Origin of the sequence: Amycolatopsis sp. WAC 01375 (assembly GCF_003947325.1) — a bacterium.
GTDB lineage: Bacteria > Actinomycetota > Actinomycetes > Mycobacteriales > Pseudonocardiaceae > Amycolatopsis.
In genome coordinates, this window is sequence record NZ_QHHW01000026.1 from 111,321 (window position 1) to 168,344 (window position 57,024).

General features: G+C 68.0%; 57 protein-coding genes and 1 tRNA gene (2 of these 58 running past the window's edge). 15 read left to right on the forward strand and 43 right to left on the reverse strand.

Annotation, left to right across the window (positions count from 1 at the left end; all coding sequences use genetic code 11):
• On the forward strand, positions 1 to 102 hold the 3' portion of the coding sequence (locus DL991_RS16115) for a cob(I)yrinic acid a,c-diamide adenosyltransferase (protein ID WP_125785126.1). Its footprint begins 471 nt before the window's first position; 102 of the gene's 573 nt are visible here — the last part of the coding sequence; its start codon lies beyond the left edge, outside the window; the stop codon is at positions 100 to 102.
• Between the two features lie 81 nt (positions 103 to 183).
• Here DL991_RS16115 and DL991_RS16120 read toward each other — a convergent pair whose 3' ends face one another.
• From DL991_RS16120 to DL991_RS16205, 18 genes are all read right to left on the reverse strand, one after another.
• Positions 184 to 336, reverse strand: coding sequence for a hypothetical protein (locus DL991_RS16120; protein ID WP_233598867.1), 153 nt, complete (start codon positions 334 to 336; stop codon positions 184 to 186).
• Between the two features lie 89 nt (positions 337 to 425).
• Positions 426 to 1,661 (reverse strand): 3-phosphoshikimate 1-carboxyvinyltransferase, encoded by a 1,236-nt coding sequence (gene aroA, locus DL991_RS16125; protein ID WP_125785128.1) that lies wholly within the window; start codon positions 1,659 to 1,661, stop codon positions 426 to 428.
• A 75-nt stretch (positions 1,662 to 1,736) separates the two neighbouring features.
• Complete coding sequence (locus DL991_RS16130) at positions 1,737 to 2,171, reverse strand: DUF2550 domain-containing protein (RefSeq protein ID WP_125785129.1); 435 nt, start codon at positions 2,169 to 2,171, stop codon at positions 1,737 to 1,739.
• Positions 2,172 to 2,196: 25 nt separating this feature from the next.
• Positions 2,197 to 2,562 carry a F0F1 ATP synthase subunit epsilon gene (locus tag DL991_RS16135; RefSeq protein WP_125785130.1) on the reverse strand — a complete coding sequence of 122 codons (366 nt, stop codon included), beginning with the start codon at positions 2,560 to 2,562 and terminating at the stop codon, positions 2,197 to 2,199.
• A 114-nt stretch (positions 2,563 to 2,676) separates the two neighbouring features.
• On the reverse strand, positions 2,677 to 4,101 hold the full coding sequence (atpD, locus tag DL991_RS16140; protein ID WP_125785131.1) for a F0F1 ATP synthase subunit beta: 1,425 nt from the start codon (positions 4,099 to 4,101) through the stop codon (positions 2,677 to 2,679).
• Positions 4,101 to 5,036, reverse strand: coding sequence for a F0F1 ATP synthase subunit gamma (locus DL991_RS16145; protein ID WP_125785132.1), 936 nt, complete (start codon positions 5,034 to 5,036; stop codon positions 4,101 to 4,103). Before DL991_RS16145 ends, atpD begins: the two co-directional genes overlap by 1 nt.
• An 11-nt stretch (positions 5,037 to 5,047) precedes the next feature.
• Positions 5,048 to 6,685 carry a F0F1 ATP synthase subunit alpha gene (atpA, locus tag DL991_RS16150; RefSeq protein WP_125785133.1) on the reverse strand — a complete coding sequence of 546 codons (1,638 nt, stop codon included), beginning with the start codon at positions 6,683 to 6,685 and terminating at the stop codon, positions 5,048 to 5,050.
• A gap of 53 nt (positions 6,686 to 6,738) precedes the next feature.
• Entirely contained in the window at positions 6,739 to 7,560 is an 822-nt protein-coding gene (locus DL991_RS16155; RefSeq protein ID WP_125785134.1) for a F0F1 ATP synthase subunit delta, read from the reverse strand.
• Between the two features lie 6 nt (positions 7,561 to 7,566).
• Complete coding sequence (locus DL991_RS16160) at positions 7,567 to 8,133, reverse strand: F0F1 ATP synthase subunit B (protein WP_125785135.1); 567 nt, start codon at positions 8,131 to 8,133, stop codon at positions 7,567 to 7,569.
• Between the two features lie 34 nt (positions 8,134 to 8,167).
• Positions 8,168 to 8,425, reverse strand: a complete 258-nt coding sequence (locus tag DL991_RS16165; protein ID WP_125785136.1) for an ATP F0F1 synthase subunit C — start codon at positions 8,423 to 8,425, stop codon at positions 8,168 to 8,170.
• A 61-nt stretch (positions 8,426 to 8,486) separates the two neighbouring features.
• Positions 8,487 to 9,284: a F0F1 ATP synthase subunit A gene (gene atpB / locus DL991_RS16170; RefSeq protein WP_125785137.1), complete on the reverse strand. Its 798-nt coding sequence runs from the start codon at positions 9,282 to 9,284 to the stop codon at positions 8,487 to 8,489.
• Positions 9,285 to 9,663: 379 nt separating this feature from the next.
• A complete protein-coding gene (locus DL991_RS16175; RefSeq protein WP_125785138.1) occupies positions 9,664 to 10,119 on the reverse strand; it encodes a hypothetical protein in 456 nt (151 codons plus the stop codon).
• Positions 10,120 to 10,198: 79 nt separating this feature from the next.
• Positions 10,199 to 11,350 carry a glycosyltransferase family 4 protein gene (locus DL991_RS16180; RefSeq protein ID WP_038508920.1) on the reverse strand — a complete coding sequence of 384 codons (1,152 nt, stop codon included), beginning with the start codon at positions 11,348 to 11,350 and terminating at the stop codon, positions 10,199 to 10,201.
• 72 nt (positions 11,351 to 11,422) lie between these two features.
• Positions 11,423 to 12,073 carry an L-threonylcarbamoyladenylate synthase gene (locus DL991_RS16185; RefSeq protein ID WP_125785139.1) on the reverse strand — a complete coding sequence of 217 codons (651 nt, stop codon included), beginning with the start codon at positions 12,071 to 12,073 and terminating at the stop codon, positions 11,423 to 11,425.
• Between the two features lie 317 nt (positions 12,074 to 12,390).
• Entirely contained in the window at positions 12,391 to 14,376 is a 1,986-nt protein-coding gene (locus DL991_RS16190) for a M6 family metalloprotease domain-containing protein (RefSeq protein WP_125785140.1), read from the reverse strand.
• Between the two features lie 191 nt (positions 14,377 to 14,567).
• On the reverse strand, positions 14,568 to 15,434 hold the full coding sequence (gene prmC / locus DL991_RS16195) for a peptide chain release factor N(5)-glutamine methyltransferase (RefSeq protein ID WP_125785141.1): 867 nt from the start codon (positions 15,432 to 15,434) through the stop codon (positions 14,568 to 14,570).
• Positions 15,435 to 15,518: 84 nt separating this feature from the next.
• Positions 15,519 to 16,067, reverse strand: a complete 549-nt coding sequence (locus DL991_RS16200) for an HD family hydrolase (RefSeq protein ID WP_125785142.1) — start codon at positions 16,065 to 16,067, stop codon at positions 15,519 to 15,521.
• A gap of 7 nt (positions 16,068 to 16,074) precedes the next feature.
• On the reverse strand, positions 16,075 to 16,422 hold the full coding sequence (locus tag DL991_RS16205; RefSeq protein ID WP_125785143.1) for a MerR family transcriptional regulator: 348 nt from the start codon (positions 16,420 to 16,422) through the stop codon (positions 16,075 to 16,077).
• A 59-nt stretch (positions 16,423 to 16,481) separates the two neighbouring features.
• Between DL991_RS16205 and DL991_RS16210 the strand changes: the two genes are divergently transcribed.
• The 4 genes from DL991_RS16210 to DL991_RS42630 all read left to right on the forward strand — a co-directional run bounded on the left by DL991_RS16210 (position 16,482) and on the right by DL991_RS42630 (position 20,992).
• Entirely contained in the window at positions 16,482 to 17,267 is a 786-nt protein-coding gene (locus tag DL991_RS16210) for an alpha/beta fold hydrolase (protein ID WP_125785144.1), read from the forward strand.
• 31 nt (positions 17,268 to 17,298) lie between these two features.
• Complete coding sequence (locus DL991_RS16215) at positions 17,299 to 18,732, forward strand: hypothetical protein (RefSeq protein ID WP_125785145.1); 1,434 nt, start codon at positions 17,299 to 17,301, stop codon at positions 18,730 to 18,732.
• Between the two features lie 547 nt (positions 18,733 to 19,279).
• A complete protein-coding gene (locus DL991_RS16220; protein ID WP_125785146.1) occupies positions 19,280 to 20,017 on the forward strand; it encodes a hypothetical protein in 738 nt (245 codons plus the stop codon).
• A gap of 48 nt (positions 20,018 to 20,065) precedes the next feature.
• Positions 20,066 to 20,992, forward strand: a complete 927-nt coding sequence (locus DL991_RS42630; protein WP_158634427.1) for a hypothetical protein — start codon at positions 20,066 to 20,068, stop codon at positions 20,990 to 20,992.
• A 10-nt stretch (positions 20,993 to 21,002) separates the two neighbouring features.
• On the opposite strand, the gene prfA is transcribed toward DL991_RS42630, so the two are convergent.
• Both prfA and rpmE read right to left on the reverse strand, forming a co-directional pair.
• Positions 21,003 to 22,073 carry a peptide chain release factor 1 gene (gene prfA / locus DL991_RS16230; RefSeq protein WP_125785147.1) on the reverse strand — a complete coding sequence of 357 codons (1,071 nt, stop codon included), beginning with the start codon at positions 22,071 to 22,073 and terminating at the stop codon, positions 21,003 to 21,005.
• An 80-nt stretch (positions 22,074 to 22,153) separates the two neighbouring features.
• Entirely contained in the window at positions 22,154 to 22,381 is a 228-nt protein-coding gene (gene rpmE / locus DL991_RS16235; protein WP_007028345.1) for a 50S ribosomal protein L31, read from the reverse strand.
• Positions 22,382 to 22,603: 222 nt separating this feature from the next.
• Between rpmE and DL991_RS16240 the strand changes: the two genes are divergently transcribed.
• Positions 22,604 to 23,149, forward strand: coding sequence for a CHAP domain-containing protein (locus DL991_RS16240; RefSeq protein WP_125785148.1), 546 nt, complete (start codon positions 22,604 to 22,606; stop codon positions 23,147 to 23,149).
• A 166-nt stretch (positions 23,150 to 23,315) separates the two neighbouring features.
• Here the strand turns inward: DL991_RS16240 and DL991_RS16245 are convergent, their stop codons facing one another.
• From DL991_RS16245 to argS, 7 genes are all read right to left on the reverse strand, one after another.
• Positions 23,316 to 23,873: an AAA family ATPase gene (locus tag DL991_RS16245; protein WP_125785149.1), complete on the reverse strand. Its 558-nt coding sequence runs from the start codon at positions 23,871 to 23,873 to the stop codon at positions 23,316 to 23,318.
• A gap of 93 nt (positions 23,874 to 23,966) precedes the next feature.
• Entirely contained in the window at positions 23,967 to 26,015 is a 2,049-nt protein-coding gene (gene rho, locus DL991_RS16250; RefSeq protein ID WP_125785150.1) for a transcription termination factor Rho, read from the reverse strand.
• Between the two features lie 440 nt (positions 26,016 to 26,455).
• Positions 26,456 to 27,337 carry a homoserine kinase gene (gene thrB / locus DL991_RS16255; protein WP_125785151.1) on the reverse strand — a complete coding sequence of 294 codons (882 nt, stop codon included), beginning with the start codon at positions 27,335 to 27,337 and terminating at the stop codon, positions 26,456 to 26,458.
• The gene (gene thrC / locus DL991_RS16260) at positions 27,334 to 28,395 is read right to left on the reverse strand and encodes a threonine synthase (RefSeq protein WP_125785152.1); all 1,062 of its coding nucleotides are present in this window, start codon (positions 28,393 to 28,395) and stop codon (positions 27,334 to 27,336) included. Before thrC ends, thrB begins: the two co-directional genes overlap by 4 nt.
• The gene (locus DL991_RS16265; protein WP_199746488.1) at positions 28,392 to 29,702 is read right to left on the reverse strand and encodes a homoserine dehydrogenase; all 1,311 of its coding nucleotides are present in this window, start codon (positions 29,700 to 29,702) and stop codon (positions 28,392 to 28,394) included. The genes thrC and DL991_RS16265 overlap by 4 nt, the downstream gene beginning before the upstream one ends.
• 3 nt (positions 29,703 to 29,705) lie before the next feature.
• Entirely contained in the window at positions 29,706 to 31,139 is a 1,434-nt protein-coding gene (gene lysA / locus DL991_RS16270) for a diaminopimelate decarboxylase (protein ID WP_125785153.1), read from the reverse strand.
• Between the two features lie 5 nt (positions 31,140 to 31,144).
• Positions 31,145 to 32,800: an arginine--tRNA ligase gene (gene argS, locus DL991_RS16275; protein WP_125785154.1), complete on the reverse strand. Its 1,656-nt coding sequence runs from the start codon at positions 32,798 to 32,800 to the stop codon at positions 31,145 to 31,147.
• Between the two features lie 204 nt (positions 32,801 to 33,004).
• Between argS and DL991_RS16280 the strand changes: the two genes are divergently transcribed.
• Together DL991_RS16280 and DL991_RS16285 are read left to right on the forward strand one after the other, a co-directional pair.
• Entirely contained in the window at positions 33,005 to 33,796 is a 792-nt protein-coding gene (locus tag DL991_RS16280; protein ID WP_125785230.1) for a DUF3105 domain-containing protein, read from the forward strand.
• An 8-nt stretch (positions 33,797 to 33,804) separates the two neighbouring features.
• On the forward strand, positions 33,805 to 34,518 hold the full coding sequence (locus tag DL991_RS16285) for a DUF305 domain-containing protein (RefSeq protein ID WP_125785231.1): 714 nt from the start codon (positions 33,805 to 33,807) through the stop codon (positions 34,516 to 34,518).
• Positions 34,519 to 34,612: 94 nt separating this feature from the next.
• On the opposite strand, the gene DL991_RS16290 is transcribed toward DL991_RS16285, so the two are convergent.
• Positions 34,613 to 35,530 carry a cation diffusion facilitator family transporter gene (locus tag DL991_RS16290; protein ID WP_125785155.1) on the reverse strand — a complete coding sequence of 306 codons (918 nt, stop codon included), beginning with the start codon at positions 35,528 to 35,530 and terminating at the stop codon, positions 34,613 to 34,615.
• A 151-nt stretch (positions 35,531 to 35,681) separates the two neighbouring features.
• On the reverse strand, positions 35,682 to 36,806 hold the full coding sequence (locus DL991_RS16295) for an epoxide hydrolase family protein (protein WP_125785156.1): 1,125 nt from the start codon (positions 36,804 to 36,806) through the stop codon (positions 35,682 to 35,684).
• A gap of 44 nt (positions 36,807 to 36,850) precedes the next feature.
• On the opposite strand from DL991_RS16295, the gene DL991_RS16300 reads away from it, so the two are divergent.
• Together DL991_RS16300 and DL991_RS16305 are read left to right on the forward strand one after the other, a co-directional pair.
• A complete protein-coding gene (locus DL991_RS16300; RefSeq protein WP_125785157.1) occupies positions 36,851 to 37,288 on the forward strand; it encodes a MarR family winged helix-turn-helix transcriptional regulator in 438 nt (145 codons plus the stop codon).
• Positions 37,289 to 37,353: 65 nt separating this feature from the next.
• A tRNA-Arg gene (locus DL991_RS16305) sits at positions 37,354 to 37,426 on the forward strand.
• A 350-nt stretch (positions 37,427 to 37,776) separates the two neighbouring features.
• On the opposite strand, the gene DL991_RS16310 is transcribed toward DL991_RS16305, so the two are convergent.
• From DL991_RS16310 to DL991_RS42635, 3 genes are all read right to left on the reverse strand, one after another.
• Positions 37,777 to 38,331, reverse strand: coding sequence for a hypothetical protein (locus tag DL991_RS16310; RefSeq protein ID WP_125785158.1), 555 nt, complete (start codon positions 38,329 to 38,331; stop codon positions 37,777 to 37,779).
• Between the two features lie 298 nt (positions 38,332 to 38,629).
• Positions 38,630 to 39,025, reverse strand: a complete 396-nt coding sequence (locus tag DL991_RS16315; RefSeq protein ID WP_125785159.1) for a hypothetical protein — start codon at positions 39,023 to 39,025, stop codon at positions 38,630 to 38,632.
• Positions 39,026 to 39,050: 25 nt separating this feature from the next.
• Complete coding sequence (locus tag DL991_RS42635) at positions 39,051 to 39,197, reverse strand: hypothetical protein (RefSeq protein WP_158634428.1); 147 nt, start codon at positions 39,195 to 39,197, stop codon at positions 39,051 to 39,053.
• Positions 39,198 to 39,449: 252 nt separating this feature from the next.
• Here DL991_RS42635 and DL991_RS16320 point away from each other — a divergent pair, with 252 nt between their 5' ends.
• Both DL991_RS16320 and DL991_RS16325 read left to right on the forward strand, forming a co-directional pair.
• Positions 39,450 to 39,950, forward strand: a complete 501-nt coding sequence (locus tag DL991_RS16320; RefSeq protein ID WP_199753968.1) for a TetR/AcrR family transcriptional regulator — start codon at positions 39,450 to 39,452, stop codon at positions 39,948 to 39,950.
• A 13-nt stretch (positions 39,951 to 39,963) separates the two neighbouring features.
• Entirely contained in the window at positions 39,964 to 40,314 is a 351-nt protein-coding gene (locus DL991_RS16325; RefSeq protein WP_125785161.1) for a hypothetical protein, read from the forward strand.
• A gap of 378 nt (positions 40,315 to 40,692) precedes the next feature.
• On the opposite strand, the gene DL991_RS16330 is transcribed toward DL991_RS16325, so the two are convergent.
• Positions 40,693 to 41,616, reverse strand: coding sequence for a helix-turn-helix transcriptional regulator (locus DL991_RS16330; protein WP_125785162.1), 924 nt, complete (start codon positions 41,614 to 41,616; stop codon positions 40,693 to 40,695).
• A gap of 127 nt (positions 41,617 to 41,743) precedes the next feature.
• Here DL991_RS16330 and DL991_RS16335 point away from each other — a divergent pair, with 127 nt between their 5' ends.
• The 3 genes from DL991_RS16335 (at position 41,744) to DL991_RS16345 (ending at position 44,857) form a co-directional block, all read left to right on the forward strand.
• Positions 41,744 to 42,649, forward strand: a complete 906-nt coding sequence (locus DL991_RS16335; protein ID WP_125785163.1) for an MBL fold metallo-hydrolase — start codon at positions 41,744 to 41,746, stop codon at positions 42,647 to 42,649.
• Between the two features lie 25 nt (positions 42,650 to 42,674).
• Complete coding sequence (locus DL991_RS16340) at positions 42,675 to 44,009, forward strand: carboxylesterase/lipase family protein (protein WP_125785164.1); 1,335 nt, start codon at positions 42,675 to 42,677, stop codon at positions 44,007 to 44,009.
• Between the two features lie 146 nt (positions 44,010 to 44,155).
• Positions 44,156 to 44,857, forward strand: coding sequence for a hypothetical protein (locus DL991_RS16345; protein ID WP_233598868.1), 702 nt, complete (start codon positions 44,156 to 44,158; stop codon positions 44,855 to 44,857).
• 9 nt (positions 44,858 to 44,866) lie between these two features.
• On the opposite strand, the gene DL991_RS16350 is transcribed toward DL991_RS16345, so the two are convergent.
• The 10 genes from DL991_RS16350 to DL991_RS16390 all read right to left on the reverse strand — a co-directional run.
• Entirely contained in the window at positions 44,867 to 46,087 is a 1,221-nt protein-coding gene (locus DL991_RS16350; RefSeq protein ID WP_125785166.1) for an aminotransferase class V-fold PLP-dependent enzyme, read from the reverse strand.
• Between the two features lie 89 nt (positions 46,088 to 46,176).
• Positions 46,177 to 47,904: a CoA transferase gene (locus DL991_RS16355; protein WP_125785167.1), complete on the reverse strand. Its 1,728-nt coding sequence runs from the start codon at positions 47,902 to 47,904 to the stop codon at positions 46,177 to 46,179.
• An 84-nt stretch (positions 47,905 to 47,988) separates the two neighbouring features.
• The gene (locus DL991_RS16360) at positions 47,989 to 49,308 is read right to left on the reverse strand and encodes an acyltransferase (RefSeq protein WP_125785168.1); all 1,320 of its coding nucleotides are present in this window, start codon (positions 49,306 to 49,308) and stop codon (positions 47,989 to 47,991) included.
• Between the two features lie 340 nt (positions 49,309 to 49,648).
• Positions 49,649 to 51,319: a (2,3-dihydroxybenzoyl)adenylate synthase gene (locus DL991_RS16365; RefSeq protein ID WP_125785169.1), complete on the reverse strand. Its 1,671-nt coding sequence runs from the start codon at positions 51,317 to 51,319 to the stop codon at positions 49,649 to 49,651.
• A gap of 23 nt (positions 51,320 to 51,342) precedes the next feature.
• Positions 51,343 to 54,129: a cytochrome P450 gene (locus tag DL991_RS16370; protein WP_125785170.1), complete on the reverse strand. Its 2,787-nt coding sequence runs from the start codon at positions 54,127 to 54,129 to the stop codon at positions 51,343 to 51,345.
• A gap of 138 nt (positions 54,130 to 54,267) precedes the next feature.
• The gene (locus DL991_RS16375; RefSeq protein ID WP_125785171.1) at positions 54,268 to 54,996 is read right to left on the reverse strand and encodes a class II aldolase/adducin family protein; all 729 of its coding nucleotides are present in this window, start codon (positions 54,994 to 54,996) and stop codon (positions 54,268 to 54,270) included.
• Positions 54,993 to 55,115 carry a hypothetical protein gene (locus tag DL991_RS43755; RefSeq protein ID WP_255431380.1) on the reverse strand — a complete coding sequence of 41 codons (123 nt, stop codon included), beginning with the start codon at positions 55,113 to 55,115 and terminating at the stop codon, positions 54,993 to 54,995. Before DL991_RS43755 ends, DL991_RS16375 begins: the two co-directional genes overlap by 4 nt.
• On the reverse strand, positions 55,112 to 55,744 hold the full coding sequence (locus tag DL991_RS16380) for a 2-hydroxychromene-2-carboxylate isomerase (protein WP_125785172.1): 633 nt from the start codon (positions 55,742 to 55,744) through the stop codon (positions 55,112 to 55,114). Before DL991_RS16380 ends, DL991_RS43755 begins: the two co-directional genes overlap by 4 nt.
• A complete protein-coding gene (locus tag DL991_RS16385; RefSeq protein WP_125785173.1) occupies positions 55,741 to 56,661 on the reverse strand; it encodes a thioesterase family protein in 921 nt (306 codons plus the stop codon). Before DL991_RS16385 ends, DL991_RS16380 begins: the two co-directional genes overlap by 4 nt.
• Positions 56,658 to 57,024, reverse strand: partial view of an alpha/beta fold hydrolase gene (locus DL991_RS16390; RefSeq protein ID WP_125785174.1) — the 3' portion only. It continues 431 nt past the right edge of the window; 367 of the gene's 798 nt are visible here — the last part of the coding sequence; its start codon lies off the right edge, out of view; the stop codon is at positions 56,658 to 56,660. Before DL991_RS16390 ends, DL991_RS16385 begins: the two co-directional genes overlap by 4 nt.

Sequence of the window (57,024 nt, forward strand, 5' to 3'; positions counted from 1 at the left end):
GCGATCAAATACCTGAACCGGCTTTCCGACCTGCTGTTCATCCTGTCGCGACTGGCGAACCCGGACGGCGACATCCTGTGGCAGCCCGGCGGAGCGTCCTGACGACGCAATTCGGCACCTGGATGCGGTCGTTGCGTGAGCAACTACCGCAACCAGGTGCCGAATCGCGTGATGAGTAGGAGCTCAGCCCTGTTCTTGTGCTGCCCAATAACGCTCGAGGTCGACTTCGGGCGTTCCGTCCTTGCCCGGGTCGATCGCCTTCATCGTGATCGTGTCCTCCAGGGACACGGACTCGGGAAGGTGGCTCCAGCGGTTCGCGTCCTCGCTCTGAGTCATAGGCCGAGAATAGACGTGGATCACGTCGGAAACCCGGTAGAAATGCCGCTTCGTGATGATCCCATGTTTCCGCGGCCGCCTTCAGCGGCCTAAATGCCCCAGGAACCCCGAAGCGCGGCGAGGGCGTCATGGAAACCGGGGAAGGTCTTCTTCACGCAACCCGGGTCGTCCAGCGTGATCCCGGGCGTCCGCAGCCCCGTGACGCTGAACGCCATCGCGATCCGGTGATCCCGCCGGCACTTCATCAGAGTCCCCGTCGGCACACCCGGCTGGATCTCGATCCAGTCCCGTCCGGTCTCGACCGAGACGCCCATCGCGCGCAGGTTCTCCTCGCACGCCGCCAGCCGGTCGCATTCCTTGATCCGCGTGTTGTAGACGTCCTCGATCCGCACCGGCCCGTCCGCGAACGGCGCGATGGCCGCGAGCGTCGGCACGGTGTCGGAGATGTCGCGCATGTTCACCGTGACACCGCGCAGCCCGCCGGTCCCGGTCACGGTCACCGCGTCCGGGCCCACCTCGACGTCCGCGCCCATCTGCCGCAGGACGTCGACGAAGGCCAGATCGCCCTGCAGAGCGCCTTCGCCCAAGCCCGGCACGGTCACCGAGTTGCCGGTCAGCGCGGCGGCCGCGAAGAAGTAGCTGGACGTCGAGGCGTCCGGCTCGATCTCGTAGCGGCAAGCCCGGTACGGCGTGGGCGGCACGACGAACGTGTCGCCGTCCCGCACGACCTCGACGCCGAAGCGCCGCATCATGGCGATGGTGATCTCGACGTACGGCACCGAAACGAGGTCGGTCACGGTGATCCGCAACCCCTCGGCGGTCAGCGGCCCGACCAGTAGCAACGCGGTCAGGAACTGGGAGGACAGCCCCGCGTCCAGCGTCAGTTCCCCGCCCTTGATCCCAGCGGCCCGCACGACCAGCGGATGGTGTCCCGGGGAGCCTTCGAAGGTGAGGTCGACGCCCAGTTCCTGCAACGCGTCGGTCAGCGGCCCGAGCGGCCGGGCGCGCATCTGCTGGGAGGCGTCGAAGCGGAAGGTGCCGTGCCCGGCGGCGGCCAGTGCGGGCAGGAAGCGCGCGGTGGTGGCGCCGTCGCGGCAGAAGACGTCGGCGCTGTCGACGGCGGGGCCCTCGGGCCTGCCTTCGATCGTCCACTCCCCGTCAGTGCGGGAGACCTGGTAGCCGAGCTTGAGAAGGCCTTCGGCGAAGCCCTCGGAGTCATCCGAACGCAGCGGCCTGCTCAGCACGGTCGTCCCGTGGGCGGCGGCCGCGAGGAACAGGCCTCGGGCGGTGATCGACTTCGAACCGGGGATGTCGACGATGGTCACGGCGCGAGCATACGGCGTGCTCGAACGGGGAACTCACGTGATCAGAGGCGTGACTCACGTGATTGGGGGCGTAACTCAGGAAGCGCGCGGGAGGCGGCGGCCCGGCGGGGCCGATTCGAGCCAGGAGAGAAAACCGGTGAGGGCGCCGGGGCCCATCGCGATCTCGATCGCCTCCTGCGTGGCGGACTCACACCGCAGGACGATCGAGCCGTCGGGGACGGCGTACGCCTCCGTGCCGGAGGGGTCGCGACGGTCCGCGACCTCCATGCTCGCTCGTTGGAACACGCGGTCCGGGCCGGTCCGCAGGCTCCACACGCGGAACCAGACGAACTCGTCGCCCTCGTAGCGGCCCAGCCCCAGATGCCAGCTGGACCGCGCCTCGTCCGGACGCCACCGCAGCGCGACACTCACGCCGCCACCGCGGCGCATCCGGACCCACCGCAACGAATACCAGGCCGCGAGAACGGCCAGGATGGTCAGGGCCCCGAGAACACCCACGGCGATTTCCACGGCCCGGCCCCTGTCCTTCGCCCGGTCAGACTGACTGACCGGCCGCGCGGAGCTGGGCGGTCGCCCTAGCCCGCTCTTGCTCGTCGTCGCCGCTCAACGCCTTCTTGGCCGCATCGACGTCGATCTCGTGCGAAAGTTCCGCGCTTTCGGCGAGGACGCTCACGCCGGTCGCGGTGACCGACAGGAATCCGCCGTGCACCGCGGCGGTCACGGTCTCGCCGTCCGTGGTGGTCACCTTGACGACGCCACCCTCGACGAGCTGACCGAGGACAGGCTCGTGACCGGCCATGATGCCGATCTCGCCCTCGGTGGTCTGCGCCACCACGAACGTGGCGGTACCGGACCAGAGACGGCGCTCGACGGCTACCAGCTCGACAGAAATCTCAGCCACGTAGCTTCCCTTCACTTCAGGTGCTGGCACCGAGTGTAATAGTCAAACTTCCAACTATGCGAACGGCGGGACCAGCGTCCACAGTAGACACTGATCCCGCCGCTCATCGGAACATCACTTCTTGGTGATTTCCTTGTACTTCTTCTCGAGGTCTTCGAGGCCACCGATACCCAGGAACGCCTGCTCCGGGTAGTGGTCGAAGTCGCCCTTGGTGATGCGGTCGAAGGACTCGATGGTCTCCGACAGCGGCACGGTCGAGCCCGGGATCTGCGTGAACGCCTCGGCGACCAGCATGTTCTGCGAGAGGAACCGCTCGATGCGGCGCGCGCGCTGAACGGTGAGCTTGTCCTCTTCCGAGAGCTCGTCCATACCGAGGATCGCGATGATGTCCTGCAGTTCCTTGTACTTCTGCAGGATCCGGATGACCTCGGAGGCCACGCGGTAGTGGTCCTCACCGACGATGGCCGGGTCGAGAATGGTCGACGTCGACGCCAGCGGGTCCACCGCCGGGAAGATGCCCTTCTGGAACACGCCACGCGAGAGCTCCGTGGTGGCGTCCAGGTGGGCGAACGTCGCGGCCGGGGCCGGGTCGGTGTAGTCGTCCGCGGGGACGTAGATCGCCTGCATCGAGGTGATCGAACGACCACGGGTCGAGGTGATCCGCTCCTGGAGCTGACCCATCTCGTCGGCCAGCGTCGGCTGGTAACCCACGGCCGAAGGCATACGGCCCAGCAGGGTCGACACCTCGGAACCGGCCTGGGTGAACCGGAAGATGTTGTCGATGAAGAGCAGCACGTCCTGGTTCTGCACATCGCGGAAGTACTCCGCCATGGTCAGCGCGGACAGCGCGACGCGCATACGCGTGCCGGGCGGCTCGTCCATCTGGCCGAAGACGAGGGCGGTGTCGTTGATGACGCCGTCCTCGGACATCTCCAGGAAGAGGTCGTTGCCCTCACGGGTGCGCTCGCCGACACCGGCGAACACCGAGGTGCCACCGAAGTTCCGGGCGACACGGGTGATCATCTCCTTGATGAGCACCGTCTTGCCGACGCCGGCACCGCCGAACAGGCCGATCTTGCCACCCTCGACGTACGGGGTCAGCAGGTCGACGACCTTGAGGCCGGTCTCCAGCATCTTCGTCTTGCCTTCGAGCTGGTCGAAGGAAGGCGGGTTGCGGTGGATGCCCCAGCGCTCGAGGTCGTCGCCGTAGCCGGGCTCGTCGAGGCACTCGCCGAGCGCGTTGTAGACGTGGCCCTTGACCTTGTCGCCGACCGGCACCGTGATGGGGCCGCCGGTGTCGGTGACCTCGGCGCCACGGACGAGGCCGTCCTGCGGCTGGAGCGAAATGGTACGGACGAGGTTGTCACCGAGGTGGCTGGCGACCTCGAGCGTCACCGTCTTGCGGAGCTGCTCGAACTCGATTTCGACCTTGAGCGCGTTGAACTGGTCGGGAACGGAACCGCGCGGGAATTCGACGTCGACGACCGGGCCGGTCACCGAGACGATGCGCCCCTTGGCACGGGCTTCAGTACTGGTCATCAGTCATCACTTCCTGCTGCGGTGAGCGCGTTCGCGCCACCGACGATTTCAGAGATCTCCTGGGTGATCTGCGCCTGACGGGCCTGGTTCATCTCCCGCGTCAGCGTGCTCACCAGATCGTTCGCGTTGTCCGACGCGGCCTTCATCGCGGTCCGGCGGGCCGCGAGTTCGGACGCCGCCGACTCGAGCATCGCCGCGAAGATCCGCGTGTTGATGTACTTCGGCAGCAACGCGGAGAGCAGCTTTTCGGCACTGGGCTCGAACTCGTAGCTCGGGAGCAGGCTTTCCGGCTTCTCTTCGCCCTCGGTGTACTCGACCTCGAGCGGCGCGACGCGCTTGGCGGTCGGACGCTGGGTCAGCATCGAGACGAACTCGGTGTAGACGACGTGGATCTCGTCGACACCCAGGATGCCGTCGGCGTTACCCGCCTCGTCGTCGGCGCCGTTCAGGAACGACTCGACGATGAGCTCACCGGCCTCCGCGGCGTTGACGTAACCGGGCTGGTCGGAGAAGCCCGTCCAGCTTTCGGTCACCTCGCGGCCACGGAAGCGGTAGTAGCTCAGGCCCTTGTTGCCGGTCACGTACAGCACCGGCTCCTTGCCCTGCTCACGCAGCAGCGTGAGGAGCTCCTCGGTCGCCTTCAGCACGTTGGAGTTGTATCCACCGCACTGACCCTTGTCGCTGGTGATCACGAGGACCGCCGCACGCTTCGGGTCGGAACGCTCGACCAGCAGCGGGTGGTCGAGGTTGGCCGAGGCGCCGGCCAGGGCCGAGAGCACGTTCGTGATCTCGTCCGAGTAGGGCCGGGACGCCGCGACCTTCGCCCGCGCCTTGGTGATGCGCGCGGTGGCGATGAGCTCCATCGCCTTGGTGATCTTGCCGATGGACTTGGTCGCCTTGATACGCGACCGGAGTTCTCGGAGTTGTGCGGCCATGAGCTATCAGCTCACTTCTTCGGTGCGGGCTTGTTGACCTTGACGGTCTCCTGCCCGACCTTCTCGGCGGCCATCGCGTCGGAAACCTCGACGAGGCTCTTGCCCTCGGCGGTGGTGAACTCCTTCTTGAACTCGTTCACCGCGTCGACCAGCCCGGAAGCGGTCTCGTCGGAGAACTTGCCCGACTCGCGGATGTCCTTGAGGAGCTCGCCGTGCTTACGACGGGCGGAGTCGATGAACTCGTGGTTGAAGCGGCGCACGTCCTCGGTCGGGACCGAGTCGTAGTGCCCGTTCGTGCCCAGGTACACCGTGACGACCTGCTCCTCGACCGGGATCGGGGAGTACTGCGGCTGCTTGAGCACTTCGTACAGGCGGGCGCCACGCTCGAGCTGCGCCTTCGACGCGTCGTCGAGGTCCGAAGCGAAGGCCGCGAAGGCCTCCAGCTCGCGGTACTGCGACAGGTCGATACGGAGCGAACCCGAAACCGACTTCATCGCCTTGACCTGCGCGGCGCCACCCACGCGGGAAACCGAGATACCCACGTCGATGGCCGGGCGCTGACCGGCGTTGAACAGGTCCGACTGGAAGAAGCACTGACCGTCGGTGATCGAGATGACGTTGGTCGGGATGTACGCCGACACGTCGTTCGCCTTGGTCTCGATGATCGGGAGACCGGTCAGCGAGCCCGCGCCCAGCTCGTCCGAGAGCTTCGCGCAACGCTCGAGGAGACGGGAGTGCAAGTAGAAGACGTCGCCGGGGAAGGCTTCACGGCCCGGCGGGCGACGCAGCAGCAGCGAGATCGCGCGGTACGCGTCGGCCTGCTTGGTCAGGTCGTCGAACACGATGAGGACGTGCTTGCCCTCGTACATCCAGTGCTGGCCGATGGCCGAACCGGTGTACGGCGCGATCCACTTGAAGCCGGCGGAGTCCGACGCGGGGGCCGCGACGATGGTGGTGTACTCCATCGCGCCGGCGTCCTCGAGGGACTTCTTGACCGCGGCGATCGTGGAGCCCTTCTGGCCGACCGCGACGTAGATGCAGCGAACCTGCTTCTTCGGGTCGCCGGAGTCCCAGTTGGCCTTCTGGTTGATGATCGTGTCCACCGCGACGGCCGTCTTACCGGTCTTGCGGTCACCGATGATCAGCTGACGCTGGCCACGGCCGATCGGGGTCATCGCGTCGATCGCGGTGATACCGGTCTGCAGCGGCTCCGCCACCGGCTGGCGCTCGACCACCGAAGCGGCCTTGACCTCCAGCGGGCGACGGTCGGTGGTCTCGATCTCGCCGAGGCCGTCGATCGGGGCGCCCAGCGGGTTCACGACGCGGCCGAGGTAGCCCTCGCCGACCGGAACCGAAAGGACCTGTCCGGTCCGCTTGACTTCCTGGCCTTCGACGACCGTCTCGAAGTCACCGAGGATCGCGGCACCGATGGAGCGCGCGTCCAGGTTCAGCGCCACCCCGAGGACCCCGCCGGGGAACTCGAGCAGCTCGTTGGCCATGGCCGAGGGGAGGCCCTCTACGTGGGCGATACCGTCACCGGCGTCGACGACGACGCCGACTTCTTCCCGGCTCACGTCCGGGGCGTAACTCGAGACGTAGTTCTCGATCGCGCTACGGATCTCATCCGAGGAGATCGTCAGCTCCGCCATTTCAATCCCGCTCTCGCTTCGTTCGTGCCAGTGTGCAAAGTCGTTGTTGTGGGTCAGCTAGCCAGCCGGCGACGCAGGGCGTCGACGCGCCCCGCGGTGCTGCCGTCGATGACCTCGTCGCCGACGCGGACCACGAGTCCGCCGCCCAGTGACGGGTCGACCTCGACGTGCAGCGCGAGCTGCCGCCCGTACAGGGCGTTGAGCTTCTCGCTCAGCCGAGCGTGCTGCTCGTCGGACAGCGCGCTCGCGCTGGTCACCTGGGCGACCGAGCGCTGACGGCGTTCCGCGGCCAGCTGGACCAGCCGCTCGAGGGCGTTGGCGACCCCGCGACCCTTGGCGCGCAGGACGACCTGCTCGACGAGGGTCTTGGTGACCACGTCCACCTTGTCGGCGAACAGAGTGCGGACGAGGGTCCGCTTCGCCTCGGCGGGAGCGGTCAGGTCGGCAAGGGCCTGTTCGAGCTCCGGCGCACCCGCAACGATACGAGTGACCCGGAACAGCTGGTCTTCGACAGCGTCGATGTTCCCGGACTTCTCCGCACTGGTGAGCAGCGCCGAGCGGCCGAGGGCCTCGAGCCCGTCGGTCAGTTCGCGCGGGCTCGACCAGCGGCTGCCCGCCACGGAGTCGAGCACCTGCAGGGCCGGCTCGGAAACCTTGCCCGCGAGAATCCCGCGAGCGAGGCCGATCCGGGCTTCGGGCGTGGCCGAACCGTCGGCGACGGCCCGGCGCAGGCCGATCTCCCGGTCCAGCAGGGTGACGACCGAAAGCAGCTCGTCGCCGACCGTCGCCGGGTCGGTACCCGCGGCGGCCAACACCTCGCCGAGACGATTCTCGGCGAGGTCGAGCGCTTCACGGCTCGCAGCATGCAGCGTCATTCTGGTCTACTTTCCCGCTCCGAGACCGGCACCGTTGGTACCGGCGGTCTCCAATTCGGCCAGGAACCGGTCCACGGTGCCGTGGCGGCGCGCGTCGTCCGCGAGCGACTCGCCGACGATGCGGCTTGCCAGCTCCACGGAGTTACGGCCGAGTTCGGCGCGCAGTTCGGCGATGATCTGCGCCTTCTGGGCCTGCAGCTGAGCCTGACCCTGGGCGACGATGCGCTGGGACTCGGACTCCGCCTCGGCCCGCAGTTCCGCCTTGATCTGCTCGGCTTCGAGCCGGGCGTCGTCGCGGATCTTCGCGGCCTCGGAACGGGCTTCCGCCAGCTGCGCCTTGTACTGCGCAAGGTTCTCTTCGGCTTCGGCCTGCGCCTTCTCGGCTCGCTCGATGCCACCCTCGATCAGCTTGGTCCGCTCTTCGTAAGCCGTCTCGAAACGCGGGACGACGTACTTCTTCAGAACGAACAACAGCAGAAGGAAGGCGACGAAACCGAGGATGAGCTCGGGAATGTGCGGCACGATCGGGTTGGGCGCGTCTCCGGCGGCCAACACCAATTCGGTCTTCAGCACAACGTCTCCTTAAAGCGAGATGAGTCGGAAGAACTCAGGCGCCGGAGGCGAGGAAGTAGATGACGATACCGATCAGCGCCAGCACCTCGGTCAGCACGAAGGTGGAGAAGGCGATGCCCTGCAGCTTGCCCTGCGCCTCCGGCTGACGGGCGGTGCCGTTGATGACCGCGGCGAAGATCAGACCCACACCGATACCGGGGCCGATCGCGCCGAGGCCGTAGCCGATGGCGGCGAGACCCGGGTTGATGTTGGAAGCGGCCTCGGCAGCCTGCGCAAGAACGATGTTGCTCACGTGCGTTTCCCTTCAAACTCGGTCCGCGCGACTCACGCGGATCGGGGGCTTTTGGTGTTTCTCAGTGCTCCGACGCCAGCGCGGCGCCGATGTACCCTGCGGACAGCAGCGCGAAGATGTACGCCTGCAGGATCTGGATGAAGGCCTCCAGGAACGTCATCGCGATGGCGAAAAGGAATGCCACCGGCGACGCGACCTTCACGATGCCTTCGCCCTCGGTCAGCAGGAAACTCCCGCCGAGCGTGAAGACCATGATGATGAGGTGCCCGGCGAACATCGCCGCGAAAACTCGGATGGCCAGGGTGGCCGGTGCGATGAAGAACTTCTGCGCGAACTCGATGGTGGAGTACAGCGGCAGAACGAATCCGGGAATACCCGCCGGCGCCAGTTCCTTCTTCAGGTAACCCTTGAAGCCGTGGCGTTTGAACCCGACGTAGTGGTACACCGGGTAAACGACGAGGAACGAGAGAGCGACCGGGAAGCCGATTCGCGCCATGGTCGGGAACTGGAAGAACGGGATGATCCCGAACAGGTTGTTCACCAGCACGAAGCTGAAGAGGCCGAGCACGAGCGGGATGAAGGGCTTGAAGTCGGCAGAGCCGATCTGTTCCCGCGCGATGTTGTTGCGGCCGAAGTTGTAGATCGATTCGGCCATGAATTGTCCCTTACCAGGGACGACCTTCAGCCGGCGCGACGTCACCATGAAGTAGGTGACGATGATGATCAGGGAGATGACCACCAGCAACATCGGCTTGGTGAAGCTCAACCAAGGGCCGGAGCCGAACAACGGCGGTAGGTTGAAGTCTTTGACGCCAGGCGGCGTGAACTCCGCACCTTCGGCTAGTACCAGCGCGCCCACTGGGCTCCTTCCGGTTCTCCCGGCCGGCGTTCACTCCGCCGGGGGAATCGTCACGATCTGGACTTAACGTACCCGACACGTATCGGGCCGTCGGAGGCGGCCACCCCACGATGTGCTGAACACGGTTTCACGTTCCGCACACGAGGATTCTCGTTGCAGTGCTCCCGGGAGACGGACGCCTACCAGCGGGTAAGAGGGGACGATTCAACGCCGCCGCCACACTGCTGTTCGGGGTTCGTCATCAGGAGCCGGCAGCCGAGGCCGCCGCCCATACGCGGACCATATCAGCAGGTTCCGACAGGCCGTACAGGCGTACTACATTGCCCCCGATCGGCCGAGGACCTAGGTCCCGCCCCAGGTCAGGACCTCGGTCCCGGGGTCAGCGGGAAGCGGGGATGATCGTCGGGATCTTGGTCTTGCGGAAGGCCGCGAACTCCACGGCGGCGGACACCAGGATGGCCGCGATCATCGTGATGCCCAAGGACATCGGGTGCAGATCCGACCACCCGCGCAGCAGGGTGAGCGCCCCGAACAGGAGGAAGATCTTGAGCACGTAACCACCGAGAGCGATCACCATCACGAACATCGGGTCCATGCCCGCGCTGAAGCGCATCAGGCCCATCGTCGCGAGGGCGGACAGAATGGCGAGCACGCCGCCGATGGCCGCCCCGACGAGTCCCGGGAGTCCATTGAGGATGGTAAAGAGCACGATGCAGGCCAGCACGACCGGCGGTGTCGCGATCAGGGAGGCCCGCGTCATCGCGTTGGCCGCCTGCAGAACCACCTTGGCGTGGGGGTTCTCCTCCGCCTCGACGGTCTTCTCGGTCTCGCTCACAGAAAACTCCCTGGTCGTCTCAGCCCGCCAGTGTAGGCCCGCGCCGATACCGGCGTTCAGGCAGTCTGAGTTGTGCCGTTCAGGCGGTCCGGTTCCTCGACCGCAGCCTCGGCACGATCGACACCAGGGTCGCCAGCAGGAAACCGAAGCCGACGATCCAGAAAACCGCGACGCTGTCGAACAACGTCACCGAAACCGCGCCGAACGCGAGCAGGCCCGCCCACAAGTAGATGAGCAGTACCGCGCGACGCTGGGAATGGCCGATCTCCAGCAGGCGGTGGTGCAGGTGCATCTTGTCCGCGGCGAACGGGCTCTCGCCGCGCCGGGTGCGGCGGATGACCGCCATGATCAGGTCCAGCAACGGTACGAAAAGGACCGCGGCGACCACGACGAGCGGCGAGAGCAGCGCGAGCGCGTCCTTACCGCTGAACTGCGGATACGGCACGCGGCCCGACGCGGACGTCGTCGCGCCCGCCAGCATGAGGCCGATCATCATCGAACCCGAGTCGCCCATGAAGATCTTCGCGGGCTGGAAGTTGTACGGCAGGAAGCCGAGACAGGCCCCGGCGAGCGTGGCGGCGATGAGGGCGGGCGGGTACGCGCCGACGTCACCGCCCGAGGAATCGAGCAGGCCGAGCGAGAAGGAGCACGTCGCCGCGGCGGCGATGAAGCCGAGACCGCCGGCGAGCCCGTCGAGGCCGTCGACGAAGTTCATCGCGTTGACCATGACGACCACCAGCACGACGGTCAGCAACGCGCCCTGGTTCTTGTCCAGCACCAGCACCTGGCCGAAGGACTCGCCACCACCGCCCCACGGCACCCAGAACGACACCCACTGCACCCCGAAGATCACCAGGATCCCGGCGCACATGACCTGCCCGGCCAGTTTCGTCCAGGCGTCCAGCTCGAACCGGTCGTCGAGCGCGCCGATCAGGGAGATCACCCCGGCCGCGAGCAGGACGCCCAGCGAGTCGAAGGAGAAGTCGAAGCCGCGGCTCAGCGCGGGCAACTGGTGCGCGAGCCCCATCGCGGCGGCGACGCCGAGGAAGATGCCGATGCCGCCCATCCGCGGGATCGGGGTGACGTGGACGTCGCGGGCCCGCGGGTTGGCGATCGCGCCGATCCGGATCGCGACCCGTCGCACGACGCCGGTGAGCAGGAAGGTCACGGCCGCCGCGGTGAGGGCGACGAGGATGTACTCCCGGATCGGGAGACCTTGCGTAGGAGGCATGGTGCGTTACGCCGCCGAGGTCCAAGTCACTCGAACACGCTACCGCGCTGGGGGGATACGGCGGCCAACGGTCTAGGCGAGTGACTCCGCGGGCACTCCCAGTACTTCCGCGACGGCGGCGCGGCTGACCGCGCCCTCCCGCAGGATGACCGGGTCGTCGCCGGTGAGATCGACCATCGTGGACGGAACGGGCTCCCCGGTGGACCCGCCGTCGAGGTACACCGCGACGCTGTCGCCGAGCTGATCGACGGCCTCCTGCGCGGTGGAGGCCGGCGGCCGACCGGACACGTTGGCGCTGGAGACCGCCATCGGACCGACGTCACGCAGCAGTTCCAGCGCGACCGGGTGCAGCGGCATCCGCAGCATCACCGTCCCGCGTGACTGGCCGAGATCCCACTGCAGGCTCGGCGCGTGCGGCAGGACGATGGAGAGGTCGCCTGGCCAGAAGGCCTCGATGAGCGCGCGGGCCTGCGGCGGCGTGCCGAGCACGAGTCCGTCCACAGTGGACCAGGAGCCGACCAGGACGCCGACCGGCATGTCCGGGCCGCGGTTCTTCGCCCGCAGGAGGGACTGGACGGCGCCGCCGTCGAAGGCGTCCGCGCCGATGCCGTAGACCGTGTCGGTCGGGAGGACGACGAGGCGGCTGGAGCGCACCGCGCTCGCCGCCGCGGCGAGCCCGTCGGCCCGCGATTCACGCTTGCTGCAGTCGTACACCGCGCTCATGGCGCCTGAGCCTAGCGCTGTGCCGCTTCGTGGCTCGCCAAGGTGCCCCGTCTCGGCCGGGTGGTCGTGAACCGAACCGGCAGGCGTGACTGGATGGACGGCACGTGTGATCAGACGGACGACACGCGTGTCTGGAGGGACGACACCCGCACGCGGCCGGTCCGCCGTGTGTCGTCCGTCTGGACACGCGTGTCGTCCGTCCAGTCACGCGAAATCACCCGGATCGCCACTCGTGACCGGCCCAGCCCGTGCCATGAACGGTCCGTTCCTTGCAAATTTTGCCAGGAACGGACCGTTCATGGCGTCCGCCGCTCCCGTCAGAAGGCGAAAGCGGTGCAGAACGACGTCGCCGTCTTCGCCGGGTCCGCGATCGACGTCGCGGTCAGCTTGACGTGCGCGACGTGGTCACCGCCCGCGGCCCGTTTGGCGTGCGCCGTCGCCGAAGACCGCCCGCCGAACGGGACGGTGGACAGCTCGTTCGGCAGCCGCACCTCCCAGCCCTTCGCGCTGGTCGAGGCGCTCAAGCGGTAGGTATCGGTGTTGTACGGTGCCGCCGCGCCCTTCGCGTTGCCGGTGTTGAGAACCGGGAACGAGCAGCTCGCGAGCCCCTGCTTGGCGAACGCGGGGGCCGACGGCCACAGCGAAACACCCCTGGCCTGCGCACCCGCCCCGTCGAGCGAGGCCACCGTGACGACGTAGGACAGCACGCCCTTGCTGTCGCGCTCGACGTCCGAGACGAGGAACTTCAGCTTGTTCGCCTCGTCGGTGTACTCGTACTTACTCGCGGAACCGGTGCCCGCCTTGAACGCCGCGTCGTTGAGCTGTCGGTAGTCGCCGATGGGGATGGGGACCGCGGTGCCGTCGGGCTTCTTGTAGTCGGTCATGCCGATGTCGGCCGGATTCGCGTCGACGATCCATTCGAACGGCGCGTTGTCCTTGTTCTTCGTCTTCGCGATGATCACGCCGGAATCGGGGGCGAAGGAATCGCTGCCCATCCGGTCGACGACCTCGACGGTGTAATTGTCGTAGCCGCCACCGTCGCAGAACGGATCCTTCGAACGATCGCATTTCGGCGAGAGGTCCCCGCCGTTGAGCGCGATGTTGATACCGCTGTAGGCGCCCTTCCCCGGAAGGACCGAACGCGCCGTGATCCTGGCCGAGACCGGGCCGTTCGAGGCGAGCTGGTTCCGGTCGATCTTCAGTACGTCTTCGGGATCGATGATGTCCAGCTTCATCTTGGTGCGCATCATGTGATGCGAACCCATCGAGCCGCCCTGCGTCGCCGGGATCTGCCAGCGCGTGTGCGGTCCACCGGGACCGTTGAAGCTGCCGCGCGACATCATCTCCCACGGACCGGTGTAGGTCCGGGACGGTGGGGTGCCGAACGGGTTGTTGTAGTTGTCGCCGATGCCGAGAATGTGGCTCAATTCGTGCGCGTAAACCGCCTGACCCGAGCTTTCGGCCTGGGTCGAGGAACCGGTGACCGCGTTCGGCCAGATACTGGCGGCCGATTTCCACGACGTCCACGGGACATAGCGGGTGGACGCCGCGTTCGGCATTCCCTCGACACCGGGGCCGAATTCGGCGGGCACGTTCCCCGGCTCGCCGAACTTCATCACGCCGAATTCCTGCCAGGTCGCGCTCTCGTCCTGGCCGGCGGAAAGATAGAAGATGAAGTCGAACTGCTTGGAGACGTCACCCACGTCCGCCCGCCAGGCGGCGCCCGCGTCGGCGCGCAGGTCACGCTTGCAGTTCGCGCCGGGCGGACACGCGTCGGGCTGGAACTCCATGCCGTATTCGAAGGACTTGCCGGGCAGCCGGTACGGCCCGAACGCGGTCAGTTCGACGCCCATCCTGCCGCCCGAGTCCTCCATCCAGTACTCGTTGATGGTGTGGCCCTGGTTCAGCGCCTGCGGTTTGTTCAGAAAGTCCTGGTAGAACTTCGCGACGCCTGCGCGGGGGATGTCGCTGGCGGCGGGGCCGGGGTTGCCGAACACCGTCGAATGCGCCGGCTGCGTGACGGCGAACTCCTGGTCCGGGTAGTCCGCGAGCACCACGGCGCCCTTGAACGTCCGCTTTGTCGGCTTCAGCGAAGGATCGGCCCAGTTGGTGCCGGGCGGCTTGCGGTAGTCGTCCCACGTCATGTGGTCCTGGTTCTCCCAGGTCGACCCGTCGATCGGGGCGGGCCAGCCCTTCACGGGCACCGCGGCGGACGCGGGCTGGGCTACCAGACCCGGCAGTAGCGCGACGGTGGCGAGGACGGCGAGTGTTCTGAGTGGGGCTCGTCGGAGAGACGATCGCATCGGGGTACACCTCCCAGTCGGACCGCCGATGAGGCGGCCGAGACCGACGTTAGGAGGTGGGCTTTGCCCTGGGCACCGCCGGAAGTCGTGAGTCTCGCTAACTATCCGGCCGTCCCCCCGCAATTCGGCACCTGGTTGCGGTCGTTGCACGCGCAAGTACCGCAACCAGGTGCCGAATTGCGGGGGGGGCCTCAGGAGACGCGCAGGGCGGTGACGAAACGAGGTCGTCCGGCGAGGTCGAGGTGCCCTTGCACGTCGGTCAGCACCCGCCGCGCCCGCACCAGCGCCGGGACTGCGGAGCCGTGCGTGTCGTCGTGCTCGATCGCCATCCCGCCGGTGGGCCGCAGCAGCCGGGCGGCGGCCGCGATCGCGTGCCGGATCACCGCGAGCCCGCTTTCCTCCGCGAACACCGCCCGCGGCGGGTCGTGCTCGGCGACCTCGGCCGGCACCGGCGTGCCTTCCGGCACATACGGGGGGTTGCACAGGACCAGGTCGACGAGACCGTCGAGTTCGGCGAACATCGTGCTGTCCGCGACGTCGCCGGAATACAGCCGGATGGGCGTGTCCCCCGCGTCGGCGTGGACGTCGGCGTTGTGCCGGGCCCACGCGAGCGCCTGCGCGTCGATGTCGACGGCGTAGACGACGGCGTCCGGCCGTGCGTGCTGCACGGCCAGCGCCAGCGCGCCGGAGCCGGTGCACAGATCGACCACCACCGGGTACTCGCGCCCGTGCAGCAGTTTGAGGCCCCATTCCAGGAGCAGTTCGGTCTCCGGGCGCGGGACGAACACCCCGGCGCCGACGTTGACCGTGATGTGGCCGAGCGCGGCCCAGCCGGTGAGGTACTGCAGCGGGATCCGTTTGGCCCGCTGGTTCACGAGCTGACCGATCGCGTCGATGACCGGCGGGTCCACCAGCGGCACCATCGGCAGACGCCCGCGGTCGACGCCGAGGACATGGGAGGCGATCAGCTCCGCGTCCGAGCGCGGTGACGCCACACCGGCCTCGGTGAGGATGCGGGTCGCTTCCATGATGGCGAGGCGCAACGGCTGCCGGTTCACTGGTGTTCCTTCACAGAGTCAAGCCTGACACACGAGGCACGCGTGCCGGGGTCGATACACGCGGGCTCAGGGTATCGATTGCTTTCAGCGCACCCGCCACGAGAGCGACGACAACGTCAGCGCCGCTTCGGCCACACGACGCGCGAGGTCGGTCTGAAGGCTCTTCGTCGCCGAAGCGATCCACTCGTCGACGTTCCGAACCCCGACATCGCGGTACTCGACGGCCTGAAGCAGCATTTCGAGCTTGTCCGCGTCGCGTGCGTACAGCGCTTCGGGACTTTCTGCGGCTTCGTACTCGTCGACGGCGTCGCGTACTGAGTCACGCGCGACGCCGGGGAGCGCAGACGTCTGCGCGGCGGTGATCGCCCGCGGATCCGGCTTCTCGACGAAACCTTTGATCGTGTGCGGAAGATCGCCGGTCCGCGTCTCCTGCGTGTCGTGCCAGAGCGCGAGATACGCCGCCCGGGCCGGATCGGCGCCGCCCTCGGCCGCCAGGAGTCCGGCCAGCTGCGCGACCCGGGTGGTGTGCTCGGCCACCGATTCGGGATCGCGGACCCCGGCCTGCCACCATCCGGCCCGCCGGATCCGCTTGAGCACACCCAGTTCGAACCCGAATCTGGCCAGGGCTTCCACAGTTCTCCTACACGTCGGCGGTGAGATATCCGGCCAGTGTCCCGCGCCGCTGCCGGAGCGTGTCGATGCGGTCGTCCATTTCGGCCAGTTCGCGCCGGATCTCCGCGACCACCGTCGGGCACATGTCCAGTTCCGGCACTTCACCGTTCGCGCACGGCAGCATCTTCGCGATGACCTGCGTGGTCAGCCCGGCGGCGAGGAGCGCGCGGATCTGCCGCACCGTGGTGACCGCGTCGTCGTCGAACGTGCGGTAGCCGTTGAAGTCGCGTCGCGAGGCCAGCAGCCCCTGCTCCTCGTAATAGCGCAGGAGCCGGTGGCTCACGCCGGTCCGCCGGGAAAGCTCGCCGATCAGCATGTGACCCCCGTCATCCGTGGTTGACCCTCACATCGATGTCAGTATCTAACGTCGCCGGCATGACGAATCATTTCGCGTACGTCGTCCGCGGTTCCGGCCCCGGTCTGCTGCTCGCCCACGGCGGTGGCGGCAGCGTCGAGGGCAACTTCGGCGGCATCATCGACGACCTCGCCCGCACCCACACCGTCGTCGGTCCCGACTACCCCGGCTCGGGGGCCACACCGCGCAGCACCGAACCGCTGGACCTCGACGCCGTCGCGGACGAACTGGTCTCCATCGCCGTCGACGCCGGTCTCGACCGCTTCGCGATCCTCGGCTACTCCCTCGGCACCGGCGTCGCCGTCCGTGCCGCGACCCGGCACCCCGATCGGGTCACCGGTCTCATCCTGACCGCCGGATTCACGAAACCGGACAACCGGCTCCTGCTGGCCGTCGACATCTGGCGCGAACTGCTGGACGGCGACCGGAAGCTGCTGGCGAAGTTCCTCACCTTCGCCGCCACCGGCGAGAAGCACCTGAACGCGCTGTCGCCGTCGGAGCTCGAAGCCGCCATCGAGGGACTCGCCGGCTTCATCCCGGAAGGCAGCCCCGAGCACGTCGGCCTGGTCGCCGGCGTCGACACCCGGGCCGAACTCGCCGGGATCCCGGTCCCCACCCTCGTTATCGCCACGACACTCGACGGCCTGGCCCCGCCCGCCCACTCCCGCGAACTCGCGGCCGGGATCCCCGGCGCCGAACTGGTCGAGATCGAGGCCGGGCACGGGATCGGCGTGGAAGCCCGCGACGAATGGCTCGGCGTGATCCAGAAGTTCCTCTCCGCGGGTTCTAGCGAGGGTACGAGCTGATCACCCTGCGGAATCTTCTAAGGTGACGCGGGTGAAGATCCGGGAAATCCGACTGACCCTTGGCGTGTTCTTCGCGGCGCTCGGGGTGCTGCTCGTCCGTTTCCTGGTACCGCGTCCGATCGGCATGGCGGACAACGGCGACGGCTGGCGCATCCTGTGCCAGCTCGGCGCCCGCGAGCTCGACAGGCCTTCGGAATACTTCGTCCGCTTCTCCTACGGCTCCGCCCCGGCCTGCAACAGCGAGTACATCTCCAGCCAGAGCTGGATCGACAAGATCGCCAGCGAAATCGGGCAGCTGCTCGGCTCGTCCGCGATCCTGAACCTCCTGGTACTGGGCGTGCTGGGCTGCCTGCTGGTCGCGGGCGGGATCGCCGCGATCGTCGTCGGCCTGCGCCTCTCGGTCCGGAACAGCGTCATCGCCACGGCCGCGCTGCTGCTGGTCGCCGCGGACTCGGCCTTCTTCGGGTACTTCGCCTCGGTGCTGAGCGAGGGCGCCGCCTTCGTCGGGATGCTCCTGCTCGCCGGCGGGCTGCTGCTCATGCACCGCACCGGACCGTGGCGCTACACCGGCGCCGCGGTCACCGTGCTCGGCGCGATGATCGGCATCAACGCGAAGTCGCAGACGCTGCTGCTGATCCCGCTGTTCGCGCTCGCGCTGCTGTTCGTCCGCCCGTCGGGCACCCGCGGCCTCGCCAGGTGGGCCCTGCCGTTGGCCGTGCTCGCCGTCGTCGGCACGGGGACCGCGCTGGTGCAGGGTGCGGGCGACTCGGCCAACGCGGAATACCGCGAAGCCAACATGTACCACGTCGTGTTCAACGGGATCGTGGACGGAAAGCACGACACCACCGCCGACCTCGCCGCACTGGGCCTCCCGCCCGAGTTCGCGAAGTACATCGGCACGGGCTGGTGGAGCGCGAACGCAGCCTGGCGCGACCCCGACTACGCCCAGTACCGCGACAAGATCAGCCGCCGCAACGTCGCCAAGTACTACCTCGATCACCCGGGGCGCGTGGTCCAGATGCTGCACCGGTCCGCGCAGGAGACGTTGACCGCGCGGGTGCCGAACCTCGGCAGCTTCGGCGAACACGCCGGGCAGCCGCCGCTGGCCAAGGAGTACCGCGTCCCGGTGCTGTCCGGGATCACCGGCTGGCTCGCCCCGCTGGGACTGTTCGCCCTCCTGCCGATCTGGCTGCTCATCGGCTGGGCGGGGCTCCGCGCCTTCCGCAACCGCACCGGACGCCGCGACGTCGGCATCGTCGTGCTCATGTTCCTGCTCTTCGCGATGGGCCAGATCCTGGTCTCCGGCCTCGCGGAAGGCATCGAGAACGTCAAGCACCAGCAGCTGACGATCTACCCGACCCTGCTCGCCGCCGCCTTCGCCGCGCTCTCGTTCCTGCCGCGGCGCAAGGAAGAGGCGCCGGTCGTCGAGGAACGCGAACCGGAGAAGGCGTCCATCTCCGGCTGACCTTCAGCCGCAGGTTTGCGCTTTCTCGGGGTTCCGGTCGTAGCGCAGTCCGCTTCGGGTAAGTCTTATTCAAGTAGGTAGTCACCCGTACCCGTATCATGGGGAAGCCTGTCACTTGACATGGCTCATGGGCGTGTCACGGCAACACGGCTCAGACTGGAGCCAGGAACCGCTTTCGCGACCCCAACACCACTGCACGGAAACTCGACGAATTCTACGATCTCGAAAGAGGATTTCTTGACGTGCCTCAACGAGAATGGACTTCACTACCGCACATACAAGAACCTTACCTTTGAGAAACAAGCCGCATTTCAGGTTCAGGATACCGAAGCAGTGGCCAGTTTCTTCGAGCACAAAGAATCCGACCGCGTCAAGAAGCAAGGATTCTACCTGACCGGCATGTATCTCGAGTCGAAATGAGCTCCTAGGCGAAATAGTCGCCATCTGATTACTTGCCTGTCCACGTCCGGTGGTCGGCGCAGTGCAAGTTTCCGAGTGAAGTAAGGTGGGCACGCCTTGTTGTCGCCGAAGGGCTCACGAAATAGTCATGGATCTCCGGGAAACGGAAGTCGTCACGCGGATATCCGCGAACATCGAGACCGAGGATTTCGCCGCTGCCGCCGCGCTGGGCGAACGGCTCATCGGCGAGTTCGAGGCCACCGAGCTGGAGATCTGCCGGGCGGATCCCGAAGGCGGCTGGAAGGGCTACTCGGTCTCCGTCGGTTATCGCACACCTCCGGCGGACGGTGAGGACCTCGCCGAGACGCTGCACCGGGCCGCGGTACCGGCGCTTTTCCACTTCGGCCTGAACGCGGAATTCTTCGAAATTCACGGCACGCCGGAGACCGGCCAATACGGAAGCTACGACGCCTACGACACCCAAGCCGACGGATACACGCTCTATTCACTGATGGCGGCCGTCGGCGGCACCGACCCGCGTGAACCCGCGTACGTCCCCCGGCACGATTTCTCCCCGCGCGCGGAAAACGATGTCATTTCGCGGGTGCATCTCTACATCCCTACCGGTGACCTGCGCATAGCCGTGGATCTGTGCGGCCGTCCCGCGACCGACCTCTCGGCCTCGCTGGTCCGGATCAGCACGGACGCGGGCCCTTGCGAGGCGGTGCTGCTGTCGGCTTTCCCGGCTCAAGCCGGAGAAAGCGGTGAAGAGGCGCTCAGCCGGGTCACGAGCGAGGTGGCCGACAAGCTCTCGCAGGTGAGCATGTCCGTCCGGGCCATCCATACCGGGCTTGAGGACGACCCGTTCTACACCGAACCCGGCTAGCACGCTGTGTATCCCGTTCGCTGGACCATCGATCCACCGGAGCCGATCGTGAACCCACCACTCACACCTCAAGATCCGAGAAGCGCCCTGGAAGCGTTGGACTACGTCTTCGAGGCGTTCACAGAGGAGATCGACGAAGAACCGACACTCGGTGAATTCCTCGAAATACTGAGCCTCTCGATTCAGCCGGACGCGGATGTCCTTCCTGATGCTCCTGTCCCCTTGTTGATGAGGGCGAAGAGGAAGAACGGCCGGTGGTACAAAGCCGAACCTTCCGACAGGGTGGCTTCGCTCAACGACAACACCTTCGCCGAGGCCGGTGCGTTCCTGACGCTTCTCATGGACCAGCACACGGCCGGCGGTACCCCGACGATGTCAACCGGGGATCTCGCGAACCGTGTCCTCGAGGTCCTTCAGGCAAGCGAACGCGCCTTTGCCGATATCACGGCCGAGAACATCCATGCGCTGACGATGCCGAAAGCCAAGAAGAGTTTCCGGTCGAAGACCGGCGACGTCATCGCGATCGCCGCGGAGCCGCGGGGATACCACTTGGCGGTTGTGCTCGGCAACGACAGGATGGGCCTCGCCATCGGGCTGTTGGAAGGTGTCTTCTCGCGACCAGCGGTGGGCGACGTGCGCCGCCATCGCGCCCGCCACATCCCGATTCACACAGGTACTCGACTGATCAGGGACGGGACTTGGAAGATCGTCGGGAACCATCCGGACCTGCTCGAGTTGTTCCCTGATCCACCCGATCTCTACTGGAACGCGGTGACCGCCTCGGGGCATCGGTTCGGTGAGCATGGTGGCGCGGGTCCTTTGGAAGGACCTTTCCGTCTCCTCGGAGAGGCCGAGGCGAAGGCCGTCGGCCTGGTGGACGGAACCTACTGCTCGTCCTATATGGACGAATACCTCCAAAAACTGCTCAACGAAGGCCGTTTCGACAACGGACCGGCACCGAGGTCGTGGCTCTGATCCGTCGGGGTCAGCCCGCGTGTTCGGCCAGTCGCTCTTCGCGGTCCGCGGTGATGAGCGCGTCCAGCACGCCGTCGAGGTCGCCGTCGAGGACCTGGTCCAGGTTGTACGCCTTGTAGTTCACCCGGTGGTCGGCGATGCGGTTCTCGGCGAAGTTGTAGGTGCGGACCCGCTCGGAGCGGTCGACAGTGCGGATCTGCGAGCGGCGCGCGTCCGACGCCTTCGCGGCGGCCTCCTCCTCGGCGATCGCCTGGAGGCGGGCCTGCAGCACCTGCAGGGCGCGGGCGCGGTTCTGGATCTGCGACTTCTCGTTCTGGCACGAGACGACCACGCCGGTCGGGATGTGCGTGATGCGCACGGCCGAGTCGGTCGTGTTCACGCTCTGGCCGCCGGGGCCGGACGAGCGGTAGACATCGATGCGCAGGTCGTTCGGGTCGATCTCGACCTCGACGTCCTCGGGTTCGGGGTAGATGAGCACGCCGGACGCGGAAGTGTGGATGCGGCCCTGCGATTCGGTGGCGGGCACGCGCTGCACGCGGTGCACCCCGCCTTCGAACTTCAGCCGCGCCCAGACACCGTCGATGGCGGCCGAGCGGCTCTTGATGGACACGGTGACGTCCTTGAAGCCGCCGAGATCCGAGTCGACCGAGTCGAGCACCTCGGCCTTCCAGCCGTGACGCTCGGCGTAGCGCAGGTACATGCGCAGCAGGTCGCCGGCGAACAGCGCCGACTCCTCGCCGCCTTCACCCGATTTGATCTCCATGACCACGTCGGAGCCGTCGTACGGGTCGCGCGGCAGGAGCAGTTCGGTGAGTTTGGCCTCGAGCACGGGGATCTTGGCGGTGAGCTCCTCGGCCTCGGCCGCGAAGGACGAGTCTTCCGACACCAGTTCCTTCGCCGTCTCGAGGTCGTCGCGCGCGGAGTCGAGCTCGCGGACCGTCTTGACGACGGGGCTCAGCTCGGCGTACCGGCGGCCGAGTTTGCGGGCGCGCGCCTGGTCGGCGTGCACGGACGGATCGGCCAGCTGCTCTTCCAGCTGGGCGTGCTCTTCGAGCAGACCCCTCAGCGAACTCGAATCCACCACTCCACCTCTCAACGACCTGAACAGAACCATGAAAAACGGCGCCTACCCGGACATGCGGGTAGGCGCCGTCGTTCAAGCTACTTGGCGTCTTCGGCCTTCTTGCGCTTGCCGTAGCGAGCCTCGAAGCGCGCGACGCGGCCGCCGGTGTCCATGAGCTTCTGCTTGCCGGTGTAGAACGGGTGGCAGTTCGAGCAGATCTCGACGTGGAGGTTGCCGGAGGTCTTGGTGCTGCGGGTGGTGAATTCGTTGCCGCAGTCACAGTTGACGTGCGTGACAACGTACTCGGGGTGAATACCGCTCTTCATGGTGTCCTCTCTCGTTGGCCCCGGGTCCCCGTGCGGGGTGAACCGGTGCCGGACTTCAGCGGATGATTTTGCCAGATGCGCTGGCAGTGGACTCAACGCACCCCTCCTCAGGAGTATTCCAACACGTTGAGTTATCAACTATCACGCCCAGTTGTACGAAATTTGTACTTGATCACGAGATTCTCCTCACTGTTGGTAATTCCTCAACAGGAGGTACTGATCATGCGCAGCATCCTCGCCAAGGTGGCGAAGCCGGCGTCCGTCGCCGCGCTGGCCATCGCGGCCCTCGCCCTGGCTCCGGTCGCCGGGGCCGCTCCGGCCGCCCCCGAAGCGGGCGCCACCATCACCGCCGCCGACATCAACCCGGCCGCGGGAACGTTCACCACCGTGCCCGACGGTGACCTGGCGATCCAGGGCGCCGGCGACGGCACTCCCGCCGGCGCTGTCCAGTGGTTCAAGAACCGCATCGGCTCCACCGCGTACCAGGGCCTCTGTGAGAAGGCCGTCGAAAACGCATACGGGACCACGGGCGTCTGGGCCTCGGCCAACGCGCACTGGAACGGCGCGAGCCCGAAGCACACGACCGGGACGCCGCCGAAGGGCTCCTTCGTGTACTGGAACATCAGCCAGTGGGGTCACGTCGGCATCGCCGACGGCTCCGGCGGGATCTACGCCTCCAGCATCGGCGGCAAGATCGGCCACGCGTCGAGCGTGCACTACTTCAACAACTACCGCGGCTGGACCCCTGCGGCGGTTCCGCACCGCTGAGCACTCCGGTGGGTCGTGAGTGGCGATTCGGGTCAGAGCCAAGGGTGGCTCAGGTACCTACGTGGTTCCGGCGTCCTTCATGTACCTCAAGCGGGACAAGAAAACTCCGGTACCGAGCCGGTCAAGTCTCGTGAGTGGCGATTCGGGTTAGAACCCGAATCGCCACTCACGACCACCCCGGCCCAGCGCGGTCTGCTGCCGGAATCCGCGCCAGCCAGCGCTCCGTCACACGCGGCGAGGTCAGCCGCAGCACCGGCACGTCGGGGTCCGAGACCCACTCGCGGATCGTGCGCCGTTTGCGGGCGAAAGACCGGAAGTGCCAGAAGATGATCGAATCGCCGGAGAGCATGCTCCGCAGCGTTTCGACGTTGCCGTTGCAGATCCGGCGCCGCGTGACGCAGCGCACCACGGTGCGGCGCACCAGACGGCTCAGCGAAACCCGGCGCGGATAGTCCAGCGCCACGATCAGTTCGGCTCGGGGCAACGCGATATCGCGCCATTTGGCGAACATGCCGTCGATGATCCAGCGGTCCCCTGCGACCAGCGCGCTGATCCGGCGTCGCTGCTCGTCGTCGGGGACGGGGACCCAGCCCGGCTGCCAGGCGAGGTCGTCGTCGACCGAATGGCACGGCAGCCCCGTCCGCTCGGCCAGCTTTCGCGCCAGCGTCGACTTACCCGAACCGGTGACCCCGTAGACGACGATCCGTCCCGGCACCGAACCCACAACGGCCTCCCCCTGGATGCAATGAAGGGGCCTTTCATAGCAAATTTTGCTATGAAAGGCCCCTTCATTGCAGTGCCGAAGGCGACCGGAGGATCAGTCGTCGTCGTTCGAGCCGAGGGCCGTCTTCGAGACCTGCATGAGGAACTCGATGTTGGTCTTCGTCTTGCGCAGTCGCGAGATCAGCAGGTCGATGGCCTGCTGCGAGTCCAGCGCGTGCAGCACCCGGTGCAACTTGTGGGTGACCGCGAGCTCGTCCGGCGAAAGCAGCAGATCTTCCTTGCGGGTACCGGACGGGTTGATGTCCACCGCGGGGAAGACGCGCCGCTCGGCGATCTTCCGGTCGAGCTTGAGGTCCGCGTTCGCGGTGCCCTTGAACTCCTCGAAGATGACCGTGTCACCGGTGGATCCGGTTTCGACCATCGTCGTGGCGAAGATCGTCAGCGAACCGCCGTTCTCGATGTTGCGCGCCGCGCCGAGGAACCGCTTCGGCGGGAACAGCGCCGTCGAGTCGACACCACCGGAGAGGATCCGGCCGGACGCGGGGGCCGCCAGGTTGTAGGCACGACCCAGCCGGGTGATCGAGTCGAGCAGCACGACGACGTCGTGGCCCATTTCGACCAGCCGCTTCGCCCGCTCGATGGCGAGCTCCGCGACCGAGGTGTGGTCGGACGGCGGGCGGTCGAAGGTGGAGGCGATGACCTCACCCTTCACCGACCGCTGCATGTCCGTGACCTCTTCCGGACGTTCGTCCACGAGCACGACCATCAGGTGGCACTCGGGGTTGTTCGTCGAGATCGCGTTCGCGATGTCCTGCATGATCGTCGTCTTACCGGCCTTCGGCGGCGAGACGATCAGGGCACGCTGTCCCTTGCCGACCGGCATCACCAGGTCGATGACGCGGGTGGTGAGCTTGTGCGGCTCGGTTTCGAGGCGCAGTCGCTCGTTCGGGTACAGCGGGGTCAGCTTGGTGAACTCGGGACGGCGCTTGGCCTCGTCCGGCTCCAGGCCGTTGATCGAGTCGACGCGCACCAGCGGGTTGAACTTCTGCCGCTGCTGTTCGCCGTCACGCGGCTGGCGCACGACACCGGTGATGGCGTCACCGCGCCGCAGGCCGTACTTGCGGACCAGCGAAAGCGAGACGTACACGTCGTTCGGCCCGGCGAGGTAGCCCGAGGTACGCACGAACGCGTAGTTGTCGAGCACGTCCAGGATGCCCGCGACGGGCAGCAGGACGTCGTCCTCGCGGATCTCGGTGTCGGGCGAACCGCCCTGTTCACGGCCACCGCCGGAACCCCGGCGGCGACGGTCGCGGAAGCGACGGCCGCGACGGCCGCCTTCCTCGTCGTCGTCACCCTGCGGGCCCTGGCCCTGACGCTGGCTGTTGTCCTGGCCGCCGCCCTGCTGGTTGCGCTGGCGGTCCTGGCCGCGGTTGTCGCGGTTGCCGTCGCGGTTGCCCTGACGGTTGCCGCCCTGCTCACCACGGTCGCCACGCTCGTTGCGGTCACCCCGGTCGCCCCGGTCGCCCCGATCGCGCTGCTCACCGCGATCACGCTGCTGGCCACCCTCGCGCTGCTCACCGCGGTCACGCTGCTCGCCACGCTCACGCTGCTGGCCGCCCTGCTCGGGCGATCCCGCGGCGCGGTTGGAGCCGCGACGACGACGGCTGCGGCCGCCCTCTTCCTGCGGCGACTGGCCGTCCTGCTGGCCGTTCTCCTGCTGTGCCGTCCGCTCGCCGGCGGGCGCGGAGCCGTTCTCCGCGACCTTTTCGGCACGCGGGGCTTCGGCCGGGGCGGCTTCCGCCTTCGGTGCTTCGGCCTTCGGGGCCTCCTGCTTCGGGGCCTCCGTCTTGGGCGCTTCGGCCTTGGGAGCCTTGCGCGGTGCATCGATCCCCTCGAGCGGAAGCGTTTCGCTCGCCGCGGCGGGGGTCTTGCGCTTGGTCTTGCCCTGGCGCTCGCGGATGGCCGCGATCAGATCGCCCTTGCGCATACCCGTCGTCTCGCCGATGCCGAGATCCCCAGCGATCGAGCGCAGTTCGGCGACGGTCTTGCCGGTCAATCCGCCGACCGTGCGCTTGGGAGCGACGGCGCCGTTCGACTCGGCGGCGCCACCTTCGACGTCGCTCAAAAGATCGGTGTTGCTCACAAATGTCCTTCCTGACCGATCCACGCCTCCAGGTGGATCAGCGGACCGCCGTTCGCGTCCGATTGCGAAACGGCGTATCTGGCCCCCGATACGGGCGATCAACTCCTCAGCCGTGTCGAACACAGCGGAGCTGCTCCAACAGGACCAAGAAAAGGCCTCCAGCACAGGGATTTGCGTCCTCCAAACGGAGGAAGCGGAATTCGGCACCGCCGAAACCGGGAACCCGCCTGCGTCCATCCGCCACTCCCGCTTGCCAAACGGTGTGCGGTACTGGCGGATCAACGAAGGATGCGGGCCAAGGATGACACTGGTCACCTGGACCGGCACCGGGTGCGGAAACGCACGGTGATCGAACGCCCCCGAGGGTAGACCGCGCCACGGCCCGGTGCAACAACCACCCCCCGCGTGGCGGGGCGAGGCGCCTGCCTGTGACCGAGGCTTTACTGGGCCGCAACCTGGACGCCGCCCGGATCGATCGGCAGCTCGGTGACTTCGAAAGACGTAACGTCGACGCCTGCCGGGAGTATTCCGCCGGTGGTCAGCGCGAGTACGGTCGGGCCGGCTCCGGAGATGGCCGCGGCCACCCCTTCGGCCCGCAGCGCGCGCACCAATTCGCTGCTCGCCGGATACGCCGGCGCCCGGTAATGCTGGTGGAGCCGGTCTTCGGTCGCGGAGAGCAACAGGTCGGGCCGCGCGGTGAGCGCGTGGACCGCGAGCGCCGCGCGGCCCGCCGTGAACGCCGCGTCGGCGTGCGGGACCTGCGCGGGCAGCAGTCCGCGCGTCGCGTCCGTGGAGGATCTCAGCGCCGGGATGGCGACCACGGGCCGGATGTCGTGATGCGGCTGGAGCCGCTCGGCACGGAACCGCTCGCCCTCGTTCCAAGCGACCACGAAGCCGCCCAGCAGGCTCGCGGCGGCGTTGTCCGCGTGTCCCTCGAACCCGGCGGCCAGTTGCAGCGCGTCGTCGTCCAAAGCCTTCTCCGCCAGCGCGTACGCCGCTGCGACGCCCGTCACCACGGCGGCCGCGGACGAGCCGAGGCCCCTGGCGTGCGGAATGGCGTTGAAACACCGCAGTGCCACGCCAGGCGGCTTGAGACCGAGGTGCTCGCAAGCACGCCGGAAAGCGCGGACGACCAGGTGTGATTCGTCGGTCGGGACGTCTTCCACGCCGCCCGCGCCGACGTCGGTCACCTCGATCTTGAGCCCCGCGTCGGTGATCTGGAGCTCGACCCGGTCGTACAACGCCAACGCGAGGCCGAGGGTGTCGAATCCCGGGCCGAGGTTCGCCGAAGACGCCGGGACCTTGACCTCGATCAACGTCATCGCAGGTCCAGCGCGGCGGCGACGGCGGTCGGGTCGACAGCGAGCGGCTCGACCTCGACGTTGCCTTCCAACGCGGTGGCGGGGTCCTTCAAACCGTGTCCGGTGACGGTGCACACAACCGTCGAACCCTTCGGCAGGCGTCCGTCCGCGGCCGTGGCGAGCAGGCCCGCGACGCTGGTCGCCGAAGCGGGCTCGACGAACACGCCTTCCTTGCGGGCCAGCAGCCGGTACGCCTCGAGGATCTTCTCGTCGGTGATCGCCTCGAACAGCCCGGCGGAAGCGTTCTTCGCCTTCATCGCGCCGTCCCAGGACGCGGGGCTGCCGATGCGGATCGCGGTCGCGATGGTGTCCGGATCGGCCACCGGCTCGCCGTGCACCAGCGGTGCGGCACCGGCCGCCTGGAAACCGAACATCCGCGGGGTGTTCTTCACCACACCGTCGCCCGCGTACTCGGAATATCCGGCCCAGTACGCGGTGATGTTGCCCGCGTTCCCGACCGGGAGGCAGTGGATGTCCGGCGCCCGGCCGAGCACGTCGCAGATCTCGAACGCGGCCGACTTCTGGCCGGCGATGCGCACCGGGTTGACCGAGTTGACCAAGGTCACCGGATAGTCGATCGCGGTCTTCTGCGCGAGTTCGAGGCAGTCGTCGAAGTTGCCGTCCACCTGCAGGATCCGCGCGCCGTGCTGCACGGCCTGTGCCAGTTTGCCCATCGCGATCTTGCCCTGCGGGACGAGGACCGCGCAGGTGAGCCCGGCGCGGGCCGCGTACGCCGCGGCCGACGCCGACGTGTTGCCGGTGGAGGCGCAGATGACCGCCTGGAGCCCGCTGGCGAGCGCGTGCGTGATGGCCACGGTCATCCCGCGGTCCTTGAACGATCCGGTCGGGTTCACGCCCTCGACCTTGAGGTAGACCTCGCATCCGGTGAGTCCGGAAAGGTGCGGGGCCGGCAGCAACGGGGTGTTGCCCTCACCGAGCGTGATCACCTTCGCGCCGGAGGGGACCGGGATCCGGTCGGGATAAGCCTGGATGATTCCTGGCCATGGTTGGGGAATCACTGGTCTTCGCCTTCCACACGCATCACACTGACGACCTGGTTCACCACATCGAGCTCGGCAATGTCGTCCACAGTGGACCGCAGTGCCGCATCCGGCGCCAGGTGGGTGACCACGACCAGGCTGGCCGTGTCGTTGGCGTCGCGCTGCCGCACCGCGGCGATGCTGACACCGTGCCCGGCGAACGCCTGGGCCACCTGGGCGAGGACGCCCGCTCGATCGGCCACGTCGAGGCTGACGTGGTACCGCGTCGGCGTCTGGCCCATCGGCCTGACCGGGAGCGCGGCGTGCGCGGATTCGCGCGGGCCACGGCCGCCGACGACCCGGTTTCGAGCCACCGCGACGAGGTCGCCGAGCACGGCACTCGCGGTCGGCGCGCCACCGGCGCCCTGACCGTAGAACATGAGCTCGCCGGCGGCGTCGGCCTCGACGTAGACGGCGTTGTACGCGCCGCCGACCCCGGCGAGCTGGTGGTTGCGCGGGATCATCACCGGATGCACGCGCGCCGAAACGGATTCGGTGCCGTCGTCGGCGGTGACGCGCTCGCAGATGGCGAGCAGTTTCACCGTGCGGCCCAGCACGTTCGCCGCGGCGAGGTCGGACGCGGTGACGTCGGCGATGCCCTCACGGTGCACGTCGGAAGCCGTCACCCGGGTGTGGAACGCGAGCGAGGCGAGGATCGCGGCCTTGGACGCCGCGTCGTAGCCGTCGACGTCGGCCGTCGGATCCGCCTCGGCGTATCCGAGCCTGCTGGCCTCTTCCAGCGTTTCCGCGTAACCGGCGCCGGTGGAGTCCATCGCGGACAGGATGTAGTTGGTGGTGCCGTTGACGATGCCCATCACGCGGGTGATGCGGTCACCGGCCATCGATTCGCGCAGCGGGCGCAGCAACGGGATCGCCCCGGCGACGGCCGCCTCGAAGTACAGGTCCACGCCTGCCGCGTCGGCGGCCTCGAACAGCTCCGCGGAATGCTCGGCCATCAGCGCTTTGTTCGCCGTGACAACGGATTTCCCGGCCTTGAGCGCGTCGAGCAGCCACTGCCGCACCGGCTCGATGCCGCCGACCAGCTCGACGACGACGTCGACGTCGTCGGAGGTGACGAGCTTCGTCACGTCGGAGGTCACCAGTTCCGGCGGCAGCTCGGGGTGCTTGTCGGGGCGCCGTACCGCGATCCCGGCCAGCTCCACGCGTGCGCCCGCCCTGGCGGCGAGTTCCTCGGCCTGCTCGGTGAGCAGCCGGACCACCTCACCGCCGACCGTGCCGCAACCCAGCAGGGCGACCCTGATCACGCGTCCGTCCACAGTAGACACTTGCTAGACCTCCAGGCGCAGCATGTCGTCCGTCGTCTCCCGCCGCAGCAGCACGCGGGCGCTGCCGTTGCGCACGGCCACCACCGCGGGCCGCGGCTGCCGGTTGTAGCCGCTGGCCATCGAGTAGCAGTACGCCCCGGTGGCCGCCACGGCGAGCAGGTCGCCGGGAGCAAGAGTGTCGGGGAGCCAGCAGTCCCGGACGACGATGTCGCCGGACTCACAGTGTTTTCCCACGACCCGGGACAGCGCGGCGGCGGCCTGGCCGTCCCCGTCGTCGTCTGCGGAGCGGGAAACGAGACGGCAGTCGTACACCGCGTCGTAGAGCGCGGTGCGGATGTTGTCGCTCATGCCGCCGTCGACGCTGACGTACCGCCGGGCGGCCTTGTCGCCGAGCGAGACGTCCTTGATGGTGCCGACCTCGTACAGCGTGATCGTGCCGGGACCGGCGATGGCGCGACCCGGCTCGCCGGCGATCTTCGGCACCGGAAGGCCCGCGTACTCGCATTCCTTGCGGACGATCTCGCGGATCTGCGTGATCATCTGCGCGGGCGGGGGCGGGTTGTCCTTGTCGGTGTAGGCGATCCCGAAACCGCCGCCGAGGTCGACGATCGACAGCTGGTCGAGCAGATCGGCGCCGTGCTCCTTGCCGAGTTCGGCCAGCAGGCCGACCACGCGGCGGGCGGCGACCTCGAAACCGTCGGCGTCGAAGATCTGCGAACCGATGTGGCTGTGCAGGCCGATCAGCTTGAGCGACGGCGCGTTGAGCACGCGGCGCACGGCCTCGGCCGCGTCACCGGAGGCCAGCGAGAACCCGAACTTCTGGTCCTCGTGCGCGGTCGCGATGAATTCGTGGGTGTGCGCCTCGACGCCGACGGTGACCCGGATCAGCACGTTCTGCACGACGTCGTGCCTGGCGGCGACATCGGCCAGCCGCGCGATCTCGTAGTAGGAGTCCACCACGACCGTGCCGACGCCTGCTTCGACAGCGGCTTCCAGCTCGGGCAGCGACTTGTTGTTGCCGTGGAAGGTGATCCGCTCCGCCGGGAAGTTCGCGCGCTGCGCGACGGCGAGTTCGCCGCCGCTGCAGACGTCCAGGCTCAGCCCCTGCTCGGCCACCCAGCGGGCGATCTCGATGGAGAGGAACGCCTTGGACGCGTAGTGCACGAGCGCCGGGTCGTCGAACGCCTCGGCGTAGTCGGCGCAGCGGGATTTGAAGTCGGCCTCGTCGACCACGAACAGCGGCGTGCCGTACTTCTCGGCGAGTTCGCGGACGTCGACGCCCGCGATGCGCACGACGCCGTCTCCACCGCGGAAGGTGTTACGGGGCCAGACTTTCGGGTACAGCCTGTCGAGTTCTTCCGGACTCGACGGCGGGAAACCGGAGGCGTCGGCGTGGGGGTAGACGTCGGCGTGGCGGGGGCCCGCGGGGTGAGCCATTGCTTTTACATCCGTTCCGGAGCAGAGACACCGAGCACGTTGAGGCCGTTCGCCAGCACCTGGCGGGCGGCCTGGCACAGCGCGAGCCGGGCGAACGTGAGGGGGGTGGCCTCCTCGTCGCCCTGGGGAAGAACACGGCCCACGGTGTAGAACTTGTGGTACGCGCCGGCGAGTTCTTCGAGGTACCGGGCGACGCGGTGCGGTTCGCGCAGCAGTGCGGCCCGGCGGAGGACGGTCGGGAATTCGCCGATCGTGCGGATCAGATCGCCCTCGGCGGGCAGCGTAAGCAGGCCGTAGTCCACTTCGCCATCTGTTTTCAGGCCCAGGTCGGAAGCGTTGCGCTGCAACGAAGCCAGCCGCGCGTGGGCGTACTGGACGTAGTAGACCGGGTTGTCGTTGGAGTGCTTGCGCAGCAGATCGAGGTCGATGTCCAAAGTGGAATCGACCGAGTAGCGGATCAGCTCGTAGCGGGCCGCGTCGACGCCGACGGTGCCGACCAGGTCCTCCATGGTGATCACGGTGCCCGCCCGTTTGCTCATCCGGACCGGCTTGCCATCGGAGACCAGGTTGACCATCTGGCCGATCAGCACCTCGACCACGGCCGGGTCGTCACCGAATGCGGCCGCGGCGGCCTTCAGGCGGGCGATGTAGCCGTGGTGGTCCGCGCCGAGCATGTAGATGCAGAGGTCGAAACCGCGTTTGCGCTTGTCCTGGAAGTAGGCGAGGTCACCGGCGATGTAGGCCGGGTTGCCGTCCTTCTTGATGACGACTCGGTCCTTGTCGTCGCCGTGCTCCTTGGACTTGAGCCACCAGGCGCCGTCCTCGAAGTACAGGTTGCCGGAGTCCTTCAGTTGCTGGACCGACGACGCGACGGCGCCGGAGTCGTGCAGCGAGTTCTCGTGGAAATAGACGTCGAAATCGGTGCCGAAGTCGTGCAGGCTCTGCCTGATCTCGGTGAACATCAGCTCGATGCCGACCCGGCGGAAGGTCTCGGCCCGCTCGTCGTCGGGCAGCGAAAGCGCGCTCGGCTCCTGGCGGATGACCTCGGCGGCGATGTCGTTGATGTAGCCGCCCGCGTAGCCGTCCTCGGGAGCGGGCTCGCCCTTGGCGGCGGCGACCAGGGACCGGACGAAGCGGTCGATCTGCGCGCCGTGGTCGTTGAAGTAGTACTCCCGGGTGACCAGGCCGCCCTGCGCGGACAGCACGCGGCCCAGCGCGTCGCCGACCGCGGCCCAACGCGTACCGCCCAGGTGGATCGGGCCGGTCGGGTTCGCCGACACGAACTCGAGGTTGATCTTGAGGCCGGCCAGCGCGTCGCCGAGGCCGTACTTCTCGCCGGCGTCGAGCACCTGCTGGACGATCTGGCCCTGCGCGTCCGCGGCGAGCCGCAGGTTGAGGAAGCCCGGCCCGGCGACCTCCGCCGAGTCGATCCCGTCGGTCGCGGCGAGGGCTTCGGCCAGCGCGTCGGCGAAGTCACGGGGCTTCATCCCCGCCTTCTTGGCCACCTGCAGCGCCAGGTTGGTCGCGTAATCGCCGTGCTCGGGGTTGCGGGGACGTTCGATCGTCACCTTCTCCGGCAGCACGGAATCGTCGAGGCCGCGCGCGGCGAGAACCTGCACGGCGGAGTTACGGACCAGGTCGGCGAGAGCTGCGGGAGTCACTCGCGGAATTCTAGGTGCGACCTGGTCCGGGCTTCGCAGCGACCGCCGGAAGGTGTGAGCCAAGCCGGTGATCATCGCAGGCGTTCACGGTGATCAGACGCGGGGTCTCTACACTGGCCCGCGCAGGGACCACCCCCTTTGGAGAACGCAGGAGCCATGGCTAACGGGACAACCAGAAAAAAGGGCGCGTCGTCGAAGAACGCCATGAAGGCCGCCCGTAGTTCCGTCGTGTCCAAGAAGGGCACGCCTTGGGGCACGATCATCGCCGTCGTCGCGATCGTCGCCCTGGCTGCCTCGGTGGTCACCTATTACATGGTCGCCTCGGCCCCGAAGCGCGACCAGAAGACCCGCGAAGAGGCCGCTGCCGCCTTCGCGCCCTCGCAGCAGGACCCCGACCCCTCGAAGCGGATCGCCGGCGTGACCACGGCGACCTACGAGGGATCCGTGCACGTCACGGCCGCCGAGCGCGTCGCCTACGACAAGACCCCGCCCTTCGGTGGCCCGCACGACCAGGCCTGGGCCGCGTGCAACGGCGTCGTCTACGAGAAGGCCGTCCGCAACGAGAACCTGGTCCACGGCCTCGAGCACGGCGCCGTCTGGATCGCCTACAACCCGGCCCAGATCTCCGGCGACGCGCTGGAGCTGCTGCGGGTCCGCGTCGAGGGCAAGCCGTACACGGTGATGTCGCCGTACCCGAACCTGGACAAGCCGATCTCGGTCCAGTCCTGGGGCCACCAGCTCAAGCTCGACTCCGCCTCCGACGAGCGGATCGACCAGTTCATCGCCGCGCTGCGCACCAACCCGTTCGGCGCGTACCCCGAGCGTGACGCCACCTGCGACGCGCAGATCGAGCCGGGCGACTTCGACCCGACCCCGCCGGGGCCGGACGCGAAGCCGATGGACTACAAGGGCACCGCCGGAACGCAGCAGGACCAGCCCGGCGCCGGTCAGCCGTCCGCGCCCGCCACCCAGCCCTCGGCGCCCGCGAGCAAGTAGTGAGCCAAGTGGACCCCGATCTCCAGTACGTCGACGAACCGGACGACACCTCACGGTCGACCAAGAGCCGATGGCTGGTGATCGGGGCCGCCCTGGTCGTCATGCTGATCCTCGGCTTCGGCCTCGGCGCCCTGACGACCAGGCTGATCGACTCCGACGCGGAGCCCGCGACCCCGGCCGCGGGCTCGGTCGAGGTCGGCTTCGCACAGGACATGTCGGTGCACCACCTCCAGGCCGTCACCATGGCGGGCTGGGCGCGGGACCACACGGCCGACCCGGCGATCAAAACCCTCGCGTTCGACATCGAGCGCACGCAGACCGGCCAGGTCGGCCGGATGAAGGGCTGGCTCGGCCTGTGGGGCCAGCCAGAGCAGGCGACCGGCGCCTACATGACCTGGATGACCGAACCGATGGCAGGCCACGGCGCGCACGGCGACGCCGGCATGAAGCCGTCGAACGGCGCCCCGATGCCCGGCATGGCGACGACGGCCGAACTGACCAAACTGCGGTCGCTGACCGGCAAGGACATGGACGTCTTCTTCCTCCAGCTCATGCTGCGGCACCACGAGGGCGGGACGGCGATGGCCCAGTACGGCCACGATCACACGGCGATCGCGGACGTGAAGTCGCTGACGCAGAGCATGCTCGTCTCGCAGGGTGCCGAGATCACCCTGATGAAGGGGCTGTTGCAGGAACGCGGTGCCGCTCCGCTTCCTGCTTGAGGCGTTTCTGTTGTTCCGTGAAGGCCCCCTTCCCTCGGCTGAGCCGAGGGAAGGGGGCCTTCACGCGCATCGGGGGCTGACGATGGAGACGGTGCTACCAGGAAAGCTCCCGGCAGCGCTGCGCGCATTGGGGCACTTCTATCTGCAACGTCGCGTGCTCGATCGAGTAGCGGTCCGCCAGGAGGTTCTGCGCTTCGGTCAGCACCGCCGCCTGCTCGACGGTCGGCGCGATGGTGAGGTGCGCCGAAGCGACCTCCATCCCCGAAGTCAGCGTCCAGACGTGCAGGTCGTGGACGTCTTCGACGCCCTTCAGCCCGCCGAGTTCGGCCTGGATCCCGGCGACGTCGACCCCCTTCGGCGCGTGCTGGAACAGGATCCGCAGCGCGCGCCGGGCGAGGGCGTAGGTGCGGGGCAGGACGAACAGGCCGATCGCGACACCGATGATCGGGTCGGCGTAGCGCCAGCCGAACAGCAGCGTGATCGCGCCGCTCAGCAGCACCCCGACGGAGCCGATCAGGTCGGCGAGGACTTCGAGGTACGCGCCGCGGACGTTGATGCTCTCCTCCGCGCCCTTGCGCAGGACCAGGAAGGAGACGATGTTCGCGACGAGACCCGCCGCCGCGGCCAGCAGGACGGGCAGGCCGGGTACGACGGGCGGGTCGCTGATGCGGCCGATGGCCTCGATCAGCACGTAGCCCGCGACACCGAACAGCAGGATGGCGTTGCCCAGTGCCGCGAGCACCTCGGCCCGGTAGAACCCGAACGTCCGGGTGAGGGTCGGGCCGCTTCGCCGGGCGAGCATGATGGCCGCCAGCGCCATGCCGACCCCGAGGACGTCGGTGAACATGTGCGCGGCGTCGGAGATCAGCGCGAGCGAGCCCGTGGCGAACCCGACGATGAACTCCATGACCATGAAGCCGGCGCCGATGACCAGGGCGATCGTCAAGCTCTTGAGGTAGCGGCCTGACGCGCTCGACGGCGAGGCCGTCCCATGCCCGTGCCCGTGACCCATTGCTCCGCCTCTCGTGAAGTCGACAGGCCGAATATATTGTCACATGCGCATATGTGCAATACAGGTGAGCCTAAGTTCACCATGTCTTAAGCCGCACAGGGAAGCCATCCCCCATGAGGGCCTTCCCGAAACCTGGTACCGACACGCACCGCTACCGAAGCGACCGGAAGAACCCCCGCAGCTGGCCGACGAAGGCCTCGGGCTGCTCGAACGCGGCGAAGTGACCGCCCTTGGACAGCACCTCGTACCAGCGAAGATCGGTGTAGCGCAGCTCCGCCCAGCGCCGGGACGGCCGGATGATCTCCCTCGGGAAGATCGAGATACCCGAAGGAACTTCAACAGCGGAGAGGTCCCGCTCCTTGCTCTCCCAATAGATCCGCGCCGACGAGGCCGCCGTCCCGGTGAACCAGTAGACGGAGATCGCGTCGACCATCCGCCGCCAGGACAGCGCGGTCTCCGGCGAGCCGTCGTTGTCGGTCCACTCCCGGAACTTCTCGGCGATCCACGTCGCCTGCGCCGCCGGCGAGTCGGTGAGGCCGTAGCCGACCGTCTGCGGACGCGTGGCCTGCTGCTGCGAGTACGCGGACCCGACCGCGCGGAACCGGGCCAGATCGGCGATCGCCGCCTTCTCCTCCGCCGTCGGCTCCCCGAGCCGGGTCTCGTCGTACGGGACACCCGCCATGTTCACGTGCACACCGATCAGCCGCTCCGGCGCGACCTTGGCGAGCATGTTCGTCACCCCGGCACCCCAGTCACCACCCTGCGCGGCATAACGCCCGTAGCCGAGCCGCCCCATCAGCTCGTCCCAGGCCCGGGCGATCCGCTCGACGTTCCACCCCGCCGACGACGGCTTGTCACTCCAGCCGAACCCCGGCAGCGACGGCGCCACGACATGGAAGGCGTCCGCCGGATCGCCCCCGTGCGCCGCGGGATCGGTCAGCGGGCCGAGCACGTCGAGGAACTCGGCCACCGAACCCGGCCAGCCGTGCGTGAGCACGAGCGGGGTCGCGTCCGGCTCCGGCGAGCGAACGTGGAGGAAATGGATCCCGAGGCCGTCCACAGTGGTCTTGAAACCCGGGAAAGCGTTGACACGGGCCGCCAAACCGAAGTCGTAGTCCTCCGCCCAGTACCGGCACAGCTCGCGCGCGAACTCCAGCGGAACCCCTTGCTCCCAACCGTCCACAGTGGCTGGTTCGGGCCAGCGCGTGGCGCGCAGCCGGGTCCGCAGATCGGCGATGGCGGCTTCGGGGATCGCCACCTCGAACGGTTCGATCATGCGTCCTCCCAGTTCGTTGGTGACACCAACGCTACGCTGTCCCGATGACCACCGCACCCGTCCGGCTCCGCACCAAGGCCAGCTGGCTGGTCAACCAGGCCGCCACCGTGGCCCACCGGCTCGCCATGGACGAGTTCGCGAAAAGCGGCTCCCGCCGGTACCACTACGGGATCCTGGCGGCCATCGACGAGAACGGCCCGTCGAGCCAGGCCGCCTTGAGCCGCTGCACCGGCATCGACCGCAGCGACGTCGTCGCCGTCATCAACGAACTCGCCGCCGCGGGCCACGTCGACCGCGCCCCCGACCCTGCCGACGCCCGACGCAACCTGATCAGCCTCACCGACCCCGGCACCCAGCGCCTGGACCAGCTGGAAGACCTGATCAGAGACACGCAGGACGCGCTCCTCGCACCACTGAACCCCGCCGAACGCGAGCAGCTGACCAGGCTGCTCGCCCGCGTGGTCGAGCACCACAACGGCTAACGACCACCACTCGTGAGAGGGCCGGGAGACATGCGCTAAGCTTCCAACGTCGCCCAGGCGGCAACGCCCTCGTAGCTCAGGGGATAGAGCACTGCCCTCCGGAGGCAGGTGTCGCAGGTTCGAATCCTGCCGAGGGCACACATCTTGACCACGCATTCACCAATGCGTCCATGCCGGTGATCGGGCAGGTCCAGCACTGCGACAGTGACAACCCAGTGCGGGCGTTCACTCACAAACAGCACCTGGCTACATGCGTGCCCTCTGACGACTACGTTGACTTCTCTTACCACCTCGGACGCGGGCATCACCCAACCGCCCTGCCCGCCACGTCAGCACCTTCACCTACCCCGCTCCCGTCCTGCACTTCCCCGGGACGCGTCTTCCCGTCGGGGTCCGAGCGAGTCCCGCGGCTTTGCCCACGCGCAATTGGGTGCCATGCCGTGTTCGGGTCCGATCGGAGACTGGATGGCTCACCTGCGCTTCGGGCGCTACAGCCTGCCGCCGAGAAGCCGCGCCAGCGAGGCATATCCGGGAATATTGGCAGCCATCGGACTACCCGCGAGCGTCAAGTGAGCGATCCGGACTTCACCGTGGCTCCGCTTCACGGTCACGACCAGCGTGTCGAGGTCCTCGTTCCGGCACCACATCGCCGTATCCCCGGCGCCCGCCAGCGGCTGGGCCTGCCCCTCACCCAGACAGTTCTGTTCAGCAACGGCGAGCGCACTCTCCGGCGCCGCCTCGCCCTTGATGGCGGTCACCATCAAGCTGCCGACGCCGGACCCGTCATCAACACGACTGAACTCGCAACCGTAGGCAATGCTCCGCTGCCCCTCAACCGGCTTCTCCTCGACTGACCGGTAAGCGGCCTTCGACTCCAGTGCCCTTTGAAGCTCATCGGCACCAAGAAACGCACAAGCCGCGGAAACCACCCGCGGCGACTCCACCGGAGCCCAGCTTGAAGCGGGGGCCGGCACCGAACCGACCGGATTCGTCACCACACTCCCTGATTCGATCGAGCATGAGCAGGACAACAACACTGACATCAGCCAAAGTCTGCGCATGCGTTTCAAACTAAACCCATCGTCAAGCGTTTTAAACAGCAAATATTAAATTTTGACCAAGTGACAATCGGTGTGAGTGAATGAAATTCACGCCGAGATTTACGAAAATCACCCAGGAAACACTACTCGACAATCCAACTCGCAACCCCGACCACCGCATCGCCGGATGGGTCCAGATACAACCCGACGATGGCCTCCATCATCACCCCGAGAACACCACCACGGCGACCTGCGCGGTCAGCCTGCCTCGGCGAAGGTCACCGCAATGTCCAGTGCGCCATCACAATACTATTTTCTGTGAATCTACACGCTTCGGATCCCATACGACGCCGTTACCATCAACTACCCATATGGGAGAATCAGCACCCTGCGCCACAGCGTCGAGTAGGCGAACAACCAAATCAACCCATCTGCACTCAAACGAGCATGAGAAAACTTTCGTCATGTCAGGTACGCGGACATCGTCGTCTGCAGCCTCAAAAGGACCATCAGTCACCTCCCACTCCGCGCCGGCCGGAACTCCTTCAAACACTGTAAAGAGACGCCCGCTCTCGTCTGTCAGCTGGACTACTGATTCACCTGGCCCACCAGACGCGGTTGCCGCACCCATCTCGACGAGCACACTTTCCACATGTCGGAAAAAGTCACCGTCCAGAGAGACGATAGAACCACCCATCATCCGAACTCCTTCACGTATGCGATCACATCGTCTGCCGTTTCAAAAATGAGCATTCCTTGCGTGCGACATTCTTCCAGGCTGCATCAGAAATTTCCGGCGCGAAGCCAACCGTCATTTTACCAGTACTTTCCTTTGCTTTGGCCATCTGCCCAGTCGGCTTCTTGGCCAAGCCACCCTTGACTTGCACATAAATGTGCACCAAGCTCGATGTCGATCTCGCGCGTCAAGCCATTCGATACAGGTTGGCGGGTGCCCAGGCTTCGGCGAGGCGTTGGAGATCGAGGTGATGTTGCCCGCGGGGTTGCAGCTCGGTCCGGGACACGTAGGCGCCTGGAGGTCGTCGTCCACGCCGCCAGTGCGCCCGACCTTTGAGGAACGATCGTTCTTGACTGATCGTTCCTCAAAGGTCTACGGTCGTGGCATGGGCAGACGAAGGGCGTTCGACGAGGACGAGGTGGTGTGCGCCGCCGTGGGGTTGTTCGGTGGCCGGGCGTACGACGGGGTGTCCGTCGACGACCTCGTCACCCACCTCGGCGTGCACCGCAACAGCCTGTACAAGACGTTCGGCAGCAAGCGCGGCCTCTACCTGGTCGCCCTGCGCCGCCACGTCGCCGACGACGTCCGCCCCTTGGCCGACGCGCTCGCCACGGCGACGGATGCCGCGGCCGCGCTGCGGTTGGTCACGTCGGCCGACCTCGGTCTGTTGCTGCTCGCGGCGGTCGAACGGGCGCCGGCCGACGAGGAGGTGGCCGACGAGGTAGTCGCGGCGCTGGCCTCTGTCGACCAGGCGATCGCCGACGCGCTCGGCATCTCCACCGCCCTGGCCGCCGCCATCACGGCCGCCGCGCTGGGCATTCGCCTGCGCGGCGACCCCGACGGTGTCGGCGCCGCGCTGACCCAACGCCTCGATCCACTTGACTGAAAGGAAAACCGCTATGGCAGTGGTACGCATCGACGGTGAGAACCTCGTCGTCGTGATGGAGGGGCTCAACAAGCTCTGGGCCTTCAAGAGCAGCGTGACCATCCCGCTGGTCAACGTCCGCGGCGCGACCGCGGACCCCGGCATCGCGGCCGACCCCAAGGGGATCCGGGCGCCAGGTGCCCACTTGCCCGGCGTGATCACGGCGGGCACGTTCCACCTCGACGGCGAGAAGGTCTTCTGGGACGTCAGGGATCCGTCGAAGGCCGTCGTGCTCGAACTCGCCGACGAGCGCTACGCCCGCATGGTCGTCCAGGTCGACGACCCCCGCGCGACCGTCGCGCTGGTCGAGAACGCCCTACGTTGAAAGGGGGTAAACCCGATGTCCCCCGCATCGCCGCGGCCGTGATGGCGTTGGCCGTCGTGACCGTGACAAACCGAGCAACCGTCTGCGAACTGGCGCTCATGCCGAGCCCCGCCTGAGCCCGGAAGCTCGAAGCTCGGCTCGACCACCAATGTGCCGCTGAAAAGTCCCTGGTCAGCCCCGTTCCTGCCGAGGGCACACGTTTGCCGCAGGACGGCCACCCCATTCCGCAAACGTGACGTCCATGTGCAGCGGCTCGCCTGCCTGCGTGGCAGGTTGCGGGGATTCACTCGCTACCGCACCCTGCTCCCGACGTTGCGAAAGCCACTTTCGCAACGTTGAAGGTTGCGAAAGTGGCTTTCGCAACCTGCCCCCTTCGCCTTACCCCTCAAGAGAACCCGCCTTCGGGCGCGAACCCTTCGCGCTCAGCGGACTGTCCACATAAGACAACCGACGTTCGCTCGTCTGTCGTAGCAGTGCGAGAGCCTCCTCGGAGGGGGATCCGGCGGGGGTCGTGCAGACGATCAGCATCTGTTCCGGCGAGCGGGCGATCGACAGGGTCTGCTGCGTGATGGTCACCGCGCCGACGACGGGATGGTGCAGGTCGTAGGACGCGGCGTCGCAGGGTGCCACGCGGTGGTCGCCCCAGAGTGCGACGAACTCCGGGCTCTTCATCGTCAGTTCGCCGATCAGCTCCGCGAGCAGTGGGTCCTGCGGATGCCTGCCGACGGTGCTCCGCAGGTTGCCGACCACCGCGCGGGCCTTGCGCTTCCAGTCCGTGTACAGCTCCCGGCAGTGCTGGTCCAGGAACAGGATCCGGCTCATGTTCGGCCGCTCCGCCGGGTTGTCCGGGCTGTGGAAGTCCAGGTGCCCGGCCAGCAGGGCGTGCCCGAGGGTGTTCCACGCCAGTACGTCCGTGCGCCGGCCGAGCACCAGCGCCGGGACGCCGTCCACGGCGCGCAGGAGGTCCCGCGTCTCGTCGGCGAGCTTCTCGGGGCGGGGGCGGCGCGGGCGGGGAGTGCGGCGGGCGGCACCGGCAAGCCGGTTGAGATGCTCGCGTTCGTGGTCGTCGAGCAGCAGGGCGCGGGCGATCGCCTCGAGCACCTCGGCCGAGGCACCGCGGGACAGCCCCTGCTCCAACCTCGTGTAGTACGAGACGCTGACGCCCGCCAGCTGGGCCAGTTCCTCGCGCCGGAGCCCGGCCACCCGCCTGCGGGGCCCGAGGTCGCGCAGGCCGACGTCTTCTGGTCGTAGCAGCGCCCGTCTGGCCTGCAAGAAGTCGCCGAGTGGGCCTGGTCCGTCCATACCCTCAGTATCCGGCGCACGGCCCGATCCCAGCCACCCCCTGTGAGGGGTAGGACAACGCGGGACTGGTTCGTGCGCGCCCCCGTGTCCAGGCTCGGTCTCGTTCACCGAACCGAGGACGGACCACATGGATCAGATCACCCTGGGCGACGTCACCGTCACCCGCGTCAAGGAGTTCTACGGCTCGGTCGAGATGAGTCCCGGCCAGTTCTTCCCGGACAGCCCCGACGGCTCGTGGGACGAGCATCGCGGCTGGCTGGCGCCCGACTTCTGGAACCCGGAAACCGGTGAGTGCCACTCGGCGATCCAGTCCTGGCTGCTGCGCAGCGAAGGGCGCACGATCCTCGTCGACACCGGCGTCGGCAACCACAAGGACCGGCCCTACGCGCAGGTGTGGAGCCGCAGGGACACCGGTTACCTCGACAACCTCGCGGCCGCCGGGGTGCGGCCCGAGGACGTCGACATCGTGGTCAACACGCACCTGCACATCGACCACGTCGGCTGGAACACCCGGCTCGACGGCCGCACCTGGGTGCCGACCTTCCCGAACGCGACGTACCTGATGACGCGGCGGGACTTCGAGTTCTGGGACCCGGCCAACGAGCACGAGACGGTGCTCGGCCGCGGCAACCAGAACGTCTTCGAGGACAGCGTCACGCCGGTCCACGAGGCGGGGCTGACGCACCTGTGGGAGGGGTCGTACCGGATCGACAAGAACCTGCGGCTCGATCTCGCTCCCGGGCACACTCCCGGCTCGTCCGTGCTCGCACTGGAGTCCGGCGGCGACCGGGCCCTGTTCGTCGGGGACCTGGTGCACACCGCGCTGCAGATCGTGGAGCCGGAGACCAATTCCTGCTTCTGCGAGGACCCGGCCGAGTCCCGGGCCACCCGGCACAAGCTGCTCGGCCACGCCGCCGAGACCAACGCACTCGTCTTCCCCGCGCACTTCGCAGGCCAGGGTGCCGCGGAGGTCGAACGCGACGGGTCGAAGTTCGCGATCAAGGAGTGGGCGGGCTTCTCCCGCATCTCCTGATACTCCAGGAAAGGAAGTGCTTCCCGTGACCCAGTACGCAGATCCGGTCGTCGAAACCCCGGCGGGCGCGGTGCGCGGCGTCCGCGACGACTCCGGCGAGTTCTACCGTGCCATCCCCTACGCGGCGGCACCGACCGGTGCCCGCCGTTTCACCTCGCCCGCACCGCATCCTGGCTGGTCCGGTGTCCGCGACGGCACCCGGCCTTCGCCGACGGCTCCCCAACCGGCCCGCGACTTCGGCAAGCTCGACATGACCCCCTACTTCGGACCGGGCTGGGTCCGGGGCGAGGAGTACCTGACCGTCGACGTCCGCACGCCTGCCGCCGACAGCGGCGAGCGACCCGTCCTGGTCTTCGTGCACGGCGGCGGATTCGTCACCGGCTCGAACCGCGCGGCACTCTACGACGGCAGCGCGTTCGCCCGCGACGGCATCGTCCTCGTGACGGTGAACTACCGCCTCGGCATCCCCGGTTTCCTCGACCTGGATGGCGCTCCGCCCAACCGCGGACTGCTCGACGTGCTCGCCGCGCTCGGCTGGGTGCGAGCCACGATCGCGGCGTTCGGCGGCGACCCGGACAACGTCACGATCTTCGGCCAGTCCGCGGGCGCCACCCTCGTCGGAGCGCTACTCGCGACGCCTGAAGCCAAAGGGTTGTTCCGGCGGGCGATCATCCAGAGCGGCAGCGGCACCGGCGCCTTCACCCCGGAACAGGCGCGACGGGTCACCACCACGGCGGCCGCCACGCTGGGCGTCGAACCGACCGCCGACGCCTTCTCCGCGATTCCGGACGAGCGCTTCCTCGAAGTCCTGCCCGCACTGGCCGGACTCGACCTGCGCACCAGCACCGCGACAGACCCGTTGGCCGGTCTCAGCCCGTTCAGCCTGGTTCTCGCGGTCCAGCCCGCCGACGGTCTCGCGGACGGCCCGGCCCGCGACGTGGACCTGCTGATCGGGACCAACACCGAAGAGGGGCGTCTTTACCTTGTGCCGCAGGGCGATCCGGAGCCCGCCACGGAGGCGGACGTGCTCGGGGAGGCTCTGTTCGGAGCCGGTACGGCCCGCATGGCGCAAGCCCACGCACAGATCTCGGGCGGCCGCACACACGTCTACTCGTTCGGATATCGCTCGACCGCCCTGAACGGACGACTCGGCGCCGCCCACACCGTCGAGCTGCCCTTCGTCTTCGACATCGCCGACAAGCCTTGGCTGCACGGCGACACTGGCCTGCTCGGTCCCGACCCCGCCCCGGACGGCCTTGCGGCCCGGATCCACGGCACCTGGGTCGCGTTCGCCGGTACCGGGGACCCGGGCTGGGCGGCGTACGACCCGCAGCGGCGGTTCAGCCAGTACCTCACGTAAACCTGGATGACCTTGTCCGGCCTGGTCGGTAATCTCCAGCGGACAACGAAACAGGGGGAATGCGCGTGTCGAGCCACTTCGAGGCGATCGGGATCGGCTTCACCGACCAGGACGAGTTCGGGGAAAAGGTCATTTCCCTGGTCGGTATGGGCGAAACCCGGCAGATCGCCGCAAAGCTCAGTGAACATGTTTGGACTGATGCCTCGGGTGCCCGGCTGGTCGCACAGGTCCGCGACCGCGGGATCGAGTACCTCCTGCCGTGTCTGGCCGGCACGACGCCCGCGGTGCCGGTGCGCGACGTTCGCCTCGTCGACGACGAGACCGCGACGCTCGACCTCCTCGATGGCGTCGAGGGGGAAATGGTCTGTCCCATCGCGGTGGAGCTTGAAGACCGAGCGGTTCTCGCCGACGCCGGCGGGCAGCTCGAGACCGGGTCCCTGGTGCTGGCCGCTCTGGCCGAAGACGTCACCGTGCACGCCGACGCCGAGGCCTACTACGCCTCGCAGGGCGACGACGGACCGAAATTCGCCGCCGACCACTTCATCCCTTCCGGCACCTTCGCGCTCGCAGAGCCCGCGTCCGACTGGACACCCTCAGCTCACGCGCTGTTCGCCGGTGAAGTCATCGAGGCCGAGACTCCCGTGAATACCGTTACCGGTGCGGCATTCCATCGGATCCGGGTCCGCACCATCGCCGCGATCGAAGTCGACGTCGCCATCGCGACCACCGACCTCGAGGAAACACCCGCGCGCGGCAACATCGTGACCGGAACCTTCTTCCTGACCGGAAGGCTGGGGCTACAGCCGCCCGGCACCACGGAAAAGCGGCGGCGCTGGTTCCGGCGATAGGCCCGCTACTCAAGTCCCGGAGATGGACCGGATTCCGGTGATCAACCGGTCGATGTGTTCAGCGGTAGTACCGATGCCGATGCTCGCGCGCACCGCGGTCGGCGTGGTCGCGCCCGCTTCGTCCAGCAGCCGCCGGGTGAAGGGGTGGGCACAGAAGAGGCCGTCGCGCACGCCGATGCCGAATTCGGCGGCCAGGCGGGTGGACACCGTGCGAGTCTCGACGCCGTCGACAGTGAAGGAGACGATGCCCAGCCTGTCCGGCCAGCTGTCGCCTGCTCCCAGTATCCGCACCGCGGGGATCGCCGCCAGGCCGTCGTGCAGCCGGGCCATGAGGGCGTCCTCCTCGGCTCGGACCGTGTCCAGGTCCGCCGCCACGAGGGCATCGCATGCGGCGGCGAGGGCCACGGCGCCGATGACGTTCGGGGAGCCCGCCTCGTGGCGCGCGGCACCGGACGCCCAGCGGACGTCGCCGGGCGCGTCACCGACGTGCGCGGTGGCGCCGCCGCCCGAGAGGTACGGCCGTGCGCCGTCGAGCCAGTCGGCGCGGCCCGCGAGTATGCCGGTGCCGAAGGGGGCGTACAGCTTGTGGCCGGAGAAAGCCACGTAGTCGAGGTCGAGCGCGGCGATGTCGATACGCCGGTGTGGCGCGAGTTGCGCGGCGTCCACCGCGATGCGGGCGCCGAAGCGGTGGGCGGTGGCGGCGAGTTCGGCCAGCGGCCAGACCTCACCCGTCACATTGGACGCTCCGGTGACGGCCAGCAGCACGGGGCCCTCGTCCTGCGTTGAAAGCGCGTTCGTAGCGGCGGAAATCGCTTCACCTGGCGACGAAGGCGCAGGGAGCCGGACGACTTCGTGCCAGGGTAAGAGGTTCGCGTGGTGTTCGCCTTCGAACGTGATGACGACGGTGCCCGCCGGAACGGCGTGCGCGAGCAGGTTCAGCGCGTCGGTGGTGTTACGGGTGAACACCACCGCGTCGTCAGGGCGGCAGCCGAGGAACTCGGTGACGGATTCGCGGGCGGCTTCGTACTTTTCCGTGCACAGCCGGGAAAGCGCACCGGCACCGCGGTGCACGCTCGCGTAGAGCGGAAGCAGCTCCCCCACCACGTCGGCCACTTCGCGCAGGCACGGCGCGCTCGCCGCGTAGTCCAGGTTGGCGTAGGCGATCTTCGACCCGTCGGCCAATCCCACCTTGACGTCGGAGCCCAGCACGCCCAGCGTGTTCCCACTCATCCCGAAGCTCCTCCGCCGACCGGATCACCTGTTCGCACCACATGGTCCCAGCGTTCTCACCAGGTGGACATCTCCTACGCTGCCACGGATCAAGAAAAGGCCCACGGTGAAGTGGCGATCGCACATCCGTTCCGCTCGAACCGCCCGGGATGGCGCGACACGAGCGTGCCGAGGTCGCGCCGGACGGGCACCGCGATCGGGCCCAGCCTCCGTGCCCAGTCCGCCACCGGCCGCGTGCCCAGCGCCTTGGTGATCGCGTCCGGTAGTTCTTCGCTTGATGGCAGCGAAATGCCGAGGAGCGAACACAGCGCGTCGACGTCGTCGGTCACGATCGCGAGCAGCCCGTCGGCCGCCGCGAAGACGCCGTCGACGGCGGCGGGCGACGGCTCGTGCAACAGCGCGTCCGCCGCGGCCAGCAGCGACGTCGTGACCTCGCCACCGCGGCCGGTGCGCTGACGCGCCACCAGCGCGGCCAGGATCCCTTCCGCCGAAACGAATCCGCCCGCGACGTCCACCATGATCATCAACGTCGGACGCGGCGGTGCCCCGGCGTGCGTCAGCGCGTCGGCCACCCCGGAGTAGGCCTGGACCATGTAGTCCGTGCCGGCGGGCGGGTTCTTCCCCAGCGCGTCACCCCAGCCGCACGCTGCCGCATACACCAGTCCGGGGTTCACCGCGTGCAGGGTGGCCGCGTCCAGGCCGAGCTCGATGTCCTTGCCGGGCGCCCAATTGTGCAGGAAGACGTCGGCGTCGCGGATCAGCTCCAGGACTTCGGCACGGCCCTCCGCCTGCTTGAAGTCGATCTCGGCGACCCGTTTGCCGTCGTTGAGGACGCGGAACTTCGCCGAGCAGTCGCCCGCCATCGGCGGCATGCCCCGCAGGGGGTCGCCGCCCGGCGGTTCGATCCGGGTGACGGTCGCGCCGAGCAGCGACAGCAGCCGGGTCGCCAGCGGGCCCTGCACCCGGCGCGTCGACTCGACGACGTGGATTCCGGCGAGCGGAAGACCTGCGGTGGCCCCGGATCCGGGCGGCGCCGCACGTCCGGCACGGAAGGACCACGGCGGTGAGCCCGCGTCAGGATCGGTGCGCCGGTCGGCCACCGTCCGCACCGGGCAGACGTGCATCCCGGTCGACGCGGCGATCGAGCGGATCTCCTCGAACGAGGTGGACTCGGCCGCCTCGTGCAGCTCGCGCGGGAGCGACACCGACGCACGTTCGTAGCGGAGGAGGAACGGCCGCCAGCCCCGGCCGATCGCTCGTTCCGGCGTTCCCAGCGAGGCCCAGAACCGTTGCCAGGCCTCACCGCTGAAGGCTTCGACCTCGAACGCGACTCCGTCGGCGGAGACGAACGGCGGCCGCGCCGCCGACGGCGTTCCTTCCGGTCCCTCGGGATCCTCGTCCGCGGTGGCGGCGGCGATGTACTGCCCGACCGCGAACAAGGCGACGCCGTCCGCGCCCAGCTCGACCCGGGACACCGGGTTTCCGCGCAGCTGAGCCAAAGTCGTGGCCAGCATGCCCTGGACGGCGGCGATTCCCGTGAGCACCGAAACATAGTCGACGCCCAGCGGGCGCGGCTGAGCCTCCGACCGTCCGTGCAGTGCCATGATCCCGCAGTCGGCCTGCACGAGGTTCTCCGGGAACTGCCCGCGCAAACCGGCCTCGGCCGAAACGCCCGGCCCGATCAGGCTGAGGGGTCCGGGTCGCGCGGCATCGACTTCGGCCTCCAGCATCCGCAGCCGATCGAGCGCGGTCTCGACGGCCGGGCCGGATCCACCACAGTGGACCCGGAAACCTTTCAAAGGGGCGGAAAAAGACACGACGAACCTCCGGAAAGCGAATGCGGGAACGGCCTGGCGTCCGCTGCGGCGGACGCCAGGCCGGAAGGGTCCGATGGCGAAGGACTACACCGGAACAGATTCCCCACGCGGTGGCGGCACCGCGGCGGCCTTGCGGGCGGCCCGGCGCTTGATGACCCGCTCGCCCCAGTTCATCAGCGGGCGTTCCAACAGGTAGTACGAGATCGTCGACAGGATGATCGTGCCGACCAGGGTGACCAGTTGCAGCTCCCAGAACCCGGTGCCGGCGCGGATCATCATCAACGGCATCGGCTCCCCGTTGAAATAGGCGTTCGGCTTCTGCAGATAGAAATGCATCACCGCGAACTGCCACAGATAAACGCCATAGGAGATCTTGCCGATGAACAGGATCACCCGGTTGGTGAACACCGCGCGAATGAAGCGCGACTCGGGTCCCGGCGCGACCATCGAAAGCAACAGGGTCGCCGAGAGAATGGCCAACAGGCCGTAGAAGATCCCGAGTGCGGTGAGACTGTAATAGTCGTCCATGCCGATTTCACTGCCGGGACGGGCGCAGTTGATGAGCAGGCAGGTCAGCGCGATGCCAAGGAACAGCACGCGGTGGCGGCCGGCGAAAGCGAGCAGCTTGGGCGTATCCCGGGGCGACGCCTTCTGCAGCTCCAGCCAGATCGCGATGACCATACCGATCGCGACCTCGGGCATCAGGCCCATCGGGTACCAGAACAGCGCGCGGGTGCCGAGGCCGTTCATCTGCGAGTACAGCAGCCAGGCAATACCGGCCGCGAACAGGAGCGGCACCGGGAGCATCATCCGGTACGCCCGCGCCCGCGCGGTCCTGCCGCGGGACGCGAACTTGAAGGTGGCCCAGGCGAGCAGCGGCAGCAGGAGGTAGAACTGCGCCATATCCGGCACGGTCCACGTGATCTCCATGCCGTTGCTCCAGCCGTCCCAGTCGTAGATGTGCAGCAGCAGCATCGGACGGAGGACGTCCCACAGGTTCTCGACCTGCTGGAGGTTCAGCGCGACCAGCACCACGAGGTACATCGCGTAGTACGCGGGGAGCAGGCGCAGCACCCGCCGGATCACCGTGCCTTCGCGTTTGCGCGGAGTGCCGTTGATGATCGACTTCGCGAAGCCCTGGTAGACGAACATGCCCGTGAGCACGAAGAAGACGCCGGCGAAGATCTGCAACCCGCCGGTGAAGAAGCCACCGACCGCACTGGTCGAAGCGATCGTGCCGCCGAGTTCCTTGGTGCCGAGCACTCCCGCGATCATCGCGACGTGTGTGAAGAGCAGGGCCAGCGCGCAGACCCCGCGCAGGCCGTCGACGGCGAGATAGCGTTGTTTGGCTGGCTTTTCCGCGGCTGCGGGCGGCCCGCCAGTCCGCGTTGCGGTAACGCTCATTTGTGCGTCCTTTCTCCCAAAAGCGATGGGGGTGAACCGCGTTCGAGCATTTCCACGTCACGCGGCGGAACCCAGACCAGTAACCGGCTGCCTCGCAAGCTTCGCACCGCCGGATGGGCTACGTCTTATCCCATTCTGCGAGCATTTCCGCCGTGAGCGGGGTCGTGAAGACCAGTTCGAAGGCTACTGCGGTTTCAGCCTTGATCAACGGAGGATCGGGGACACTCACCGTCCCCGATCCTCCGTTGATCAAGCACGGCCGGTCGAGAGGGGCGACACCGATCCCAGCGGCAGTCGAAGACAGTCCGCCAGAACCGTCCTTACCACTCACGAGGCCGGCTCAGGCGGCTTCTTCTTCGAGGCGTCGCGCGATGTCCGCGCGCAGGACCTTCTTGTCGATCTTCCCGATCGGCGTGCGCGGCATCGCGTCGACGACGACCAGCCGCTCCGGCAGTTTGAACCGGGCCACCCCCGCCGTCTCCATGACGTCGATGACGTCTTGCAGCGCGACGGAATTGCCGGGGGTCGGCACGACGTAGAGGCAGCCGCGCTCCCCCAGCACGGGATCCGGCATCGCGACCGAGGCCGCCATCTCCACCGAGTCGAGCTGATAGGCGAAGGACTCGACCTCCTCGGCCGCGATCTTCTCGCCACCGCGGTTGATCACGTCCTTGGTGCGCCCCTCGACGACGACGTAGCCGTCCGGGCGCAGCCGCACGACGTCGCCCGTGCGGTACCAGCCGTCCGGGGTGAAGGCGCGCTCGTTGTGTTCGGGCGCGCGGTAGTAGCCGCGGATGGTGTACGGGCCGCGGGTGATCAGCTCGCCCTGCTCGTCCGGCGGGACCGGATTCCCGTCGGGGTCGACGACGCGCAGTTCGTCGGCCGGATTGATCGGGCGGCCCTGGGTGTCGCAGGTGATGTCGAACGGGTCGTCCAGCCGGGTGAGGTTGGTCAGCCCCTCCGCCATCCCGTAGCCCTGCTGCAACGTGCAGCCGAACACCGAGCTGATCTGCCGGACCAGCTGGTCCTGCAGCCGCGCGGCGCCGAGCGTCAGCACCTGGAACGACGACAGGTCGTGGTGCTGGTCGGCCTCGCGGTACTCGAGCCAGCGCACCACGATCGCCGGCACCACCGACGTCACCGTGGCACGTTCGGTCTCGATCGCGCCGAGCGAGTCACGCGCGGACGGCGACGGCGAGACGACCACGCGGCCGCCCGCCCACAGCACGCCGAGGATCGCGCTCAGCGGGTAGTTGTGCCCGAACGGCAGCACGGCGAGATACACCGAAGAGGCGTCGAAACCGAAAGCGTCGGCGGATCCGTCGACGTAGCAGGCGTAGTCGTCGTGGGTGCGCGCGATGAGCTTCGGCAAACCCGTGGTGCCACCGGAAAGGATCAGCAGCGCGACCGAACGAGGGTCGGGAGCCGACGCGTCCAGCTCGGTGCGCGCCGCCGCGGGATCCGGCGCCGGGGCACAAAGGGCGCGCAGGTCGACGTGGCCGTCGCGGACGTCACCGGCGACGATGACGTGCTCGATCGTCTCGGCCCCGGCGGCGATCCCGGCCGCGAGCTCCTGGTGGTCGAAGTCCTTCACGCGGTCCGGCACGGCGATCGCGCGTGCCTCGGACAGCTCGGCCAGGTAGGACAGTTCGTGCCTGCGGTGCTGGATCAGCGCCATCACCGGGATCACGCCGAGCCGGAAGCACGCCAGCGTCAGCACGACGAACTCCCAGCCGTTGGGCAGCTGCATCAGGAGCCGGTCGTCGGGCCGGAGACCCAGCGCACGCAACCGCTGGGCGGCACCGTCCACACGGGACAGCAGTTCGGCATAGGTCAGCCTGAAGTCGCCGTCGGTCAGCGCTTCGACGTCCGGAGTCGCGTCGGCGGCGGTCACGAAGCGCGAAGCGAGCGCCTGGCCCTTCCAGTGGCCTTCGGCGACATAGCGCTCGACGAGGTCGTCGGGCCAGGGGACCGTTCCCGCACGGCTCGGCTGGACAGGTTTCGAGGGCACGACGGCCTCCCTTTCTCGTGGAATCATCCGAAGGACACGAAGCGCGCGGGCATGGACTTGGCGCCGTTGACGAAGTTCGATTCGAGCCGGGTCACCGGCCCGGTCAGGCGCAGGCGGGACAGCTGCGGCAGCAGTTCGGTCAGCAGCGTCGACATCTCCAGCCTGGCCAGATGCGCGCCGAGGCAGAAATGCGGGCCGATCCCGAACGACAGGTGGGGGTTGGGATCGCGGCCGAGGTCGAGCCGGTCCGGATCGGTGAACACGGCCGGGTCGCGGTTGGCCGAGGTGTAGTAGACGACGACCTTGTCGCCCTCGGCGACGGACTGCCCGGCGATCTCCGTGTCCCGGACGGCGGTGCGGCGGAACTGCATGATCGGCGTGACCCAGCGGATCAGCTCGTCGACCGCGGTGGCCACCGGCACTTCGCCGGACACCAGCCTGTCCCGTTCCGCCGGGTTGTTCACCAGTGCCTCCAGCGAACCGGAGATCAGGTGACGGGTGGTTTCGTTGCCCGCGACCACCAGCAGCAGCCAGAAGCTGCAGAACTCGCGGTCGCTCAGGTGTTTCCCGTCGACCTCGGCGTTGACCAGCCTGCTGATCAGGTCGTCGGTCGGGGTCTCGCGCCGGGACATGCCGAGCTTCATCGCGTAGGCGAACGCCTCGGCGAAGGTCCGGCGGTACGCCTCGACGTCGCCGCCGCCGAACTCCGGGTCGTCGAAGCCGACCAGCGCGTTGCTCCAGCGGTAGAGCAGGTGCCGGTCGTCCGGCGGGAACCCGAGCAGATCGCACAGGACCAGCAGGGGCAACTCGGCGGCGAAGTCGGCGACGGCGTCGAACTCGGCGCCGTCGGTGACCTTCTCCACCAGCCGCCGCGCGTGCCCGGCGATGCTGTCACTCAGCCCGCGGACCGATTTGGGCGTGAACACGGTCGCGACCAGACGGCGGATCCGGACGTGCTCCGGGCCGTCCATGCTGACCAGCAGTTGCCGGGTCTGCTTGAGGTCACCCGGCGTGCGCGGGTCGGGCAGGAAGGCGCCTTTGGCCGCGGACGAGAACTCCTCAGGCCGCCGTGACACGGAGTAGACGTCGTCGTAGCGCGTCACCGCCCAGTAGCCGGAGCCGCGCTGGGTGGTGCTGCCGGCACTGGAATGCCGCGTCAACAACGGTTCCGGGGTCCAGGCCACCGGTTCGGTCTCGCGACGGCGGGCGAACTCCGCATGCGGCACGCCGTCGGCGAACGTCGCCGGATGCGCGATGTCGGGCCGCTCGATGCCGATCACGGCGAAACTCTTGCGCAGCACGTCCTTGCGGAGTTTGCCGGTCGCCTCACGGGGCAGCCGCTCGATGACGTGATACGTCCTCGGGGTTTTGAAGCCCGCCAAGGATTTGCGGCAGAACGGGTCCAGCAGAGCGAACAGGTCGGCGGGGGCCTCGCCGGTGACCTCGACGACGGCGGCGACCCGCTCACCGAACTCGTCGTCGGGGACGCCGATGACGGCGACGTCCCGGACCACCGGATGATTGAGCAGCACGGCCTCGATCTCGGCCGGGTACACGTTGACCCCGCCGGAGACGATCATGTCCTGCGCGCGGCCGGTGAGATAGAGGAAACCGTCCTCGTCGAGATGGCCGACGTCGCCGAAGGTGAAGGTGCCCGGTTCCAGATGCGCGGACCGCGTCTTCTCCGGGGCGTTGTGGTACCTGAAGCTCTGGCCTTTGACGCGGCGGACGAACACCTGTCCGGAAGCACCGATCGGTTGCGGGGTGCCGTCCTCGCCGAGGATCACGATCTCGTTCGGCGGCACGGCCTTGCCGACGCTGCCGGGATGCGCGAGCCAGTCGCGCGAGCCGGTGAGCGTGACCGCACCGCCCTCGGTGGCGCCGTAGTACTCCGTCAGCACGGGACCCCACCAGTCGATCATCCGGCGCTTGACGTCCGGCGGGCACGGTCCGCCGCCGTGCCACACGCGGCCGAGGCTCGCCCCCGAGAACCGCGCGCGGACCTCCGGAGGCAGCCGCAGCAGACGGATGAACTGGGTGGGCACCAGATGCGCGGCGGTGATCCGCTCGCGATCGATCGTGTCCAATGTGGACTCGGGATCGAACGAGCGGCGGATCACCAGCGTCGAGCCGAGCAGCAGACCGAGCAGGGAGAAGAACAGCTGGGACGAGTGGTACCAAGGACCGTCGAGCAGGCATCGTTCGCGCGACGGGACGTCCAGGACGACGTGCGCGTACCGGGTCAGCTTCGCCACCCGGGAGAACGGCGCGCCGACGACGAACAGGCCGTTCACCACGCCTTTGGGCGCGCCCGTCGTGCCCGAGGTGTACAACATCGTGGCGCCGCAGGTCTGTCCATCGGGTTCGGCCGAGGACATCCGCGCCAGCAACGGTTCCGCCGCTTCGAAACCGGCCTCGTCCGCGGAACCGGTGACGATCAGCGTCGCGCATTCCCCCGTGGAACGGGCGACCGCGCGGCCGGCCGTCTCGGCGTACGAAGGCTCGACGACCAGCGCCTTGCTCCCGGAGTCCGAGACGATGTAAGCGATTTCGGGATCGGTGAGATGCCAGTTGATCGGTACCACGGTGATCCCGGAGTGCAGGCAAGCCAGGAGGACCTCGAAGGTCTCGCGACGGTTGCCGAGGACACAGGCCAGCCGGTCACCCTCGCCGATCCCGCGGTCACGCAGGAGGGCGATCCAGCGGTTCACCCGCTCCCCCAGCAGCCGCCACCCGACCGCGCCCGCCTCGTCGACGATCGCGACCCCGGTCCCGTCCTCGGCGATGTAGTCGTTCAGTAGCGTCGGCATGACCTTCCCCTCAATCTCCTTTGGTGAACCCGCGTCCGGTCGTTTCCAGGTATTCGACGAGTAAGGCAAAGTGTGTTGCCAGGGATCACACCGGTGGGTAGTGCCTCTGTGACGAGACCGGCGGCGCCGCCGGCAGACTCAATCCAGCAAGTCCGGTTGGCGGCGCACGAGATCGGCGTACAGCGGCCGGAAGTTGAGCCGCCCCATCCCCGGCGTACCGATCATCGACGCGGTGTGCCGCGCGACCGCGGGCTCGATCGGCACCGGCTTCCCGGCCGCTTCCGCGAGCAGTTGCACGTGGCACGAGCCGTCCATGGTGGTGAACCACCAGGCCGCCTCCTGCACCGTGCCGCCGACCGTGAGCAGCCCGTGGTTGCGCAGGATCACCGCCTTGCCCGTGCCGAGGCGGACCGCGATCCGCTTGCCCTCGTCGGAATCCAGCACCACGCCGCCGAATTCGTCGAAGACCTCGTGGTCCTCGTAGAACGCGCAGGCGTCTTGGGTGATCGGGTCGAGCTTGCGGCCCAGCGCCGCCCACGCGCGCCCGTAGGTGGAGTGCGCGTGTGCGACGGCGACGACGTCGGGACGCGCCGCGTGGACGTGCGAGTGGATGACGAACCCGGCCGGGTTGATCCTCCCGTCGCCTTCGACGACTTCACCCCGGCTGTCGACCAGCAGCAGGTCGCTGACCCGGACGTGTCCGAAGTGGACACCGAACGGGTTGATCCAGAACCGGTCCGGGTCGCCGGGGTCGCGGGCGGTCACGTGCCCGCCCGCGCCCTCGTCGAAACCGCGCACCGCGAACAGCCGCATGGTCGCCGCCAGGCGTTGCTTGCGGTAGAGCCGTTCCTCTTCGACGGTCCTCATCCGCAGCCGCCCGGGCTGTCCCAGTCGTAGGCGGCCCCCTCGTCCAGCAGTTCGGCGGGTACGCCGTACCACTGGTCGGTGGGCAGCTCGGTGACCGTGGCCTCCTGGTCCTCGCTCATGCCGCACGCTCCTCTCGCACCGTGGGCTGCCAGACCCCGAGGAAGCCGTCCAGCCGGTCGAATCCCCAGAAGCGGTGGCGGCCCCACTTGAAGTACGGGATGCCGAAGATGTCGTCGAGATAGGCCTGGTAGAGGCATTCGACACCCTCGGCGCGGATCTCCGGGTCGTCGACGGCGCCCACGGCCAGTTCCGGGTCGAGCCCGGCCCGCTCGGCCGCCGCACGCACGATGCCGGGCTCGCAGATGTTCTCGCCGCGACCCCAGCGCGCGTCGTTCAGCGCGTCGTAGAACGGCCACTCGACACCCTCGCGGCGGGCACGCAGCCAGGCCAGATGCGGCAGCTCCCACCACGGTTCGATGTCGATCGGCCAGGCCATCTTGCGGCCCTGCTGCTCGGCGATCCGTTTGGTGTCCATCAACATGTACAGATGCTTCGCGCGGCTCATCTGCACGTAGTGGAACTCGCCGCCGCGCTCGTCGAGGCCGGCCCCGGTGACCGTGTCCGGATCCCAGTACGGGAGGCATTGCAGCTGTTCGAGTGCACCGGGTACCTCGGCGCGCAGCTTGTTGATCGCGAGCCAGCTGTACGGGCTGCGCAGCGAGAAGTACAGCTTGGCGGGCCGGCTCACGCCCGGTCCCCGATCAGCGCGTGCACGACACCCTCGTCCAGCTGCGCCATCCCGCCCGCGCCAGGACCGGCCGCGATGGCGTAGCCGTGCAGGATCTGGGCGGTCGCGACCGGCACCAGCTCCTGGCCACGCTGGACGTAGCAGTCCATCCGGCCGTCGAACATGACCCCGCGCAGGATGTCGGTGACGGTGAACACCGTGTGCACCGTCTCCTCCATGCGCGCGTCCTCCAGCAGCCGGACGCGGGCGCGGGAGACGACCGGGATCCACGCGCGTTCGGACAGCATGCGGCCGACGGAGATGCCGCGTTCGGCGAGGTACCGGTCGACGACCTCCTCCAGCGTCCGGACGAAACCGGAATGCTGGACGCGGTCGGAGTAGTGGCAGTAGAAGTACGGCGCTCGCCAGGACCACAGGAACGCGCCCGGCGCCGCGGTCAGCACCGACTCGGCGGTCTCGCCCGCCGGGATGGCGATCCGCTCCACTGTGGACGTCAGCGCCGGGACCTCCAGATGCGCCAACGTCTCGGGCGCGGCCGCCGTGCCGTCGGCCGCCCGCTCGCGGACCAGCGCGACGGTGACCTTGCCGCGCAGCACGGTGACCTTCTCCCCGTCGCGGACCACGGAGAGCTGGACGTTCAGCTTGTCGCCGCGGCCGGGGGTGACCTCGACTTCGACCTCGTCGTCGAGTTCCAGCACCGCGGGCAGCTGCACCGAGCAGTCCACGATCTCCGCGCCGAGGCCGTGCTCGAGGAACAGGTCGCGCGCACTCGTGCCCTGGTCGCGCAGCCACTGCAGGACACCCTGCTCGACCAGGTACATGAAGTGCTTGAAACCGATCCAGGTGCGGATGTTGGCGCCCTCGAACGCGGGGCGGCCGTGCGTGACGGTCCGGCTTGGCCGCAGGACTGCGGTCATCGGAGCTCACCTACCTTCGGAATGGTCCGGACGTCTTCGACGAGGCCGGTCACCTCGGCCGCGGCGTACCGGGCGTAGCGAACGTGGAAGAAGTGGTCGCCGCGGTCGAGCGTGTGCAGCGTCGCCCCCGGCATGCCGTCGGCGAGAGCGCGCGCCGATTCGGCGGGCAGCGTCGGGTCCATGCCGCCGACCAGCACCTTCGTCGGGATCTCGACGTTGCCGAGCTGGAGGTCGGCGCTCGCGGCGTAGCGGTCGAACACCGCCGCGAAGCCGAGCGGCCCGGCGCGGTTCAACGCGATCTTGACCATGCCGTCGACGACCTCGGGATCCAAAGTGGCCGCCCGTTTGCCGAGCCGGGCGCGG

Coding starts and splice junctions, on each gene's coding strand:
- DL991_RS16120 (WP_233598867.1), bottom strand. CDS start 336: ATGACTCAGAGCGAGGACGCGAACCGCTGGAGCCACCTTCCCGAGTCC.
- atpD (WP_125785131.1), bottom strand. CDS start 4,101: ATGACCAGTACTGAAGCCCGTGCCAAGGGGCGCATCGTCTCGGTGACC.
- DL991_RS16145 (WP_125785132.1), bottom strand. CDS start 5,036: ATGGCCGCACAACTCCGAGAACTCCGGTCGCGTATCAAGGCGACCAAG.
- atpA (WP_125785133.1), bottom strand. CDS start 6,685: ATGGCGGAGCTGACGATCTCCTCGGATGAGATCCGTAGCGCGATCGAG.
- DL991_RS16155 (WP_125785134.1), bottom strand. CDS start 7,560: ATGACGCTGCATGCTGCGAGCCGTGAAGCGCTCGACCTCGCCGAGAAT.
- DL991_RS16180 (WP_038508920.1), bottom strand. CDS start 11,350: ATGCCTCCTACGCAAGGTCTCCCGATCCGGGAGTACATCCTCGTCGCC.
- DL991_RS16185 (WP_125785139.1), bottom strand. CDS start 12,073: ATGAGCGCGGTGTACGACTGCAGCAAGCGTGAATCGCGGGCCGACGGG.
- DL991_RS16190 (WP_125785140.1), bottom strand. CDS start 14,376: ATGCGATCGTCTCTCCGACGAGCCCCACTCAGAACACTCGCCGTCCTC.
- DL991_RS16205 (WP_125785143.1), bottom strand. CDS start 16,422: ATGCTGATCGGCGAGCTTTCCCGGCGGACCGGCGTGAGCCACCGGCTC.
- DL991_RS16210 (WP_125785144.1), top strand. CDS start 16,482: ATGACGAATCATTTCGCGTACGTCGTCCGCGGTTCCGGCCCCGGTCTG.
- DL991_RS16220 (WP_125785146.1), top strand. CDS start 19,280: ATGGATCTCCGGGAAACGGAAGTCGTCACGCGGATATCCGCGAACATC.
- rpmE (WP_007028345.1), bottom strand. CDS start 22,381: ATGAAGAGCGGTATTCACCCCGAGTACGTTGTCACGCACGTCAACTGT.
- DL991_RS16240 (WP_125785148.1), top strand. CDS start 22,604: ATGCGCAGCATCCTCGCCAAGGTGGCGAAGCCGGCGTCCGTCGCCGCG.
- thrB (WP_125785151.1), bottom strand. CDS start 27,337: ATGACGTTGATCGAGGTCAAGGTCCCGGCGTCTTCGGCGAACCTCGGC.
- lysA (WP_125785153.1), bottom strand. CDS start 31,139: ATGGCTCACCCCGCGGGCCCCCGCCACGCCGACGTCTACCCCCACGCC.
- DL991_RS16280 (WP_125785230.1), top strand. CDS start 33,005: ATGAAGGCCGCCCGTAGTTCCGTCGTGTCCAAGAAGGGCACGCCTTGG.
- DL991_RS16290 (WP_125785155.1), bottom strand. CDS start 35,530: ATGGGTCACGGGCACGGGCATGGGACGGCCTCGCCGTCGAGCGCGTCA.
- DL991_RS16295 (WP_125785156.1), bottom strand. CDS start 36,806: ATGATCGAACCGTTCGAGGTGGCGATCCCCGAAGCCGCCATCGCCGAT.
- DL991_RS16300 (WP_125785157.1), top strand. CDS start 36,851: ATGACCACCGCACCCGTCCGGCTCCGCACCAAGGCCAGCTGGCTGGTC.
- DL991_RS16310 (WP_125785158.1), bottom strand. CDS start 38,331: ATGTCAGTGTTGTTGTCCTGCTCATGCTCGATCGAATCAGGGAGTGTG.
- DL991_RS16315 (WP_125785159.1), bottom strand. CDS start 39,025: ATGGGTGGTTCTATCGTCTCTCTGGACGGTGACTTTTTCCGACATGTG.
- DL991_RS16320 (WP_199753968.1), top strand. CDS start 39,450: ATGGGCAGACGAAGGGCGTTCGACGAGGACGAGGTGGTGTGCGCCGCC.
- DL991_RS16325 (WP_125785161.1), top strand. CDS start 39,964: ATGGCAGTGGTACGCATCGACGGTGAGAACCTCGTCGTCGTGATGGAG.
- DL991_RS16330 (WP_125785162.1), bottom strand. CDS start 41,616: ATGGACGGACCAGGCCCACTCGGCGACTTCTTGCAGGCCAGACGGGCG.
- DL991_RS16335 (WP_125785163.1), top strand. CDS start 41,744: ATGGATCAGATCACCCTGGGCGACGTCACCGTCACCCGCGTCAAGGAG.
- DL991_RS16345 (WP_233598868.1), top strand. CDS start 44,156: ATGGGCGAAACCCGGCAGATCGCCGCAAAGCTCAGTGAACATGTTTGG.
- DL991_RS16350 (WP_125785166.1), bottom strand. CDS start 46,087: ATGAGTGGGAACACGCTGGGCGTGCTGGGCTCCGACGTCAAGGTGGGA.
- DL991_RS16360 (WP_125785168.1), bottom strand. CDS start 49,308: ATGAGCGTTACCGCAACGCGGACTGGCGGGCCGCCCGCAGCCGCGGAA.
- DL991_RS16370 (WP_125785170.1), bottom strand. CDS start 54,129: ATGCCGACGCTACTGAACGACTACATCGCCGAGGACGGGACCGGGGTC.
- DL991_RS16375 (WP_125785171.1), bottom strand. CDS start 54,996: ATGAGGACCGTCGAAGAGGAACGGCTCTACCGCAAGCAACGCCTGGCG.
- DL991_RS43755 (WP_255431380.1), bottom strand. CDS start 55,115: ATGAGCGAGGACCAGGAGGCCACGGTCACCGAGCTGCCCACCGACCAG.
- DL991_RS16385 (WP_125785173.1), bottom strand. CDS start 56,661: ATGACCGCAGTCCTGCGGCCAAGCCGGACCGTCACGCACGGCCGCCCC.